This window comes from Amycolatopsis sp. NPDC004079, assembly GCF_040610415.1.
GTDB lineage: Bacteria > Actinomycetota > Actinomycetes > Mycobacteriales > Pseudonocardiaceae > Amycolatopsis > Amycolatopsis halotolerans.
This window is the reverse complement of the sequence record NZ_JBEXMH010000005.1, coordinates 60,382-115,487: the sequence shown is the minus strand read 5'-3', so window position 1 is coordinate 115,487 and position 55,106 is coordinate 60,382. Positions and strand designations below refer to the sequence as shown.

Sequence of the window (55,106 nt, the reverse complement as noted above, 5' to 3'; positions counted from 1 at the left end):
GTTCCGCTAGGGCAAGTTCTGCTGCGCCGAGTTCCGCCGGGGCGGGTCCTGCTGGGGCGGGTTCAGTCGCTCCGGGCTCCGCGACGGTCGAGAACGCCGAGGCATCCGCACCACACATCCACCCGGTCGTGGCAGCCGAGCCAAGCTCGGCCGCCCTGAATCCGGCAACGACCAGGAACGTCGAGGCCTCAGTGAAGAACCCCGCCGAGGGCGAGACAGCCGTAGCACGCCCGGCCACGGACTCGGCCGCGAGCGTCGAGACGTCAGCAGAGCCCCATGTCGCAGACGAGACGGCCGCACCACGCCCAGCCACGAGCGCCGAGGCGTCTGTGAAGCCCGCTGTCGTGGACGAGACAGCCGCTGCGAGTCCAGACGTCCGGGATACGACTGCGGCCAAGGACATCGAGACATCCGCGGATCCCGCTGCCGATCCCGCGGACGAGGCGGTCGGCGGCGGACAGGCGGACCCGCCGCATCCCGCCGAAGCGGGCCGGGCAGACGGCTCGGCTGGCCGGTCCGCCGCGTCCGGACCGGCGGTTCTGCCCCCGGGCGTGCTCGCCGACGCGGGCGAACTGCTCCGGGCGCTCGCCGCTCCGGTGCGGATCGCTATCGTGCTCCAGTTGCGGGAGGCGGACCGGTGCGTGCACGAGCTCGTGGACGAACTCGACGTCGCCCAGCCGTTGATCAGCCAGCACCTGCGCGTCCTCAAAACGGCGGGCGTGGTGCAGGGCGAGCGGCGCGGTCGCGAGGTCGTCTACCGGCTGGTGGACGATCACCTGGCGCACATCGTCGTCGACGCGGTCGCCCACGTGCAGGAAGGGAAGTGACGATGTCCTCGATCCCCAAGCCGGTCCCGGTGCCCGGCCGGCGCTCCACGAAGCAGCGGGCGGCGGTGGTCGACCTGCTCAGCACCGTCGACGACTTCCGCTCGGCCCAGGAACTGCACGACGAACTCCGCAAGCGCGGCGACGGCATCGGCCTGACCACCGTCTACCGGACGCTGCAGTCGCTCTCCGAGGCGGGCGAGATCGACGTCCTGCGCACCGACTCCGGCGAGGCGATCTACCGCCGCTGCTCGTCGCACCACCACCATCACCTCGTGTGCCGCGTGTGCGGGCGCACGGTCGAGGTCGAGGGTCCCGCGGTGGAGCGCTGGGCGGAGAAAATCGCGGCGGACCACGGGTTCACCGAGATCAGCCACACCGTGGAGATCACCGGCACCTGCGCCGAGCACGCGAGCTGACCCTCGTCCGGGCCGCGACCTGCTCTGCGGCTGGCCGGGGCGCTCCGGTCGGCTGAGCACGCGAGCCGCCGAGCACGGCGGCGAACTGCTGCGCGACGGACCAGACTGCGCGGGGTGGCCGACCACCGCGAGCCGCGAGCCGCTCCAGGGCTGGCCAGGGGCTTCCGGTCGGCTGAGCACGCGAGCTACCGGGCACGGCGGCGAACTGCCCCGCTGCGGGCGGACAGCGCGGGGTGGCCGAGCACGCGGGCTGGCGCTCGTCCTGGCCGCGACCTGCTCCGGGGCTAGCCGGGGCGTTCCAGTTGGCCGAGCATGCGAGCTGCCGAGCACGGCGGCGAACTGCTCCGCGACAGACCAGACTGCGCGGGGTGGCTGAGCACGCGAGCTGGTCGCTCGGACAGCGAGCGCGGTCTGCGAATGTCCGGGACATTCCGGATCGCCGACTGGTCGGCGATCCAGTCCCTTCGGCTCAGCAGTGCTGCCGTCGGATGGCTGCTGCGCCATCCCAGCAACGACCGAACCGAGTGCGACTGGAAGCCCTCAGGACCGATGGGCGGGCGAGCCGACTCGGTCCGGGGCGGAACCGGTCCGGGGCTGGCCGGAGCGGCGGGGTCGTCGCGGGGCGGAGCACGCTTCGGGCTGGCCGTGCCGCTGTGAGGCTGTCTGGCCGCAGGGTTTCGCAACTCTGAGCTGTGCGGACCGGTCACTGTCAGGTTCCGTTCGGGTGCCGTCTCAAGCGGCAGGGGGCTTGAGTGGGCACGCGAGAACCGGAACCGCTTCGGGATCAGTCGACTGGCTCAGGTGCACCGGGCGGGTGGGTGCGGCGGTCCGCGTTCCGAGGCGGTCGCGACTGAGGAGTTGGGGGCGTTGCTCCCTTCAGTATTCATACGGATCCTTCGGCGCGGTGATCCGCTCTACTGTCGTCGGGACCAGGTCCGGCGTGTAGCTGTTGGACTCGGTCGCGGTGCCCGGGACGATTCGGCCCGCGACGCGCAGCCAGGTGTCGCTCGGGAAACGGTCGGCATCGCCGCCCTTGAGGTGCACGGTGACGGGGGCCGCGTCGGCTGCGCAGCAGCTGATTACCAGGCGGGCCAACAGGGTTTGGCCTCCGGTGTGGACGACGAAGCCGGAGACTTCGACGGTGCGTCCGTTCATGGTTCCGTTGGCGTCCCAGCCCGCGCGCGTGACTACCTCGTTCATCGCCATCGGCACCACCGCTCCGGCGGGGAGTGGCGGGAACGCGGCCGCGGACGTCGTCGCGGCGCTGGCGGGCAGCCGGGCTTCGGTGCGGGTCACCGAATCCGCGCCGAGAGCGGGCGGGGCGACCAGGAATACCGCCAGCACCGGGACGACCAGCAGCCAGGCTGAGCGTGCCGGGTGATGGTGGTGGCCGTGGGCGTCGGGATGTTCCGTGTCCGCTTCGGATTCTTGGGCTGCTTTCGCCGCGGCGCGTGCGGCCGTGATGTCGCGGATGATGGCTGTCGCGCCTAGCACCAGCATCACTGCGCCGCCGGCGATGATCCATGGTTGCTGGGCTGGTTTTACGTAGCGCAGGTAGTCGCCGTTGAGGGCGATCTTCACCAAGGCGCCGCCGAGCAGGATCAGCAGGACGTTTTGGGTTTCGCGCCTCATCGGACGCCTCCGAGGAAGATCACGCCGGCGATGGTGCCGCAGGCGATCGCCACTATGAAGGTGACCGGGGCGAACCGTGCGGCGAAGGATCGGCCGAAAGTGCCTGTCTGCAAAGCGAAAAGCTTGACGTCGACAGCGGGACCGACCACCAGGAACACCAGCTTCGGCAGCAACGGCACGGCGGTGAGGGAGGCGGCGACAAAGGCGTCAGCCTCACTGCACAGCGCGAGGACTACGGCTAGAACCGCCATCACTACGACGCCGACGATGACCTGTCCGGACAACACTTCGAACCACTTCGCGGGCACGAGAACGTTGAGGGACGCGGAAATCAGCGCGCCGAGGACGAGGAATCCGCCAGCCTCCACGAGATCGGTGCGGGCGGTTTCGGTGAAGACGCGCCATCGCTGTCCTGGTTGGACGTCGGGCAATCGGCGCAGCGCTCGTTCGGTGATCCAGGAAAGTTTGCCCCAGCGGGCCCAGATCCAGCCCATCACCATCGCGGTGGCGAGCGAGCCGGCGAACCGCGCGAAGACCATTTCCGGACGACCGGGGAACGCGACCGCGGTGGCCACCAGCACGACCGGGTTCACCGCGGGTGCGGCGAGCAGGAAGGTGAGCGCGGCGGCGGGTGCGACGCCTTGGCCGATCAACCGGCGCGCGACCGGGACCGACGCGCATTCGCAGCCGGGCAAGGCGACTCCGGCCAGCCCGGCGACGCCGACCGCGGCCGACGCTTTCTTCGGCAGCACCCGTTCCAGCGCGCGGGCGGGCACGAAGGCAGCGATGGCACCGCTGATCAGCACGCCGAGCACGAGAAAGGGCAGCGCCTGCACGCACACCGCGACGAAGACGGTGGATCCGGTGCGCAGCGCGGGCACGTCGAAGAGGTCCTGGAGCTTGCTTTGCGCGAGGACAGCCACGAGCAATACGGCGCACAGGATCTCGATGGAACTGATTCGGAACCGCCGCGTGCGGGGGCGCTCCTCGGCGGCGTTGTTGGAAAGGGTTTCCACGAAGGCGATGATGCCAGCCGGGTCCGACAGAACCCCAGCCGCAGGTGTCGCGGGGGGACCCCTCGCGCCGGTTTTGCGTGAATATCACCCGATTGAGAGGGAGGAAGGGGTGGAATCGGGCGGGCGGCGAGGGATGGAGCGAGGCGCGGCGGAGTCTCCGGGCGGGGGCGCGGCTTGGGTTAAAGGGGTGGCTGGCGAGGGTGGCTTGGGCTGAGGGGGTGGCGGCGGAGCGACACCGCGAGCTGGCGAGGGCGGCCTGGGCTGAAGGGGTGGGTACATCGAGCTGGCGAGGGCGGCACGCGCGGGCAGAGCTCCGAAGCGGACAGCAGAACAGCCGACTATGACAAGCCCGGAGTGGAAAGCCGAGCTGAGGATGCGCGGGGTGGCGAAGGCGAGCACAGAACGGAACACGAAGCGAAGCGGCCAGCACGGAGAATGGCGCGGCGGAGTCACACTTCGGGCCAGTGGCGGCCTGGGGACGCGGTGCGCGGCCGAAGCCGAGGCGAGTGGTGGAGCACGCGGAAGCTAGCAGCGAAACCGAGCAGACGACGGACCACAGCGGCGAACTGGTCAAGTCGCGAAGTTCGGTCCGGCTCGGGAGATCCGTGATGTGGGAGAGGCACCTGCGGGCGGAGCGGCTTCAGCGTGCGACAGAGGCGGGCCGGGATCCGAAATGTGGTTCGGGCTAAGGAGATTCGCCAACGAGGCATCAGCAACGCTCACGGGCGCCCGAAGGCACTCAGGCAGCGAGCCGCCGCCAGTCCGCGAGGACTGAGCAGACAAGCGCCAGCGCAGATGCCGAGGCCGAACCACGACGACTCGGACACGGCGACACCCCGCCGAGCCACGCCCCAAGCCCGGTCAGGAAACAGAAACCCGGCTCAAGCCTCCACCCCAGGCAGCTCGGTCCGCAGCTGCGAAGCAGTAGAAACCACCAGCATCAGCAAAGTCCCCAACGGCGACGGTTCCATCCCCTCCGCCGGGAAGGCGTACCGCAGCGTCACATCCACCCCCCGCTCGGTGTGGCCGACGCCCAGAGTCCCGAACAATCCCTGCCCAGCCCGCTCCGCGACCGCGACCGCCAGCGCCGGATCGTCGGGCAAGTCCCACGCCACCACGCAGGTCAGGCTGAGGACCGTCAAGCCGTCGGCGAGGCGGGTCGCCTGGATGACGCACGGGACGTCCGCGTGGGAAAACGTGATCGCGCCGTCGTCGTCGACGTGGACTTCCAGGTAACGCTCCAGCGCCTCGCGCGCCCGCGTGAGCAGCGCTCCGGTCTCGGCGGCTTCCGCGGTGCTCATTTCGTGCTCCCTGCCTGGTCCACCGCGCCGCCGAACCGGCGGTCGCGCTTGGCGAAGTCGAGGCACGCCTGCCACAGGTGCGTCCGGTCGAAATCCGGGAAAAGCGTGTCCTGGTAGACCATCTCCGCGTACGCCGACTGCCACACCAGGAAGTTCGACGTCCGCTGCTCCCCCGACGGCCGCAGGAACAGGTCGACGTCCGGCATTTCCGGCTGGTACAGGTACTTCCCGATGGTGCGCTCGTCGATCTTGTCCGGGTTGAGCTTCCCCGCCGCGACGTCCTGGCCGATCCGACGCATCGCGTCGCCGAGCTCGGCACGGCCGCCGTAGTTGACGCACATCGTCATGTTGAGCTTGGTGTTGTTCTTGGTCTTCTCTTCGGCGATCTGCAGTTCCTTGATCACGCTGGCCCACAGCTTCGGCCGCCGCCCGGCCCAGCGGATGCGGACGCCGATCGAACCGAGATAGTCGACCTGGCGGCGGATGGTGTCGCGGTTGAAGCCCATCAGGAAGCGCACTTCCTCGGGGCTGCGCTTCCAGTTCTCCGTCGAGAACGCGTACACCGACAGCCACTTCACGCCGATCTCGACCGCGCCGCTCGCGACGTCGATCATCACGGCCTCGCCGCGCTTGTGGCCCTCGATCCGCGGCAGGCCGCGCTGGTTGGCCCAGCGGCCGTTGCCGTCCATGACGAGCGCGACGTGCTTCGGCACCAGGTCCGCCGGGATCTCCGGCGGTTTCGCGCCCGAGACATGCGGCTCCGGCGCCCGCTGCTCGTACCCCGCCGAGCGGGTCTCCCGTCCCCTGCGCAGCACTCGCGGCCTCCTGAAGAATGGACTTTCTACCCGGCCGACCCTACTGGGCCCGGCCCGGCGGCCTCCCGGGCACGCCGCTCCACGAGCGGAAGCGACCGCAGCTGCCGTTCCAGATGCCACTGCAGATGCGCCGCGACCAGGCCGGACGCGTCCCGCCGGGTGATCCCGGGCGACGATTCGGCGACCGCCCACTCCCCCTGCAGCAGCGCGTCCAGCAGGGTCAGCACCTCGGGCGAGGGATGCACGGAACCGGCGATGCGGCAGTCCGGGCACATCGAGCCGCCCGCGGCGACGTTGAACGCGGCGTGCGGGCCGGGCAGGCCGCAGCGGGCGCATTCGGTGATCGCCGGGGCCCAGCCCGCGTAGGCCATGGCGCGGAGGAAGAACGCGTCGAGCACCAGCGACGCGTCCCGCTGCCCGCCGGCCAAGGCTCGTAAAGCGCCTACGACCAGCAGGTACAGCTTCAGAACCGGTTCGCCCTCTTCAGCCGAGAGCCGGTCCGCGGTTTCCGCGATCGCGGACGCCGCGGTGTAGCGCTGGTAGTCGGCCACCAGCGGCAGGGCGAACGCGTCGACGGTCTCGACCTGGGTGATGACGTCGAGCGACCGTCCGGGATAGAACTGCACGTCCACGTGCCCGAACGGCTCCAGCCGCGCCCCGAACCGCGACGACGTGCGCCGCACGCCCTTCGCGACGGCCCGGACCTTGCCGTGCCGCCTCGTGAGCAGGGTGACGATCCGGTCGGCCTCGCCGAGCTTGTGCGTGCGCAGCACCACCCCGGTGTCGCGGTAGAGGTTCACCACCCCGACATCGTCGCACTTCGCGGTCGATGCCGGGGCGGGACACCCTGGTTCAGCAGTAGCTGCCGGTGCAGTAGTAGCTGTGCACCTCGGACGCGGCCACGAGGCTGATGATGATCATGATGATCGCGAACACCCAGCCGAGCGCGCCGATGATGGTGGCAACGAGGCACAGCGTGCGCGTCGTCTGCGACGACTGCTGGGCCATCGCGTAGTTGCCCTGCATCTTGTACGTCTGGACTTCGTTCGACTTCATGATCGCGAAGATCGCGACGATCCACATCAGGAAGATGCAGCCGATCGCCCAGCCCTTGTAGTCCTTGATGGCGCTCATGTCGCCGCCGGGCTGGCCGCCGTAAGCGGGCTGGCCGTACGGCGCGGGCTGGCCGTAGGGCTGCTGCGGGTACGGCTGCGCCGGCGTCGCGCCGGACTGCGGGTACGGCTGCTGCCCGTAGGGCTGCTGCGGCTGGCCGCCGTAGGGCTGCTGGGGCTGCTGCGGCTGGCCGTAGGGATTGGTCATCTGGGTTCCCCCGAGTTTCTCGTGCTTACCGTGCTTTCCGTGATCCGGTGCGGATCAGGACTGTGCCGGACCGGGTTCCGGTGTCTCCGGCTTGATCATCTGCGTCGCTTCCGGCTCGCCTGCCGGCTTCACGACCTGGGTGCGTTCGGCGGCGCCGAACGCTTCGGAGGGTGACTGCTGAGGCGCGGCCGGGCGCACGACCTGGGTCGGCTCGGGCTGCTCGAACGCCGTGGGACCCGGCTGCTGCGGCGATCCCCCGGCACCCGGTGCGGCTGGCGGCTGCCCGAAGCCCGGCTGCGCCTGCCCCGGCTGACCGAACGCGGGCTGCGGTTGAACCGGCTGCCCGAACGCGGGCTGCGGCGGGACGCCCGGCTGCCCGAATCCTTGCTGCGGCGGGGTCCCCGGGACCGGCGGCTGGCCGTATCCCGGTTGCGGAGCCCCGAATCCGGTTGGTGCGGCGGGAAATCCGGTGTTCGGCTGCGCGGGGAACCCGCCCGAGACCGGCTGCCCGAACCCCGGCGCGGCACCCGGCTGCCCGGGGAAACCGCCCGGCTGCCCGAAGCCCGGCTGCGGCGCGGCGCCCCCGAAACCGCCGGGCTGCCCGAACCCGCCGTGCTGGCCGGGAAATCCGCTCTGCTGCGCGAATCCCGCGCCCGGCGCGCCCGAGGGCGAGGGGTCGGCGGGCACCACGACGGTGCTGAGGATCTTGTCCGAGAACGTCTGCGCCTTGTCGTCCCACAGCGGCCACAGGAAACCGAGGGCGAACGCCATGCTGTCGAGCGCGTGCGCGACGTCGCGGACGAACGCCATCCCGGCCCCGATCGGCTCGCCGGTCGCCTCGCTGACGAGTGTGATGCCGACGATCCGCTTGCCCAGCGACTGCCCGGTGTTGCCGCCGTTGATCCAGCGGTTGAAGACCGTCCAGGCGAGATTGCCGAGAATCGCCAGCAGATAAACGATCGTGCCCGCGACGCCCGACACCAGCGACACGAGCACGGCGATCAGGATCCCGGCCAGCAGCGGGGCGAAGTCGATGAGATAGGCGCCGGCGCGCTGGCCCCAGTCCGCGTAGACCCGGGCGGGGCCGTACGGCTGGGGGTAGCCCGGTGCCTGCTGTCCCGGCGGCGCGCCGAACGACGGTCCGCCTTGAGGCGGGCCGCCGGGCTGGCCGTAGGGATAGGTCATCGAGTGTCCCCCTCGTTTTTTGGTCTCGGCAGGCGAGCACTGATCGCGGCCGCTGTGGACACGTCAGTGCGCGGGAGCGTACCTCGTCCAACCGGGCTGGGCCGAGCAGGTGTCCGCATCGGGTCACGAGTGGGACGCGACGGCCCCCGGACCAGTTCCGGGGACGGCGAAAACGGGGCTAACTCAGACGGACAGGCTGGTGAACGGCGCGAGCGGGATGTTGCGCGCCACGAACCACAGGACGAACACGACCGCGACGACGTGCGGCGTCCAGCGCCAGTGCAGCCAGGACCGCATCGGCGCGCCGCGCAGCCGTCCCGTCGTCCACACGAGACCGCTCCACGCGAACAGCGCGACGAACACCAAAGCCACCGCGTTGTAGTGCAGTGCCGCGGAAAAATCGCCGTGCAGCACGCTGTACGCCATGCGCATCCCGCCGCAGCCGGGGCAGTCGATCCCGAAAAGCAGCTTCGTCGGGCACACCGGAAGCGGCCCGCCGGGCGTGGTCGGATCGCCGAGCCACACCGCGACGCACGCCAGGCCGATCCCGCCCGCCGCGGCCGCGGGACCGGCGAGAGCCCTTGCCACCGCACGGGTTCCGCGCGCCGGCTGTCCGGTGTAGACGGTGCTCAATGGAACCAGAGCACGTTTCCGGCGATCAAGAGCACGACGAGCGCGACGAGCACGTACAGCCCGATCAGGATGGCGATGCTGAGCGCCGACCACATCGCCCACTTGCGCGCCTCGTCCGCCGCGCGGTGCGCTTCGGCCGCGTATCCCTGGTACCACAAGGTGTTCACCTGGCTGGCCTTGACGATCGCGACGATCCCCAGCGGCAGGCAGCAGAACACGGTCGCGAGGATCGCCCACACCAGGTTGCTGTCCGGCGGCGGCGGGTACTGCGGCGGGTAGCCGTACGACGGAGGGTACGGGCCCTGCGGCGGATACGGGCCGGTCATGCGGTCCCCCTGGACAAATCGGATACGGTTCGGCCTGACGCTACCCGCCCGCGTCGCCGGACACGACGGGAACCGGTCAGAAACCCAGCCGGCGCAGCTGCTTCGGGTCCCGCTGCCAGTCCTTGGCCACCTTGATGTGCAGGTCGAGATAGACCTTCGTGCCCAGCAGCCGTTCGATGTGCTGGCGCGCGGTCGCGCCGACCTCGCGCAGCCGTTCGCCCTTGTGCCCGAGGATGATCCCCTTCTGGCTGGGGCGTTCCACGTACAGCAGCGCGTGGATGTCGATGAGGTCGTCGCGGTCTTCGCGCGGGATCATTTCCTCGACGGTCACCGCGATGGAGTGCGGCAGTTCGTCGCGGACGCCTTCGAGCGCGGCCTCGCGGATCAGCTCGGCGACGAGGGTCTGCTCGGGCTCGTCGGTGAGTTCGCCGCCCGGGTACAGCTGCGGTCCCTCGGGCAGCCGCTGCACCAGCAGGTCGGCGACCGTCTGTACCTGGAAACCGTCCACAGCGGACACCGGCACGAGGTCGGCGAACTCCATCACCTCTTGCAGCGCGACCAGCTGCTCGGCGACCTGTTCCGGCTTCACCAGGTCGGTCTTGGTGACGACGCCGATCACCGGGGTGCGCCGGGCGATCTTCTTCAGCTCGGCCGCGATGAACCGGTCGCCCGGGCCGATCTTCTCGTTGGCGGGCACGCAGAACCCGACGACGTCCACTTCGGACCACGTCTCGTGCACGACGTCGTTGAGCCGCTGGCCGAGCAGCGTGCGCGGACGGTGCAGGCCGGGCGTGTCGATGATCACCAGCTGCGCGTCGTCGCGGTGGACGATGCCGCGGATGGCGTGCCGGGTGGTCTGCGGCTTGCTGGAGGTGATCGCGACCTTCGTGCCGACGAGCGCGTTGGTGAGCGTCGACTTGCCCGCGTTGGGGCGGCCGACGAAGCAGGCGAATCCGGAACGGTGCGGCTCGGTCACGGGTGAAGCACCTCGACCACGGAGCCGGACGGATCGGCGAAGACGATCGGCGCGGTGCTGGACACGTCGCGGACCGCGTGCACGGACGCTTCGGCGACGAGCGCGTCAGCGGTCACGACTGCGGCGGCTTCGAGCCCCTCGGCACCGCTGGAGAGCGCGGCGGCGACGGCGGCCTGCACGGCGGTGAGCTTGAACGACGGCTGGTCGACCGTGGTCGCGGCGTAAGTGCGGCCATCGGTGTCGCGGACCGCGGCGCCTTCGTCCGCGCCGGTGCGCGCGCGGGCCGAACGGGCCAGCGTGACCAGTTTCTGGTCCTCGGCGTCGAGGTCAGGCATGTTCGACTCTCCTGTCGTGCTCTTCGGGCTGGGGCGGGCGGGTGCGCGGGCGCGCGGAGGACGGCCGGACGACCACGGACGTGATGCGCATCCGGCCGCGGCGGTCCTTGCCCCCTTCGGCGAACAGCCGAAGACCGGCGACCTCGGCTTCGGCCCCCGGCAGCGGGACCCTACCCAGTCGCTCGGCGAGCAGCCCGCCCACGGTCTCCACGTCGTGGTCTTCGAGGTCGATGCCGAACAGTTCGCCGAGGTCGTCGACGCCGAGCCGGGACGACACCCGGACCGAGCCGTCTTCCAGCTCCTCGACCTCGGGACGCTCGTCGGCGTCGGACTCGTCGGTGATCTCGCCGACGATCTCCTCGAGGATGTCCTCGATGGTGAGCAGGCCGGCGGTGCCGCCGTACTCGTCCACCGCGATGGCCATGTGGTTGTGCGTGCGCTGCATTTCCTTGAGCAGCTCGTCGAGCCGTTTGGAGTCGGGCACGAAGCTCGCCGGGTTCATCACCGCGTCGACGACCGTGCTCGGCCCGTCCGGGCCCATGTACTCGGACATCAGGTCTTTGATGTTGGCCACGCCGACGATGTCGTCGACCGAATCGTCGATCACCGGGACGCGGGTGAAGCCGGTGCGCAGCGCGAGCGCGAGGGCCTGGCGCACGGTTTTGGTGCGCTCGATCCACACGATTTCGGTGCGCGGCACCATGACCTCGCGGGCGACAGTGTCGCCGAGTTCGAACACCGAGTGGATCATCTCGCGTTCGGAGTCCTCGACGACGCCGCGTTCCTGGGCGAGGTCGACCAGTTCGCGCAGTTCGACCTCGGAGGTGAACGGGCCTTCGCGGAAGCCGCGGCCGGGGGTGATCGCGTTGCCGAGCACGATCAGCAGCCGGGACAGCGGGCCGAGGACCGTGCCGAGGACGCGGACCGGTCCGGCGACGATCGTGCCGACGCGGTACGGGTGCTGGCGGCCGATGGTGCGCGGGCCGACGCCGATGATGACGTAGCTGACCACGACCATCACGACGGCGGACACCAGGATCGCGAGCCACAGCCGGTCGAACCAGGCGACGAAGGACACGGTGACCAGCACCGTGGCGGTGAGCTCGCAGACGAGCCGCAGCAGGAGCAGCAGGTTGATGTGCCTGCGGCGTTCGGCGACGACCGCGGCGAGCTGGCGGGCTCCGACGCGGCCGGCGCGGACGAGGCCGTCGACCCTGGCTTGCGACACCGTGCCGACCGCGGCGTCCGCGGCGGCGAACACGCCCGCGAGCAGCACCAGCGTCACCGCGATGACGACTTGCGCCGGGGGGTTTCCCATGATCGGAGCCTAGGAGGTTTCCCCGGGCTGCGGCACGTCGAGCCCGGCGATGCCGAGCACGCGGTCGTCGACGTCGCGCTGCGCGTCGCGGGCCTGGTGCGCCGCGACGGCGGCCTGGAATTCGCCGAGGATCCGCTTCTGCAGCCCGAACATCTCGCGTTCCTCGGCGGGTTCGGCGTGGTCGTAGCCGAGGAGGTGGAGGCAGCCGTGGACGGTGAGCAGGTGCAGTTCGTCGATCAGCCGGTGGCCCGCGGTTTTCGCCTGGTCTTTCGCGAAGGCCGGGCAGAGCACGATGTCGCCGAGCAGCGCCGGGGACGAGTCGGGCGCGTCGGGACGGCGCGACGAGTCGAGCTCGTCCATCGGGAAGGCCATGACGTCGGTGGGCCCGGGCAGGTCCATCCAGCGTTCGTGGAGGTCTTCCATCACCTCGAGGGTGACGCACAGGATGGACAGCTCGGCGAGCGGGCTGACCTCCATTTTCTCGAGGGTGTAGCGCGCGGCGGAGACGATGGACGCCTCGTCGACGTCGACGCCGGATTCGTTGGCGATCTCGATGCTCATCGGCGGGTGCCCTTCCAGCCGCCGTTCTGCTGCTCTTGCGCGTCCTGCACGGCCTGCCACTTCTCGTACGCGTCGACGATGTCGCCGACCAGTTTGTGCCGAACGACGTCCTGGCTGGTGAGCTCGGCGAAGTGCACGTCCTCGACTCCGCCGAGGATGTCGCGCACGACGCGGAGCCCGCTGCGCTGCCCGCCGGGCAGGTCGATCTGCGTGATGTCGCCGGTGACGACGATCTTCGCGCCGAACCCGAGACGGGTGAGGAACATCTTCATCTGCTCGGGCGTGGTGTTCTGCGCCTCGTCGAGGATGATGAACGCGTCATTAAGCGTCCTTCCCCGCATGTAGGCCAGCGGTGCGATTTCGATCGTCCCCGCCTGCATGAGCCGCGGAATCGACTCCGGTTCGACCATGTCGTGCAGCGCGTCGTAGAGCGGCCGCAGGTACGGGTCGATCTTCTCGTTCAGCGTCCCCGGCAGGTACCCGAGCCGCTCGCCTGCCTCGACCGCGGGCCGGGTCAGCACGATCCGCGTAACCTGCTTGGCCTGCAACGCCTGCACGGCCTTCGCCATCGCGAGATACGTCTTGCCGGTACCCGCGGGCCCGATCCCGAACACAATCGTGTGCTTGTCGATCGCGTCCACGTACCGCTTCTGGTTCAGCGTCTTGGGCCGGATGGTCTTCCCGCGCCGAGACACGATGTTGAGGCTCAGGACCTCCGCGGGCGACGCGTCCCCGCTGGACAACATCCCCACAGTCCGCCGCACCGTGTCGGGCCCCACCTGCTGACCGCCGCCAGCAAGCTGCACCAGCTCGGTGAACACGCGCTCCGCGAACGCCACATCAGCCGCGGCGCCAGTCAACGTGACCTCGTTGCCGCGCACGTGCACGTCCGCGGCCAGCAGCTCCTCCGCCACCCGCAAATTCTCGTCCCGCGACCCCAGCAGGCTCAGCTGAGCCCCCTCCGGGATCGGAAATCGAACCTGTGCCTCGGCCGATACCCGATTGTCAGGTCGGGCGGCTCCACCCGTCTCAGTTCCGGCCACGTGGCCTCGGTCCTGCTTTCTGCGCACTTCGCAAGTCAACGTACAGGGACCCCATAGATGCTACTTGTCCCCGACACCCACTCGCAGCCCGGTTTCAGTGCACCCCGGCCTGCGGCTCCCCGAACATCCCCAGCTGCTCCCCGCCGAGCACATGCGCGTGCACATGGAACACCGTCTGCCCGGCATCGGCATCAGTGTTGAACACCACCCGATACCCACTGGCGGAGATCCCCTCGATCTCCGCCACCTTCCGAGCCGTCAACAAGACCGCACTCAGCAACTCCGGATCCGTCTCCGCCAACTCCCCCACATTCCGATACCTCTTCCGAGGCACCACGAGCACATGCACCCGCGCCTGCGGATTGATGTCCCGAAACGCAAACGTAGCGTCGTCCTGATACACGACATCCGCCGGAATCTCCCCAGCAATAATCCGCTCGAACAACGTCTCCGCAGCACCAGCATCACTCATAAGCCCACCCTACAAAGAGCAACGCACCCAACGCGACGGACGCACGACACGCAACCACCGCACCGTGGGGGTCCGGGGGGCTCGGCCCCCCGGGAGTAATCAGTGGAACCGCAGCGGCGAAGTATCGCGCCAGCGATACGAAGACGCCGCGGCGCGGTGGAGCCTGGGGGTCGCTCCACCGCCGCCGCGGCTCCGCCGGACCGAGGGGGGAGGTGCCCGGCGGGGTTCTGGTTCGTACTCAAGAGTAATGCCCGCCGGTGGGCGGGCTGAAACCCTCGTGTTTCGCACGTTGCGAAGCAGAGTAGCCGCCGGGGGTGCGGCGCGCCATCACCTGGTGCGGATGTTTAGGGGTTCTGCCGGGTTTTCCGGTTCTGTGTCAGTGCCAGCGGCCGGTGAGGACGCCGAGGGCGCCTAATGCCACGGCGGCCGCGGTGGATGTGCGGAGGACCGTCGGGCCGAGCCGGACCGTGGTGGCTCCGGCCGTTTCGAGGGCCGCGAGTTCGTCGTCGGTGATGCCGCCTTCCGGGCCGACGACAAGCAGGACGTCGCCTCCGCCGGGGAGGTCGAGGTCGGTAAGCCTGCTGGTGACGCCGGATTCGAGGACCAGCGTCGCGGACATCGTCGCGGCCAGCTGCGCCAGTTCGCGCGTGCCGACCGGTTCGGCGACGGCGGGCACGTGGGCGCGGCGGGCCTGTTTCGCGGCTGAGCGAGCGGTTGCGCGCCAGCGGGCGAGTGCTTTCTCACCGCGGGGTCCGTCGTCCCAGCGGGCGACGCTGCGGGCGGCGCGCCAGGGCACGATCGCGTCCGCACCGGCTTCGGTGGCCAGTTCGACTGCCAGTTCCCCTCGGTCGCCCTTGGCGAGCGCCTGGGCGACGTGGACGCGCAGCGCGGGCGGTTCTTCTTGCCAACGCTCGAGAACGGTGAGGGTGACCGTGGCCGCGCGACCTGCTTCGACGGCGTCCACGGCGCAGCGGGCCATCGCGCCGGCGCCGTCGGAGAGCACGAGCTGCTCCCCCACGCGCAGCCGGCGCACGGTGGCCGCGTGCCGGGCTTCCTCGCCGTCGAGCAGCGCCCGGCCTTCGGCGGGCACTGCCGGGGCGAGGAAGACCGGCAGGGTGGTGTCCGGCACCGTCAGCGGTTCTTCGCGCGCAGCTTGGAGAACAGGCCGCCGTGCTTGCTGCCGTTGGCGGCGAGCGTCGGGACTTCTTCGCCGCGCTGCTGGGCCAGGTCGACGAGCAGGTCGCGCTGGGCCTCGTCGAGCTTGGTGGGCACCACGACGTCGATGTGCACGTGCAGGTCGCCGCGGCCGTCGACGCGACCGGACGAGCGCAGCCGCGGCATGCCCTTGCCGGTGAGCACCAGTTCGGTGTTGGGCTGGGTGCCGGGCTCGATGTCGAGTTCGTAGTCGCCGTCGACCAGGGTGGCGATCGGGACCGTCGCGCCGAGCGCCGCGGTGGTCATCGGGATGCGGAAGTTGCAGTGCAGGTCGTTGCCCTCGCGGACGAACACCTCGTGCGGGGCCTCGTCGATCTCGACGTAGAGGTCGCCCGCCGGGCCGCCGCCGGGGCCGACCTCGCCCTGTCCGGACAGCCGGATCCGCATGCCGTCGCCGACGCCGGGCGGGATCTTCGCGGTGACGCCGCGCCGCGACCGGATCCGGCCGTCGCCGCCGCACTGGCGGCACGGGTCGGGGATGACCTCGCCGAAGCCGCGGCACACCGGGCACGGGCGCGCGGTGACGACCTGGCCGAGGAACGACCGCTGCACGGACTGGACCTCGCCGGCCCCGCCGCAGGTGTCGCAGGTCTTGGTGCTCGTGCCCTCGGCGGTTCCCGCGCCGCGGCACAGGTCGCACACGATCGCGGTGTCGACGGTGATCTCGCGGTCGACGCCGGTCGCGCACTCCTCGAGCGTGAGGCCGAGCCGGATCAGCGCGTCGGAACCGGGCTGCACGCGGCTGCGCGGCCCCCGTCCCCGGCCGCCGCCTCCGCCCGCGGCGCCGAAGAACGCGTCCATGATGTCGCCGAGCCCGCCGAAGCCCGCGAACGGGTCGCCGCCGCCTCCGCCGCGGCCGCCCCCGTCCATCGGGTCGCCGCCGAGGTCGACGATCTTGCGCTTCTGCGGGTCGGAGAGCACCTCGTACGCGGTGGTCACCTCGCCGAAGCGGTGCTGGGCGTCCTCCGACGGGTTCACGTCGGGGTGCAGTTCACGGGCCAGCTTGCGGTACGCGCGCTTGATCTCCTGATCGCTCGCGTTCTTGGCCACCCCGAGGATCCCGTAGTAGTCCCTCGCCACGTTGCTCTGCCTTCTCCTTCGTGTTCCGCCCTCGCCGCCGGTCAGCGGCCGGACAGGATCTGCCCCACGTAGTTGGCGACCGCGCGGACCGCCGCGATCGTGCCGGGGTAGTCCATCCTGGTCGGCCCGACGACGCCCATTCCCCCGAGCAGCATGTCGTCCCGGCCGTAGCCGATGGACACGACCGAGGTGCTGCGCATCTGCTCGTCTTCATTTTCCTCACCGATGAGCACGGTGACCGCACCGGGGTTGCGGGCCGCGGCGAGCAGCTTCAGCACCACCACCTGTTCCTCGAGCGCTTCGAGCACCTGGCGCAGCGAACCGGGGAAGTCCGCGACGTTGCGGGTGAGGTTGCCGGTGCCGCCGAGCACGATCCGCTCTTCCGGGTGCTCGACCAGCGATTCGACCAGCATGGTGCAGATCCGGGTGAGGTGGTCGCGCAGGTCCGCGGGGGCGGCCTCGGGCAGCTCGGCCACGTTCGCCGCGGCGTCGGCGAGGCGCCGCCCGGCGAGCGCGCCGTTGAGCACGGTGCGCAGCCGCAGCACGGTCTCCTCGGTGACCACGTCGCCGAGGTCGACGGTGCGCTGGTCCACCCGGCCGGAGTCGGTGATCAGCACGAGCATGAGCCGCGCCGGGGTGAGCGGGACCACTTCGAGGTGGCGCGCCACGGTGTTGGTGAGCATCGGGTACTGCACCACCGCGACCTGGCGGGTGAGCTGCGCGAGCAGCCGGACCGACCGGCGCAGCACGTCGTCGAGGTCGGTGCCGGAGTCGAGGAAATTGGTGATCGCGCGGCGCTCGGCGGTCGAGAGCGGCTTGATCTCCGAAAGCCGGTCGACGAACAGCCGGTAGCCCTTGTCGGTGGGGATCCGCCCGGCGCTGGTGTGCGGCTGGGCGATGTACCCCTCTTCCTCGAGAGCGGCCATGTCGTTGCGCACGGTGGCACTGGAAACGCCGAGGTTGTGCCGCTCGACGATCGTCTTCGACCCGACCGGCTCCTGGTTGGAGACGTAGTCGGCGACGATCGCGCGCAGCACCTCGAAGCGACGCTCGTCCGTGTTCGCCACCGGCACCTCCTTCGCGGTCCTCCTGCTACTCACAACGAGTTTACGGACCCCGGAGTGCCCGGCGCGCCCTCCGGTCCGGACAGCGCCGGGTAAATGGCGGGCAAACAATTTTTAATAGCGACGAACCGGGCAACTCGGATCTTAGCTTGCACGGGGAACCGGAACCCGGTTTTCTGCCTCGGAAAGACTATGAACCACTCGATCCGAAAGCAGCGGCCGACATGAACGCACTTTCTCCCGAAATCGCCGAAATCCGGCAGCGGGCCGCCGAGGCGCAGGAACAGCTGAAGCACGTGTCGGCGACCGCGACGAGCCAGGACGGCGCGGTCACCGCGACCGTCAACACCGCCGGTGCGCTGCAGGAACTCCAGTTCGGCTCGCGCGCGGACGAGATGCCGCGCGCCGCGCTCGCCGCCGCCGTGCTGGCCACCGCACGGCGCGCCCAGGCCCAGGCGGCGCAGCAGCTGACCGCGATCATGGCCCCGGTGATCGGCGAGCACAGCGACGCGATGAAATTCCTCGAAGAACAGATCCCGGAACCGGAGATTCCAGAGGAACCGGCCGCGCCTTCGACACCGCAGCCGCAATTCTTCGACGCCCAGGACGATGCCGCTCCGCCCGCCCGGCCCGCGGCCCCGCCGGCCCGGCCCGCCCGCCCGGCGGCTGACCCGGCCGATGACGACGACTACTACGGCGGCGGCTCGTTCCTGGGGAGGAACTGATGACCGGACCGCACGTCGACCTCCCGTCGCTGCGCGAGCACAAGAGCGAGGTCGAGAACATCGCGGCGGGCGTGCACACCGCGGCGCAGGCCACCGACTCCGGCCAGTCGTTCGGCGACGACGCGTTCGGCATCGTCGGCCAGGTGTTCGCGATGCCGCTGCAGCTCTGGATGTCGGCCGCGACCTCGTGTGTCAAGCAGCTCGGCCAAGAGGGCGACGAGATCGCGGGCCTTCTGCAACAGGCACACGACCACTACGACACGCACGAGCAACAGACTGTCGGCCACATCAACGGCCTCGGCAAGGAGCTGCCGGAATGACCGAGACGCAAGAAAACCCACTGGTCGCGAAGTCCGAGTCGCCGAGCGGCCCGACCACGAACATGGGGTCGTCCTCGAACGAACTGGACAACCTCAACGCCCAGACCTCCGGTGCCGGCATCGTCAACGATCTCTCCGCGACACAGACCGATTTCCGCCACGGCGACTGGGGCAATTTCGCCGTTGACGTCGCCACTGACGGCCTCGACCTGCTCGGCGTGGCGATGGACCCGCTCGGCAGCCTCGCGAGCGCGGGCGTTGGCTGGCTGATCGAGCACATCAGCTTCCTCAAGGAGGGCCTCGACCAGCTCGCCGGCAATCCCGAAGCGGTCACCGCCAAGGCCGTGACCTGGGCGAACATCGGGAAGCAGCTCGCCGAAAGCGCGGACAAGTACGAGCAGGCCGCAGCCAAGGTGGCCCCGAACTTCCAGGGCCAGGGCGGCCAGGCCTACCAGGGCCGGGCGAAGGACTACGCGGGCAAGCTCCGCAACGCGGCCGGGCAGGCGAACGGCGCGTCCACCGGGATGAACGTCGCCGCCGCGCTGGTCGGCACCGAACGCGGGCTGATCCGCGACATGATCTCGTCGTTCGTCGGCGAGCTGATCGTCAAGGGCATCGCCGCGCTCGCCTCGTCGTGGTGCACCTTCGGCGGGACGGTCGCCGCGTTCATCGCCGACACCGTCGTCGAGGGCGGGATCCTGGCGGAGAAGATCGGCACCCGGATCGCGAAGGTCGTGGAGAAGCTGGACAAGCTCGCGGAGAGCGCGGGCAAGTCGAAGGCGGCGATCGAGCAGCTGGCGAACGCGATGCGCAAGGCGGGCAAGGCAGCGGACAAGATCGCGGACAAGAGTGTCGACGTCGGCGTGAACCTGGAGAAGAAGGCCGGGGAGCTGAAGGACGCGGGCAAGGCCGAGTCCGCCGCGGACAAGGCCGAGCGCTGGAAGGAAAACGCCAAGGACTGGGTCCAGTCACCGCTGAGCGGCAAGGTGAAGGATCGGGTCAACGAGTGGGGCGACACCTACTCGGAGGACGGACGCCAGGTGCTGAGCCCGAAGGCGTGGGAAGAAGCGAAGGACGGCGCTCCGAAGTGGAGCCCCGCCGACACGGCAGGCGTTGGGGCCGAAACCCGGCGGCAGGAGAACGAACAGTACGACCGGTACTCGGAAGCATCCGAAACATCGGAGAAGGAACGCAAGGCCGAAGAGGCGAAGGGCGGCTCCGGCGAGTGACCGAGCAAGCGGTGCAGGCAGCCGCGGACCAGGCCAACCGCGAAGGCAAACTGCATCCGTCCCAGCGGCGGATGGTGCTGGACGGCAACTTCTGGACGCTCGTCGTGGTGCTTCTCGTCCTCATCGCGCTGGCGGTCCTGACGCCGATCAAGATCGGCATGAGCCCCTCGGAGATCCGGACGTCCAACGACCTCGCCGCCTTCTTGCACGAGCCGCTGACCTCGTACTGGTCGCAGAACGCGCCCTTGTTCGTGATGTCGCTGGTGTGGCTCGTCCTCGCGGTGTATCCCGGGCGCGCGATCTGGCGGCGGACGGCGGACTGGCGCGAGGGCAAGGTCACCGTGGTGCCCGGCCTGACGCACGATTTCGGGCACGTGCAGCACCGCCCGTCCGGCGTCCTGCCCCCGATGTACCTGTACGAGATCACGGAACGGATCCCCTTCACCTACCTCGTCGTGAACGGCAAGCGCTATCGGCTCGATCCCGATCTGAAGAGCCGGGTGCTCGGCGGCCGCACCAACGGCGCGGTCTTCGCGCCACGCAGCAAGCTGCTGGTCAACGTGGTCGCGGCGTGACCGCGAAGGCCGACCCCGGAGAGATCGCCGCCGCCAACCTCGCCGGGAGGCTGCACCGGAGCCAGCGCGGCGAGGCCCTGGGCTGGTTCTTCTGGGCGATCTGGGTGTTCGTCGCGATCGAGGTGGCGATCGCGGTCGTCGCGGTCGCCAAGTCCGGCTTCACCGCGTCCGCGTTGGTGGCGGTGGCGGTCGCCCTGGTCATCCTCGTGCTGGCGATCCGGTTCGGGCGGCGGCAGTTCGCCGACTGCCGCGCGCCGCTGACAGTTCTCCCCGGGCCGGCGCACGATTTCGGCGCCGGTCCGATCACCGACGACTACCCGGTCGGGTTCAAGCACACCCCGCGCGGCCCGGGCACCATCGAGAAATGGCAGCTCCGCGTGGGCGGCCGCACCCACACAGTCAACCCGGCCCGGGGCAAACGGCTGGCCGCCGAGCGGGTCATCGCGGTGTGCCTGTTCGGGAACAGCGGCGCGGTGGCGAGCATCGTCGGCGAGAACGGCGTGTGGTGAACCCGGGTCACGAGTTCTTCGGGAACCCCAGGTTCACCCCCGCGTGCGAGGTGTCCGGCCAACGGGACGTCACCACCTTCGTCCGCGTGAAGAAGTGGAATCCTTCCGGACCGTACGCGTGCGTGTCGCCGAACAGGGAGTCCTTCCAGCCGCCGAACGAGTAGTAGCCGACTGGCACCGGGATGGGCACGTTGACGCCCACCATGCCTACCTCGACCTCGTTCTGGAAGCGGCGCGCGGCCCGGCCGTCGCCGGTGAAGATGGCGGTTCCGTTGCCGTAGGGGTTGGCGTTGATGAGGGCCAGCGCGTCGTCGAAGCTCGTCGTTCGCGCGACGGACAGCACTGGGCCGAAGATTTCGTCGGTGTACACCGCCATACTGGGTGTGACGCGGTCGAAAAGTGTGGGGCCCAGCCAGAATCCGTCGTCCGCGCCGTCTGCTTCCACGCCCCGGCCGTCCATCACCAGTTCCGCGCCTTCGGCGACTCCGGTGTCCACATAGGACGAAACGCGCTCGTGGTGTGCCCTCGTGACCAGCGGGCCCATCTCCGACGACGGTTTACGGCCGTCTCCGACGCGCAGTTTTCGCATCCGGTCAACGATCTTGGCCACCAGTTCGTCCGCGATCGGCTCGACGGCGACCACCACCGACACCGCCATGCACCGCTCCCCCGCCGATCCGAAACCGGCTGACACGGCGGCGTCCGCGGCCAGGTCCAGGTCGGCGTCCGGCAGCACGATCATGTGGTTCTTCGCCCCGCCGAGCGCCTGGACGCGTTTGCCGTGGCTGGTGCCGGTTTCGTAGACGTAGCGCGCGATCGGGGTGGAACCGACGAACGAGATCGCCTTGACGTCCGGGTGCGCGAGCAGTCCGTCGACCGCGACTTTGTCGCCCTGCAGCACATTGAACGCGCCGGACGGCAGGCCCGCTTCGGCAAGAAGCTCCGCGATGAACAGCGCCGCGGACGGGTCCTTTTCGCTCGGCTTGAGCACGACAGTGTTGCCGCACGCCAGCGCGTTCGGCACGAACCAGAGCGGCACCATCGCGGGGAAGTTGAACGGCGAGATCACCCCGACCACGCCGAGCGGCTGCGCGATCGAGTAGACGTCGACGCCCGTGGAAGCGTTTTCGCTGAACCCGCCCTTGAGCATTTGCGCCGCGCCGCACGCGTACTCGACGTTCTCGATCGCCCGCGCGACCTCGCCCGCCGCGTCCGATTCGACCTTGCCGTGTTCGCTCGTCACGATCTTCGCCAGTTCGTGTTTGCGCGCCTGAAGCAGCTCGCGGAAGGCGAACAGCACGCGCGTCCGCCCGGCGAGCGACGTGCCCCGCCAGCCTGGCAACGCAGCGGTCGCGGCGGCTACCGCCTGGTCCACCTCGGCCGGTCCGGCGAAGTCCACCTGCGCGCTGACCTGGCCGGTCGCCGGGTCGTACACGTCGCCGGTGCGTCCGGCGCCGACGACCGGCTTGCCGTCGATCCAATGGCTGATGCGGTCGGTCACGACGTCCGCTCCTTCCGGTCGGGTGCCCACGAGTCTCCGGGCGAGGCGCCCGGGTCCGCCATCGACAACGTGTACGGACTACCCCTCTCCGCCGTACAGTCTGTGCCCTGCCGGCCAGCAAGGGGGACCGATGTACCCGACCGTCGCCGAGGCGCTCGCGTTGCCGGTGCTGCGCCAGGGCTGTCCGCGCGTCGTCGCGGGCAGCACCGGGCTCGAACAGCGGGTCCGCTGGGCGCACGCCGCCGAGGTCGCCGACATCGCGCACCTGCTGCGCGGCGGAGAACTCGTGCTCACCACGGGGGTCGCGCTGCCCGACGACGACGCGACGCTGACCCGGTACGTCGCCGACCTCGCCGAAGTGGGTGTCGCGGGCCTGGTCGTCGAGCTGGTGCGGCACTGGAACGACCGGCTGCCGCGCGCCCTCGTCACGGCGGCCGAGCAGCGTGGATTGCCGTTGGTGACGCTGTCTCGCGAGACGCGCTATGTCGCGGTGACCGAGGCGGTGAACGGAATGATCGTGGACGCGCAGCTCGCCGAGCTCCGGGCGGCGGAACGGGTGCACGAAACGTTCACGTCGCTGACCGTGGCCGGAGCCGAGCCCGCCGCGGTGCTGGCCGAGGTGGCGCGGTTGACCGAACAGCCGGCCGTGCTGGAAACCCTCGAACACGAAGTCCTCGCCTACGACACGGCGGGCACGGACCCGGGCGAGCTGCTGATCGGCTGGCCGGCGCGGTCGCGGGTGGTGCAGGTCGGCGAGCGCACCGGCTACCACTCGGCGGCGGGCTGGCTGGTCACCGTGGTCGGCGCGCGCGGGCACGACTGGGGACGGCTGGTCCTGGTGTGCGCCGAGCCGCCGCCGCATCGGTACCAGGTGGTCGCCGAACGAGCGGCGTCCGCGCTCGCGGTGCATCGCCTCGTCGCGCGCGACTCCGACACTCTCGAACGGCAAGCGCACCGCGCGGTGTTGACCGAACTGCTGAATTCGCCCGCGCCGACCGCGGAAATCCTCGCGCGCTCTTCTGCGCTCGCGGTGCCGCTGACGGGACGACAGCTGGTCGGCCTCGCGGTACGGCCGCGCATAACCGCAACTACGCGACCGACGCTGTCTACACCGCCGCTGTTGCGCGAATTGGCTGAAGCCACCGCGCTCGCGACGCGCCGCGCGAAGGTGTCCGCGCTGGTTTCGACCGACGAGACCGCCGTACGCGCGCTTCTCGCGCTTTCGCCGGAAGCCAACGCCGACGCCGTGCTTCAGCGGCTAGCCACCGACATTCACGACGCGCGCGCTTCCGCCCCCGCCGCGCTCGGCGTCGGCACGACGGTCACTGGACCTGCTGAGGCACAACGTACTTTGGTCGAAGCCGCGCATGTCGCTGCCGCTGCTCTCGACGAGGACGACGGCCAACCGTTCCATCGTCTCAAGGATGTTCGGCTACGCGGCCTGCTCCACCTTCTCGCCGAAGACGAACGCGTACACGCCTTCGCGGCGCGAGAGCTGGGCCCGCTCCTCGAACGTGACGCCGCTTCCGGCAGCCGCCTCGTTCCGGCTCTGCGCCACTACTGCGCACACGGCGGCAACAAGTCCGCCGCAGCCGTCGCCGCCCACACCTCGCGGACGGCCTACTACCAGCAACTCGCGCGCATCGAACAGGTGCTGGGAGTGCGACTGGAAGATCCGGAGTCGATGTTGTCGCTGTACGTGGCGTTACTCGCGCACGACCTCGGGAACGCCACCCGTCCGAGCGAGGAAAACCCACCCGGACGAGGAGCACAGTGATCGGGTTCGGCGAGCCGATATCCCTCGTATGGTGTTCTCTTCTTTCGCTCCGGTCGCGGCCGCCCTGATCGGATTCGGCGGCCTGGCCGCCCCGCACGTCCCGGAGTCCGCGATGCAGCTGACCGTGCACGAAACCTCCGGGCGCGTCACGAGCGCGTCCCTGACCTGCGACCCCACCGGCGGCACGCACCGCCACCGCGACAGCGCCTGCGCGACCCTCACCGCGGTCAACGGCGATTTCGCCCGGATTGCCCCGCGTCGGCAGAAGTGCACGATGATCTACTCGCCGGTGGACGTCACGGCGCTGGGCAGCTGGCGGGGCACGCGGGTGACCTATCGCGCGACGTACCCGAACAAGTGCGCGGCGGACAGCCAGTCGAACGGGGTGTTCGCGCTTTAGGCTGCGCGGTCTGGTCGGCCCGGCGGTCGCGAACGGCGAAAGCCGCCGGGCCGTTCCTCGGACAGAGGCGGAAGCGGTTGCCGCACTGAACAATTCGGTGGGTCGCCGTCGCAATTCCGCGTAGGCTGCGGCGTCATGCTGGCCCCGACGACCTTCCGCGAGCTGTACGACGTTGTGCACGACCACACCGGCCCGGCGTTGTTCTCGGACGTGCTTTCCCCGTGGCTCGACAAGCATGCGGACGCCGCACGCGAACTGCTCGTCCCGCTGGCGGTCTGCGGAGAATGGCAGCGGACGGAATACGTCTGGGGCGACCTGCTCGAGCAAGCGTACGCACTCAGCCGGATCAGCGATCTCCTGCTGCTGAGCTTCCAGTCCGGTCTTCCGGACGGAACCGAACCGCCGTGGGCGCACCGATTGCACCTGCCCGAGCACGAAGTGCGCGTCACCGCGGAGGAATACCTCAGCTTTTTCTCCGCGCTGGGCCTGCGACAGGTCGAGGTCGCGCGGTTCGATCCGTTCTTTCACGAGATCGCGGCCGTCGAGCAGAGCGATGATCCGGACGGGCCGATCGAGATCGTCGCCGAACGATGGCCGTGCCTCATGCTCGGCGAACTGCTGTTCGGCCGGGCCGGTGTCACCGTGCGGGCCGGGGAACGCCTTGCGACAGCCAGGATCGCGGACCGGTCGATGCTGGAGGATACGTTCCTCCGCCGCCATCGGCCGACCAACGACGGATCGCTCGGCTGGGGGCACAATTCGCAATGGAAGACGTCTTTCCGCCGCGACTACCTGACCGCGGACGCCTACCGGTTCAACGTCGACGCGAACGTGGACATCGACGAGGAAAGCCTGTTCGGCGATGCGGAACTGACCCCGGCGGAGCGCCGCGACCTGGTGCGCCATCGCTGCGCGGTGCGCCGCTCCGAACATCTCCCGCAGCACGAAAACCCCGTGGTCGACTGGCGGCTGACCGTGGCCCGGAAGTGAAACAAGGCCCGTCATTCGCACGGCGCCTGCGACCGGACGATCTCCCTGGCCCGGGAACGGCTCAAGTTCCAGGCAGGCCAAGCGTCGTCGGGGAGCGTCCGGGCGATCGGGCGCAACAGGCAGGCCGCGTCGGGACGGCGCTGCGCCACGACCGGGGCCACATCCGCGGAAAACCGGCTCAGGTAGCGGACATCCAGCGGCTTGCCGTGCGCCGCCCGGTCCAGGTTGGCGTCCGCGATCAAGGCTTCCGGGTTCGCCGCGGCCAGCCCGAGCAGTGCCAGTGCCCCGGTCGCGATCGCCGCCCGGGGCAGCCACCTCGCGCGGAGCGTGCCCAGCGTCGCGACCGTCAGCAGGAACACCACGCCCAGCCAGATCTCGCACACCTCCACCACCACGCGCAGCACGGTGAACCCGTAAGCCTGCTGGTAAGTCCACATGCGACTCAACGCCGACAGCACCAGCACCAGGCTCAGCACCGCCAAGGCGCCGAGCAGCGAACGCAGCAGAATCCGGTCGGAGCGGCTGGTTTTCGGGGCCCAGCGCAGGGCCGCGGTGATGATGCCGAGCGTCAGGACCGTGCAGGCGCAGAGCTGCCAGAAGCCGCCGCGGGCGTAGTCGGCCGAGGTGAGGCCGTCGGTGCGGAGGACGTAGTCCGTGCCGCCGAAGAGGGCTACCGCCTGCACCAGGACGTAGACGGTGAACAGGAACGCCAGCGTGGCCAACGCCGCCGTCCACAGCAGACGGTCGCCGACCGTGGACGTCCGGTTTTCCCGTTCCGGCAAGGGGTCCGCGGAGATCAGGAAGGCACCGGCGGCACCGCCGAAGGTCACGGCGAACACCAACGCCCACTGGAAAACCGAATCGGGTCGCACGGTCGGGACGAGGTCGCCGACGAAGTGCGCGAAGGTGTCGTCCGCGCTGATCAGCAGTGGGAGGAACACGACCACCACCAGCGCGGACACCAGCACCGCCGCGAAAACCCGCGCCTGGCCACGCCCCGGACGCCGCGTGCGGCGAAGCACCCACGGCACCGCGCGGAAAGCTTCAAGGGGAATCGCGAGGGCGTCGTAGGTGGTGCCGTGCACGGTTCGCCTGCCGACCACCGCGAGCGACGCCGCGACTCCCGCCGCCAGCACGCACAGCACGAACAACCAGTCCGCCGCCCGCACCGATCCGACGCCCAGCAACGCGATCGCCAGCGCTCCCCACCCCGCGCGACGCCACCGCGGCCCCTGCCCCACCCGCACGACCAGCACCGCGACGCCCGCCAGCGCCGCCGACACCACCCACCCGATCCCCGGCCGGTCGACCGGAACCAGCGCGGCAGCGACCAGCGCGACGGCGACCGCCGCCAGCCTCGCGCCGCCCGGCACCGCTGCCTCGGCCCGGGCGAACAACGGCCGCGGTCCCGACCGCCGCTGGTCGATCACCACAATCCCGGGCGGAACGGCGTGCGCGGGCCGGACTTCGACGTCCTCGGACATGAAACCTCTCTTCGCATTAGCAAACATCGGCCGGGACTTCGCTCCCGACAAGGAGAAATGGGCAGGTTCAGGAGAGCTCGGGAGCCGGTTGGCCGAGGTGCTTCAGCGGAGTCGCTGCGGGGAACGGAAGCACTCGGCCAGCGAAGATCCGCGGAAGGACCTGTCAGCCGACCGCGATCAACCACCGACCTCAGCGCCCGGCCGCTGCTTCCCCCATCACCTTGAGCCCGGCAGCCCCGTCGAGCAGCGCGCCACTGCAGCTAGCCGCGCCCCCTCGTCTCCATCCCGACGGCAGCTCAATCACTGACGCAAAGCCTGGCTCAAGCAGGCAACGTCACCCGGATCCGGCACCCCGGCCCGCCGCCGCCCCCAGCAGCCGCCCGGCCGGGTTCCGCGTCGACCACCGCGACCGTCCCGCCGTGCAGTTCCACCACCCATCGCACGATCGCCAGCCCGAGCCCGGTCCCGCCGCCCCCGGCGCGTTCTCCCCGGGTGAACCGCTCGAACACCCGGTCCCGGTCCGGTTCCGCGATCCCCGGCCCCTGGTCGTGCACCTCGATCCGCGCCTCCCCGGCCTCGACCCGGGCCACCACCGCCACCTCTCCCCCGGCCGGACCGTGCCGCGCGGCGTTCTCCAGCAGGTTCACCACGACCTGGTACAGCCGCTCCCGATCGGCGGGCACCGTCGCTCCCGGCGGGGTCACCGAGACCGTGAACCGGACTCCCCGGCCCGCCGCCGCGGCCATCGCCTCCGCCTCGGCGGCGACCTCGGCGAGCAGGTCCGCCAGGTCGACCGTCGATCGGTCCAGCGGCAGGGTTCCGGCGTCGATCTGCGACAGGTCCAGCAGTTCGGTGACCAGCCTGCCCAGTCGTTCGGTCTGGTTCAGCGCGGTGCGCAGCGTCGCGGGATCCGGCGAGGCGACGCCGTCGACCAGGTTCTCCAGGACGGCGTTCAGCGCGGTGATCGGCGTCCGCAGTTCGTGCGAGACGTTCGCGATCAGTTCCCGGCGCTGCTGGTCCGCAGTGGACAGATCGGCGGCCATCTGGTTGAACGCAGCCGCCAGCGAGCCGACCTCGTCGCGCGCGGTGGCGCGGATCCGGCGGGTGTAATCACCCTTCGCCATTTCGCCGGCGGCGGCGGTCATTTCGCGCAGCGGACGGGTCATGCCGTGTGCCAGGATCTGCGACGTCACCAACGCGATCACCATGGCCATCACCGTCGTCTGCGGCGGCAGCCAGCCGATCTGGTACCGGAAGAACCCGAACGCGATCGCGCCGGACGCCACCATCAGGATCGCCAGCTTCAGCTTCACCGACCGGATCGGGTCGAGCGGCCTCGGCAGCAGATCGACAGCTTTCGCCACCAGCACTCTCACGCGGGAACCTCCAACGCGTATCCGACGCCGTGCACCGTCCGGATCAAATCGGCCCCCAGTTTCCGCCGCAGTGCCTTGATGTGGCTGTCCACCGCCCGGGTACCGGCTCCGGTCGCCTGCACGTCCCAGTCCCACACCTCGCTCAGCAGCCGTTCCCGCGGCTGGACCGCGCGCGGCCGGCGCGCGAAATGCACCAGGAGGTCGAATTCGATCGGCGTCAGCTGGGCGGGTTCGCCCCCTCGGCGAACCCGCCGTTCAGCGATGTCGATCTCCAGGTCCCCCAGCACGATCCGGTCTTCCGCCGCCGCCGAAGACCGCTCGACCCGCCGCAGCAGCGCCTGGATCCGCGCGGACAGCACGCGCATCGAGAACGGCTTCGTGAGGTAGTCGTCCGCGCCGACGCCGAGGCCGACCAGCAGGTCGGCCTCGTCGGCACGCGCGGTGAGCATGAGCACCGGCACCGGCCGTCGCGCCTGGATCCGGCGGCACACCTCGAGACCGTCGAACCCGGGCAGCATCACGTCGAGAACCACCAGGTCGGGACTGGTCGCCGCCTCCGCCTCGACCGCCGCGGGACCGTCGTGCGCGACGGTCACGGAGAACCCCTCCGCGCTCAGCCGGGCATCGATCGACGCGGCGATGGTGAGGTCGTCCTCGACGACCAGCACCCGTCTTCCCCCGTTGTCCATGCCGCCGACTTTAAGCAATCGCCGTGGAGGCCATCCGGGTGAGCTGTGGAGATCCGGTGGAGATGTTTCCGCCGGTTTGCGCGCGCGTCACGAGCGGGTTGTGACGCAGGTCATGCACTCGGGCCCGGTTCGGCGCAATCGACAGACTGCGCCAAGGGCGTCCGAACAGTGAACAGTCTGTCTCTGCCCCCGGCCCCCGCCCGGCGCGCAGGATTCCGCAATGGAGCCGACGACACGTGAGCACAGCCGGGTGGACCTCGGCGACGTGCGGGCGCTGCGAGGCAGCCGGTTCTTCAACGACGAACTGGCCCCGGTCCCGGTCGAGAAGCGGACCTGGACGACCTACAACTATTTCGCGCTGTGGATGGGGATGGCGCACAACATCCCCTCGTACGCACTGGCCGCGTCGCTCATCGCGCTCGGCATGAACTGGCTGCAGGCGCTGATCACGATCACCATCGGGAACCTGATCGTGCTCGCGCCGATGCTGCTCAACAGCCACGCGGGCACCAAATACGGCATCCCGTTCCCGGTGTTCGCCCGCGCGTTCTACGGCCTGCGCGGCGCGAACCTCGCCGCGTTGCTGCGCGCGTTCATCGCGTGCGGCTGGTTCGGCATCCAGACCTGGGTGGGCGGCGAGGCGATCTACGTGATCGTCGGGCGCCTCGCCGGATCCGGGTGGCGCGATTCGGCGGTGATCGCCGGGCAGCACTGGACGATGTGGCTGTCGTTCGCGGTGTTCTGGCTCGTGCAGATGCTGATCATCTGGCGCGGCATGGAGGCGGTCCGCAAGTTCGAGAACTGGACCGCTCCGCTGGTGTCGGTCGGGTTCCTGATCCTGCTCGGCTACGTGCTGGTGAAGGCGGGCGGGCTCGGCCCGATCCTGCACGACAGCGGGAAACTCGGCTGGGGGCCGGGGTTCTGGAAGGTGTTCGCGCCGTCGCTGATGGCGATGATCGCGTTCTGGTCGACGCTGTCGCTGAACATGCCGGACTTCACCCGCTTCGGCGGCAGCCAGCGCAAGCAGATGCGCGGCCAGGTCCTGGGGCTGCCGACGACGATGACGTTCATCGCGGTCGTCGCCATCCTCACCACGTCCGGCGGGCACGTGCTCTACGGGCAGGACATCTGGGACCCGGCGCAGCTGGCGGACAAGTTCTCCAGCCCGGTCGTGGTGGTCGTCGCGCTGATCGCGCTGGTGCTGGCGACGATCTCGGCCAACCTGGCGGCGAACGTCGTCAGCCCGTCCTACGATTTCTCCAACGCTTTCCCGAAGCGGATCACCTTCGCGCTCGGCGGGCTGATCACCGGCGTGATCGGCATCCTGATCCAGCCGTGGCGGCTCTACTCCGACCCGGACATCTACATTTTCGCCTGGCTCGGCTTCTACGGCGGGCTGCTCGGCGCGGTCGCCGGGGTGCTCGTCGCCGGGTACTGGGTGGTGAAACGGACCCGGCTGAAGCTGGCCGACCTGTACCTGCCGAGCGGGCAGTACTGGTTCACCGCGGGCTGGCACTGGCGCGCGCTCGTCGCGACGCTGATCGGCGCGGTGCTCGCGGTGGGCGGCGCCTACGGCGGTCCGTTCCCGGCGGACGGCCTGATTCCGTTCCTGAAGCCTTTGTACGACTACAACTGGGCAGTAGGATTTGTCGGCGCTTTCCTCGCCTACATCCTGTTCAGCCTTCCCTTGAACGCGCACCGGAACGAGGAGGAAACCAGTGTCTGACACGGTCCGAGCCGGCTTGATCCAGCAGCGGTGGACGGGTGACAAGGAGTCGATGATCGCGAACGCGGTCGATGCCATCGGCAAGGCGGCTTCGCAAGGCGCGCAGGTGGTGTGCCTGCAGGAACTTTTCTACGGCCCGTATTTCTGCCAGGTGCAGGACGCGGACTTCTACTCCTACACCGAGGCGATCCCGGACGGCCCCACCACGAAGCTCATGCAGGAGGTCGCCGAGCGGCACGGCGTGGTGCTCGTGGTGCCGATGTACGAACAGGAACAGCCAGGCGTCTACTACAACACCGCCGCGGTGATCGACGCCGACGGGAAATACCTCGGAATGCACCGCAAGAACCACATTCCGCAGGTGAAGGGATTCTGGGAGAAGTTCTACTTCAAGCCGGGCAACCTCGGTTATCCGGTCTTCGACACCGCGGTCGGCCGGATCGGCGTGTACATCTGCTACGAACGCCACTTCCCCGAAGGCTGGCGCGCACTCGGGTTGGCCGGGGCGCAGATCGTGTTCAACCCGTCGGCGACGAGCCGTGGACTCTCGGAGTACCTGTGGCGGCTTGAGCAGCCAGCGGCGGCGGTAGCGAACGAGTACTACGTGGGCACGATCAACCGGGTCGGTGTGGAACCGCTGGGCGACAACGACTTCTACGGACAATCGTACTTCGCGGACCCACGCGGCCAGCTCGTCGGCGAGGCGGCGTCGGACACCGAGGAGGAGATCGTGGTCCGCGACCTCGACATGGGCAGGCTCGCCGAGGTCCGCGACCTGTGGCAGTTCTACCGCGACCGCCGCCCGGACAGCTACGGCCCGCTCGCGGAGGCCTGATGACCACCCTGATCCAAGGCGGGCAAGTAGTTTCGCCGTCCGGCGCGGTCGCCGCCGACGTGCTGGTGGACGGCGAAACCATCGCGGCGGTAGGCGCTCCCGGCACGCTGACCGGCGACGAAACTCTTGACGCGACCGGCAAGTACGTCCTGCCCGGCGGAATCGACGCGCACACGCACATGGAAATGCCGTTCGGCGGCACGCATTCCGTCGACTCCTTCGAGACCGGTACCATCGCCGCCGCGTGGGGCGGGACGACGACGATCATCGACTTCGCCGTGCAGGCCAAGGGAACGTCGTTGTTGTCCACGCTGGACAAGTGGCATTCCAAAGCGGACGGCAACTGCGCGATCGACTACGGGTTCCACATGATCGTGTCGGACGTCAACGACTCCACTTTGAAGGAAATGCGCGGGTGCGTCGACGGCGGCGTCGGCAGCTTCAAGATGTTCATGGCCTACCCCGGCGTTTTCTACTCCACCGACGGGGAAATCCTGCGCGCCATGCAGCAGGCGCGCGAGATCGGCGCGACGATCATGATGCACGCGGAAAACGGCATCGCGATCGACGAGCTGGCCGCGCAGGCAGTCGCCGCCGGACACACCGACCCGGTACAGCACGGCCTGACCCGGCCTCCCGAACTGGAAGGCGAGGCGACCTCACGGGCGATCCGGCTCGCGCAGGTGACCGGTTCACCGCTGTACATCGTGCATCTGTCGGCCTCACAGGCGCTCGCCGCGGTCGCCGAAGCGCGGGATAACGGGCAGAACGTCTTCGCCGAGACCTGCCCGCAGTATCTGTATCTGTCCATTGAGGACTTGGCGAAGCCCGATTTCGAAGGCGCCAAGTTCGTGGCTTCCCCGCCGCTGCGGGAGAAATCGCACCAGGCCGACCTGTGGCGCGGGTTGCGCACCAACGACCTGTCCGTCGTGTCCACCGACCATTGCCCGTTCTGCTTCAAGGACCAGAAAGAGCTGGGGCGCAGCGACTTCCGGGCGATCCCGAACGGGATGCCGGGCGTCGAACACCGAATGGACCTGCTGCACCAAGGCGTCGTCGCGGGCGAGATCTCGCTGGGCCGCTGGGTCGAGACGTGCTCGGCGACGCCCGCGCGGATGTTCGGGCTGTACCCCCGCAAGGGCGTGATCGCGGCTGGATCGGACGCGGACATCGTTGTTTACGACCCCGCCGCGCCCCAGACCCTGTCCGCGGCGACCCATCACATGAACGTGGACTACTCGGCGTACGAAGGGTTTTCACTCACCGGGAAGGTCCACACTGTACTGTCGCGCGGTCGGGTCGTGGTGTCGCCGGATGGCTTCCACGGCAGCCCCGGGCACGGGAAGTTCTTGTCCCGCGAACTCAATCAGTATCTGAATTGAGGGCTTGATGGATTTCGGGATCGTGCTGCAGACCGACCCGCCCGCGGCGGAGGTCGTGCGGATGATGAAAGCCGCCGAGGACGCCGGGTTCCGGTACGGCTGGACGTTCGACTCGTGCGTGCTGTGGCAGGAACCGTTCGTGATCTACGCGCGGATCCTGGAAGCGACGTCCGCGCTGGTCGTGGGGCCGATGGTGACCAGTCCGGGCACGCGGGACTGGTCGGTGATGGCGTCGACCTTCGCGACGCTCAACGACATGTTCGGCAACCGCACGGTATGCGGCATCGGCCGCGGCGACTCCGCACACCGGGTCGTCGGCCGCCCGCCGTCCACTTTGGCCACCGTGCGCGACTGCATGCGCGTGGTCAAGGATCTCGCCGAAGGCCGCGAAGTCACGATGAACGACACCGCGGTCCGCATCCCGTGGATCCGCGGCGGGCGGCTGGAAATGTGGATGGCCGGGTATGGCCCGAAGGCGCTGCGAACCGTCGGCGAACACGCGGACGGTTTCATCCTGCAATGCGCCGACCCAGCCATCGCCCGCTGGACCATCGGCGCGGTCCGGGACGCCGCCCGCGCGGCCGGCCGCGACCCCGGAGGAATCACGATCTGCGTCGCGGCTCCCGCGTACGTCGGCGAAGACCTGGCACACCAACGGGAACAGCTGCGATGGTTCGGCGGAATGGTGGGCAACCACGTCGCAGACCTGGTGTCCCGCTACGGCTCGTCCGGCCCGGTGCCGCGCGAGCTGACCGACTACATCCGCGAGCGCGAAGGCTACGACTACTCCCACCACGGGCGCGCGGGCAACCCGTCGACAGCGTTCGTCCCAGACGAGATCGTGGACCGGTTCTGTTTGCTCGGCCCGGCGTCTTCGCACATCGCTCGGCTGGAGGAATTGGCGGAGCTGGGGGTGGACCAGTTCGCGCTGTACCTGATGCATGACGAACGGGAGGAGACGTTGGCGGCTTATGGGGCGCAGGTGATTCCCAAGCTGACCGCGTGATCAGTCCAGCATCGCCTGGTAAACCAGCTGCCGCAGCTGCTGCCGGATCGGATGGGTCGACGACGGCAGCAGCTGCGTGTAAAACGCGACCGTCAAGTCCTCATCCGGATCCACCCAGAACGCCGTCGAAGCCGCCCCACCCCACGCGTACTCCCCCGGCGTGGCAAGAGTCTTCGCCTTAACCGAGTCGATCAGGACCGAGAACCCCAGCCCGAACCCATACCCGTCAAAAGGCATCTCCGCGAACAGCGGCCGTCCGTACGCTTCCAGATCCACATGCCCCGGCAGGTGATTGGCCGTCATCAGGTCGACCGTCCGCGGGCTCAGCACCCGCACCCCGTCCAATTCCCCGCGGCGCAACAACATCTGTGTAAACCGGTGATAATCAGCCGCCGTCGAGACCAGACCTCCGCCGCCGGAAAGGCAGGCCGGGCGCGACGTTCCGACCGCACCGAAGGCGTCGTTGCGCACCAGCTGTTTCGTCCCGGGCGCAGGCAGATACAGAGCCGCCAGACGGTCCGTGTCCGAAGTCCAGAAGCCGGTATCCGTCATGCCCAACGGGCCGAAGATCCGCTCGGCGAACACCTCGTCGAGCGGCTTCCCCGCCAGCACCTCGACCAGGCGGCCGAGAACGTCGGTGGCCACCGAGTAGTTCCACTCCGCACCCGGCTGGAAGACGAGCGGGAACCGCGCCCACGCCTGGGTGCATTTCGCCAGGTCCAGCCCCGGCGGCGTGCCCCATTCGTACCCGCCGGCGCGGTAAATCGCGTCGGCCGGGTGCGTGTGGTGGAAGCCGTAGGTGAGGCCCGAGGTGTGCGAAAGCAGGTGCCACAGGCGGATCGGTTCGGTCGCCGGCTCGGTGACCGGAGCCAGCGCCGAACCCTTCGCATACACCCGCGGCTCGGCGAATTCCGGCAGCCACCGCGAGATCGGGTCGGTGAGGTCGATCAGGCCTTCCTCGACGAACGTCATCGCCGCCACCGAGGTGACCGGCTTCGTCATCGAGAAGATCCGCCAGATCGTGTCAGTCTCGACCGGGGCACCGGCCTCGACATCCCGCGCGCCGTGCGACGCGACGTGCACGATCCGGCCGTGCCTGCTCACTACCGCGAGGAAGCCGGGCAGCAAGCCGTCGTCGACGTACCGGGCGAAATGCCGGTCGATCCGCCGCAGCCGTGCCCCGTCGAAACCCGCGTCGGCCGGATCGGCCTCCACCTTCACCTCGGTCGCCATGGCGGCGACCTTACGCCGAAGCGGCCGTTTTCCGCTCCGCTGCCTTTTCCTCGCGCCAGGCCTCGTCGTTCTTGCCCTCGCGCCAGTATCCGGACAGCGACACCGCGTCCCGCGCGACGCCGCGGTCGTCGAACAGGTACCGCCGCAGCTCCCGCACGAACCCGGCCTCGCCGTGGACGAACGCGTGCACGTCCTGGCCCGGCCACGGCAGCGCCTTCACCGCGGCGACCAGATCGTCGGCCGCCGAGCGGTGCAGCCACGTGACCTGCGCGTCGGCCTTCGTCGCGAGCGGCTGGTGCTCCGACTTGTCCGCCACCAGCAAGAACACGTGCGCGAGCGCCCCCGGCGGCAGCGCCTCGAGCGCGGCGGCGATGGCGGGCACCGCCGATTCGTCGCCCACCAGCAGGTGCCAGCCAGCGTCGGCGCGCGGCGCGTACGCCCCGCCCGGACCGGCCAGCAGCAGCTCGTCACCGGGCTGCGCGCGCTGCGCCCACGGCCCGGCCAGCCCCTCGTCGCCGTGGACCACGAAGTCGAGCACCAGTTCGCCCGCCGCCTCGTCGTACGAGCGGACTGTGTACGTGCGCATCCGCGGCGCGTGCTCGCGCGGCAGTTCCTCGCGGATCCGGTTCAGGTCGAACGGCTCCGGATACTCCACCCCGTCCACCTTGAAGATCACCTTCACGTACGCGTCGGTGAACTCGTTCGGGCGGAAATCGCGGAGCCCCTCGCCGCCGGCCACGATCCGGATCATGTGCGGGGTGAGGTGCTCCTTGCGCAGCACCTCCAGCCGCACCGCGGTCCTCCCCTTGCGCGCCGGACCTTCGGCCATCGAACACCCCTGTTTCAGTAAGGTTTACCTAAGTCGCGTCTCCCACCGTACGCGCCCTCACCCGTTCCGCCCAGTGCCGCCGTCCCCGAGTTCGGCGAGCATTGCCCGGAAACCCGCCCCGACCCGGTCCCGGAACCCGGCGAAGAACCGGTTCGCCAGCAGTACTGCCCACCACTGCCCGGTCGCGGCGTTCCGGAAGCGGTGCGTGACGCGGGATCCGGCCGGGTCGTCGGCGACCTCGTACTCCCCGCGGTACCACCAGCCGCCCTGCGCGGCGAGGAACCGGCGCGAGCGGTCGACTTCCAGCTTCATCGGGTAATCCGAAGCCGTCAACTGCCTTTCCAGCCGCGCGAACACCTCGGTCGGCGCGGCCGGAACGACGCCGGAGACCTCGACGATCGTCCTCATGCTTCCCACGGCTTCGAGACCCGCGTGTTCTGGAAAGCGGTGATCCGCCAGCCCTCGTCGCCCCGCACCAGCACGTAGGTCAGCGAGCTCTCCCGCCCCTCGGCGGCCGGGTCGTCGCCCCCGGTCAGCGACGAGCCGCCGCCGGTCACGACGACCGCGACGTCGTCCCGCAGGAACCGCACCCGCGGCTCGCCCCAGCCGGTGAGCTTCGAGCCCTTCAGCGGTCCCTGGAACAGCTCGCGATGCGAGTCCGCGATCACCTGGCGGCCGACGGACCGGAGTCCGAAGAAGGTCACGTAGTCGGCGTCTTCGGTGAACAGGTTCCCGTAGGCGGTCGCGTCGCCGCTGTTCCAAGCGTCGGCGAGACGGGCGAGAACGGACAGGACTTCTTCGTGCTGCGACATGCTTTTCTCCTTAACGAACGTCGTTCGCGTACGAGGTCCAGTTCTACTCACGAACACCGTTCGCGTCAAGTGCGGGGTTCGTCTAGGCTTCGGGGATGACCGCACCGCCCCCGCCCTGGCGCCGGACGCCGAGCCCGCGCCGGCGCGCCGCGAAGCAGATGCTGTCGCAGGAACTGATCGTGAAAACCGCGCTCGAAATCCTCGCCGCCGAGGGCATTGACGCCGTCTCGATGCGGCGGGTCGCGCAGCAGCTGGAGACCGGGCCCGCGTCGCTTTATGCGTACGTGGCCAACAAAGAGGAACTGGACGAACTGTTGCTCGACGCGGCACTGAGCGAAGTGCCCTGTCCCGAGCCGAATCCGCAGCGGTGGACCGAACAGGTCAAAGAGCAAGTGCGGCACCAGATCCGGGCGATGGTGGCGTATCCGGGCATCGCGAAAGTCGCGTGGCAGACACCGATCCCGGTGACGCCGAATTCCTTGCGGCAGGGCGAAGTCATGCTTCAGCTGCTGCGCGCGGGCGGCCTGGATCTGCAGCAGGCGATGTTCGCCAGCGACGCGTTGAGCACGTACACCAAAGCCTTCGCCTACGAAGCCAGCGGCTGGACGTTCGGCGATTACGACCCGGAGAAAATGAGCGAGCGCGAGCGGCAGATGGCGGACTACATGCGGTCGCTGCCCGCGAGCGCGTTCCCGAACCTGTTGCAGGCCGGGGAATTCTTCAACGCGGACACCAGCCAGGCCCGGCTCGAATTCGCCTTGGAGGCGTTCGTGGCCGGGCTGGCGGCGATGGTCAGGAAGTGAGCACGATCTTGCCGCGCGTGTGGCCCTGTTCCAGCTCGCGATAGGCGGCCTGGACCTCGGCCAGCGGGTACGTCGCGGCGACCTCGACGTCGAGCAATCCCTTGTCCGCCAAGGCAACGAGGTCGCGCATGACCTCGGCGCTCGCCCCGGCGATGTTGCCGTCGGTCTTCACGCGGTACTTCTCGGCGGCGTCGAAGTCGACCACCGTGTCGATCCGGCCGGGGTAGACGCCGAGCCGCAAGGCGAGTTCGACGTAACCGTCGCCGTAAGTGTCGATGAACGCGTGCACCTGGTCGCCAGTCAGCTCCCGGAGCCGCTCTTCGAGCCCTTCGCCGTACGCGATCGGAACGACGTCGTGCTCGCGCAACCACTCGTGGTTCGCTTCGCTGGCAATGCCGATCACGGTCGCGCCGGTGAGCTTCGCCAGTTGCACGGCCAGCGAACCGACCCCGCCGGCAGCCCCGGACACGACGACCGTCTCGCCCTCGCGCGGGCACACGGCCCCGACCGCGGCGTACGCAGTCGTTCCGGCCACGAACAACCCGCCCGCGACCTCCCACGAAAGCCCGCTCGGCTTCGGCACGAGATGCTCCGCCGGAACCAGCACGTACTCGGCGTGGCTGGAGCGGGTGTGCACGAAACCGACGACCTCGTCCCCCGCCTGGATTTCTTCGACGTCCGCGCCCAGCTCGACCACTACCCCGGCCAGGTCGCTGCCCTGCCCGGACGGGAAGGTGGACGGCCAGCGCTCCGCCAGCGCGCCGACGCGGATCTTCGTTTCCCCCGGATTGATGCCCGCGGCCCGGACCTGGACGAGCACCTGCCCGGATTCCGGCGCCGGCCGAGGCACTTCGGCCAGCTGCAGCACTTCGATCCCGCCGTGTTCGCCGTATCTGACCGCCTGCGGCATACGCGTCTCCCTCGCTCGTATGCTTAGCCCAACAAACGATCGAACGGATTTATGCCCGGCGGGCGAAAATTCAGCCGGCCAGCCTCCGGACCACGGCATCCGCGAGCAACCGGCCGCGGTCGGTCAGCACCGCGCGGCCCCGACTGTCCAAATCGGACACTTCGAGCAGCCCCTCCGCGGCGGCCGCCCTCGCTTCCTTGATCCCGGACTCGTCGAGCGCCGACAACGCGAGGCCGTCGGAGATCCGAAGCTCCAGCATGATCCGCTCCAGGTGCTGGTCCTCCTCGGTGAGCACCTCGCGATCCGCCTCCGGGCTCTGTCCCTCCGCGAGCAGGCTCGAGTACTTGGCCGGATGCTTGACGTTCCACCACCGCACGCCGCCGACGTGGCTGTGCGCGCCCGGCCCGGCGCCCCACCAGTCGCCGCCCTGCCAGTAGCCGAGGTTGTGGCGGCACCGCGCGGCCTCGTCGCTCGCCCAGTTCGACACCTCGTACCAGGTCAAACCCGCGCCAGCGAGGACGGAGTCGATCATTTCGTAGTAGCTGGCCAGCGTGTCGTCGTCCGGCGCGGGCAACTCGCCGCGCCGCACCCGGCGGGCCAGCGCGGTGCCGTCCTCCACGATCAGCGCATACGCCGAGACGTGATCGACCCCGGCCGACAACACCGCGTCGAGCGACGCGCGCAGATCTTCGACCCGCTCCCCCGGCGTGCCGTAGATCAGGTCGAGGTTCACGTGCTCGAACCCGGCGGCCCGGGCTTCGCGCGCGGCGTCGACCGGACGGCCGGGCGTGTGCACGCGGTCGAGCACCTTCAGCACGTGCCGGGCCGCGGACTGCATGCCCAGCGACACCCGGGTGTAACCCGCGTCACGGATGCCCGCGAAGAACGCGGGCGAAGTGGACTCCGGGTTCGATTCGGTCGTCACCTCCGCGCCCGGCGCGAGCCCGAACACCGACCGGACGCCGTCGAGCACCTCGGCCAGCCCGTCCGCGCCGAGCATGGACGGCGTCCCACCGCCGACGAACACCGTCTCCGCCTGGGGTGCGTTGCCGAGGATCTCAGCGCCCAGCTCCAGCTCGCGGCGCAGCGCGTCCAGCCACGACCGCGGCGAGGCGGCGGAGCCGAGTTCGCCCGCGGTGTAGGTGTTGAAGTCGCAGTAACCGCAGCGGGTCGCGCAAAACGGCACGTGGACGTACACGCCGAACGGACGGGTGCCAAGACCGGCGAGCGCGGTCTCGGGAAGTCCGGCGGGAGGACGGTGAGTGTCGGGAACAGGCACGACGTCCATTCTCCCCCGCCTGCCGCGGACCGCCGCGTGCCCCTGCGCCACCCGGAGGAAAGTTCGGCCGCCGAACGATGCGCCGCCCGCCGCGCACCCGGTTGACAACCGCCCGAAACCGTCCCACGATGCGTCCGAAAGCCGGGAAAGACCTGGCAGATCGCCCGGCCAATGCACATCCAGAGCCGTTTCGCACCCTTCCAGTGAGCCTTCTCCCACGATCCGGACGCCCTTGGACGACGTTCGGCCCGCGTGGCAATCTGAGCCGGTGAGTCCTGCCGGTGTCCTTCTCGTGGCGCGCCGCCACGTCGACCTTCTCCGGGTCGCGAGCGCGCTCTGCCGGCCTGTTCGCTGACTCCCGCGCAAAGCCTGCCCAGCCCACCACCTGGACGACCGGCACCGCTCCCGCCCCGCGCCGACGCCGCGGCGGGCCGCCGGAGCCGCCTCGACAACCCCGCCCGGAGGATCTCCATGTCCGCACCCACGCGTGAAACGCCCCCGAAGGGCGCCGCGCCCCGGCCACGCCAGAAGCGGGGCGAGGGTCAGTGGGCGCTCGGTTACCGGGAGCCGCTGAACCCGAACGAGCGCTCGAAGAAGGACGACAGCCCGCTCAATGTCCGCGCGCGGATCGAGAACATCTACGCGCACCGGGGTTTCGACTCGATCGACCCGGGCGACCTGCGCGGCCGGTTCCGCTGGTTCGGCCTCTACACCCAGCGCAAGCCCGGCATCGACGGCGGCCGCACCGCCCTGCTGGAGCCCGAGGAGCTGGACGACCGCTACTTCATGATGCGTGTCCGGATCGACGGCGGCGCCCTCACCACCGAACAGCTGCGGGTGATCGGCGAGATCTCGAAGGAGCACGCGCGCGACACCGCCGACATCTCCGACCGGCAGAACGTCCAGTACCACTGGATCCAGATCGAGGACGTGCCCTCGATCTGGTCGCGGCTCGAGGCCGTCGGCCTGAGCACCACCGAGGCCTGCGGCGACTGCCCGCGCGTCGTGCTCGGCTCCCCGGTCGCCGGCATCGCCGAGAACGAGGTGCTCGACGCGACTCCCGCGATCGACGAGATCCTCGAGCGCTACATCGGCGACCCGCGCTTCGCCAACCTGCCGCGCAAGTTCAAGACCGCGATCTCCGGGCTGCCGGACATCGTGCACGAGATCAACGACATCGCCTTCGTCGGCGTCAACCACCCCGAGCACGGCCCCGGCCTCGATCTGTGGGTCGGCGGCGGGCTCTCCACGAACCCGATGCTCGCGAAGCGGCTCGGCGCGTGGATCCCGCTGGACGAGGTGCCCCAGGTGTGGGAAGGCGTCGTCTCCATCTTCCGCGACTACGGCTACCGGCGGCTCCGGTCGAAGGCCCGGCTGAAGTTCCTGGTCAAGGACTGGGGTATTGAAAAATTCCGTGAAGTTCTCGAGTCGCAGTACCTCAAGCGGAAGCTGATCGACGGCCCGCCGCCGGAGAACCCCGCGACCCCGATCGACCACGTCGGCGTGCACCGGCAGAAGGACGGCAACTTCTACGTCGGGGCCGCGCCGATCGCCGGGCGGGTGTCGGGCAGCACGCTGATCGCGGTCGCCGAGGCGGCCGAGCGCGCGGGATCGCGGCGGGTGCGGCTGACCCCCCACCAGAAGCTGGTCGTGCTCGACGTGCCCGGGGCCGCGGTCCCCGCGCTGGAGACGGAGCTGGCCGAGCTGGGCCTGCAGACCAAGCCGTCGCCGTGGCGGCGCAGCGTGATGGCGTGCACCGGGCTGGAGTTCTGCAAGCTCGCGATCGTCGAGACGAAGGTGCGCGCGCAGCAGCTGGTCGCGGATCTGGAGAAGTCGCTCGCCGACATCAACGCCCAGCTGGAAACGCCGGTGACGGTGCACCTCAACGGCTGCCCCAACTCCTGCGCCCGCGTGCAGACCGCGGACATCGGGCTCAAGGGCCAGATCGTCAGCGACGCCGACGGCAACCAGGTCGAGGGCTTCCAGGTGCACCTCGGCGGCGGGCTCGGGCTCGACGCCGGATTCGGCCGGAAGCTGCGCGGCCACAAGGTCACCGCGGGCGAACTGGTCGAGTACGTGGAACGCGTGGTGCGCGCGTACGTCGCGGACCGCGAGCCGGGCGAACGGTTCCCGCAGTGGGCGTTGCGGGCGGACGAAGGGGTGCTGCAGTGACCGCGGTCGCGGACTACCGGGCGCTGGCCGAACGCGCCGAGAAGGAACTGGCCGACGCGACCGCCGAAGAGGCGTTGCGCTGGACGGCCGAGACCTTCGGCGACGACTTCATCGTGGCGTCGAACATGCAGGACGCCGTCCTGATCGACCTCGCCACGAAGGTCAAGCCCGCGGTGGACGTGCTGTTCCTGGAGACCGGCTACCACTTCGCCGAAACCCTCGGGGTGCGCGACGCGGTGCAGACGGTGTACCCCGACGTGCGGATCGTCAACGCGCAGGCCGAGCAGAGCGTCGCCGAGCAGGACGCGGAGTACGGGCCGAAGCTGCACGAACGCGACCCCGGCCAGTGCTGCTTCCTGCGCAAGGTCGTGCCGCTGCGGCAGACGCTCGGCAAGTACTCGGCGTGGGTCACCGGCGTGCGCCGGGTGGACGCGCCGACCCGCGCGAACACGCCGATCGTCACCTGGGACGAGCGCAACGGCCTGGTGAAGATCAACCCGATCGCGGCGTGGACCGACGACGAGTTCAACGGCTACCTGCACTCGAACGGGATTCTGGAGAACCCACTGGTGTCGATCGGCTACCTCTCGATCGGCTGCGCGCCGTGCACGGCGAAGGTCGAGGCGGGGCAGGACGCGCGCAGCGGCCGGTGGGCCGGGCAGTCCAAGACGGAGTGCGGATTGCATGGCTGAGGAAGGAAGCATGACGACTTTGGAACCCGCGGCCGACGCGGCTGTGGACAATCTCGCCGCTCTCGAATCCGAGGCCATCCACATTTTCCGCGAGGTCGCGGGCGAGTTCGACCGGCCGGTGATCCTGTTCTCCGGCGGCAAGGACTCGACGCTGATGCTGCACCTGGCGATCAAGGCCTTCTGGCCCGCGCCGGTGCCGTTCCCGCTGCTGCACGTGGACACCGGGCACAACTTCGACGAGGTCCTCGAATTCCGCGACCGGGTCGTCGAAAAGCACGGGCTGCGGCTGGTCGTCGCGAAGGTCCAGGACTGGATCGACGACGGCCGGCTCGAGGAACGCGCCGACGGCCTGCGCAACCCGCTGCAGACCACGCCGCTGCTGGAGACGATCGCGGAGAACAAGTTCGACGCGGTCTTCGGCGGCGGTCGCCGCGACGAGGAGCGGGCGCGCGCGAAGGAACGGATCTTCAGCCTGCGCAACGCTTTCGGCCAGTGGGAGCCGCGCAGGCAGCGGCCGGAGCTGTGGAATCTGTACAACGGACGACACCGTCCGGGCGAGCAGGTCCGCGTGTTCCCGCTGTCCAACTGGACCGAAGCGGACGTGTGGAACTACATCGCCCGCGAGAAGGTCGAACTGCCTTCGATCTACTACGCCCACCAGCGCGCGGTCTACCAGCGCGACGGCATGTGGCTCAGCGAAGGCCCGTGGGGCGGGCCGCGTCCCGGCGAGGACGTGCGCGAGCTGAGCGTGCGCTACCGGACCGTCGGCGACGGTTCGTGCACCGGCGCGATCGAATCCACGGCGTCCACTGTGGACGAAGTGATCGCCGAGGTCCAGGCTTCGCGGCTCACCGAACGCGGCGCCACCCGCGCCGACGACCGGATGTCCGAGGCGGCCATGGAAGACCGCAAACGGGAGGGCTACTTCTGATGTCGAGCCTGCTGAGGCTGGCCACCGCGGGCAGCGTGGACGACGGGAAGTCCACGCTGGTCGGGCGGCTGCTGTACGACACCAAGTCCGTCCTCGCCGATCAGCTCGACGCGGTCACCCGCGCGTCTGTCGACAAAGGACTGTCCACTCCGGACCTTTCGCTGCTCGTCGACGGCCTGCGCTCGGAGCGCGAGCAGGGCATCACGATCGACGTCGCGTACCGGTATTTCGCCACGCCGAAGCGGTCGTTCGTGCTCGCCGACACGCCGGGGCACGTGCAGTACACCCGCAACACGGTCACCGGCGCGTCCACCGCACAGCTCGGGGTGCTGCTGGTCGACGCGCGCAACGGCGTGGTCGAGCAGACCCGGCGGCACGCGGCCGTGCTCGCCCTGCTGGGCGTGCCGCAGCTGGTGCTGGCGGTGAACAAGATCGACCTCGTCGACTACGACGAGAACACCTTCGGCGTCATCGCCAAGGAGTTCACCGCGCACGCGGAATCGCTGGGCTACGACTCGGCGTCCGTGGTCTCGATCCCGGTTTCCGCGCTGGTCGGCGACAACGTGGCGACCCGGTCCGGGAAAACCCCCTGGTACGACGGGCCATCGCTGCTGGAACACCTCGAAAACGTGCCGGTGGCACCGGACCCGCACGATTCCGCGCTGCGTTTCCCCGTGCAGTACGTGATCCGCCCGCGCACCGCCGAGTACCCGGATTACCGCGGCTACGCCGGTCAGATCGCCGCTGGCACGGTGCGTCCTGGCGACGAGATCGTCGTGCAGCCGCAAGGGATCCGCAGCCGAGTCGAGCGGATCGACACCGCGGACGGCCCGTTGGACGAGGCTGGTGCCGGAACCTCGGTGACCCTGCTGCTCGCCGACGACATCGACATCAGCCGCGGCGACCTCATCGCGGCCGCTGACGCGCCGCCGGAGGTCACCGACGAGATCACCGGCACGCTCTGCTGGCTGTCCTCGAAGCCGCTCAAGACCGGTGCGCGCGTGCTGGTCAAGCACGGCGCCCGGACCGTGCAGGGGCTGACCACCGAGTTGCACGCCCGGTTCGACGAGCAGAAACTGTCCAGTGTGGACTCTCCGGCGACCTTGGAGCTCAACGACATCGGCAGCGTCAGCCTGCAGCTGGCCGAACCGCTGCCGGTGGACGACTACGGCGTGAGCCCGCGCACCGGCGCGTTCCTGGTGATCGACCCGAAGGACGGCGACACCCTCGCCGCCGGTCTCGTCGGAGAACGGTTCTCGTGACGCCTCCCCTGGTCGCCGTCGCGCACGGCAGTCGTGACCCCCGCTCCGCCGCGACGGTGCGGGCGCTGGTCGACGTCGTCCGTGCGCAGGCGCCGGGGCTGGGCGTGCACGAATCGTTCCTCGATCTGTCGGAGCCGCGGGTTACGGACGTGCTGCGCGGCCTTTACGCGGAAGGGCATCGCTCCGCGGTCGTGGTGCCGCTGTTGCTGGGCAGCGCTTTCCACGCGCGGGTCGACCTGCCCGCGCTGGTCGACGAGGTGACCGCGGAGTGCCCCGGGTTCCGGATCCAGGTGTCGGACGTGCTGGGCGCTGACCCGGCACTCGAAGCCGTCGCCCTCGACCGGCTCGCCGGAGCCCGCCACCGCAGCGGGACCGGCGTGCTGCTGAGCGCGGTCGGCTCGTCCAATCCCGAGGCCAACGCGGTCGTCGCCGGAGTGGCCGCACGCTGGGAAAAGCAACTCGGCCTGCCGGTCAGCGAAGCGTTCGCCAGCGCCACTCAGCCGGACATCCCGGCCGCCGCCGCTCGCCTGCACGCTCGCGGCGTACGGCATCTCGTGGTGGCGTCGTGGTTCCTGGCCCCCGGCCTGCTGCCGGACCGGATCGCCTTGCTGGCCCGCGACGCCGACCCGGACGCGTTCATCGCCGAACCGCTCGCCGACGACCCGCGCGTGGCGGACGTCGTGATCGGCCGGTATGCCGCCGCGATCTCCGGACTGCTGCGGACCGCCGCCTGACAGTCACACCCGGGCAGCCCACGCCGGTGGCCCGGCCTAGCTCGCCCTGTCGGACCACCGTCGGTAGACCCGAACGGCCGATCAGACCACTCCTACCGCCACAAGGTGAGCGATATTCACATTTTCCGTCACGGTGCGCACCCGTGAACGGTCAATCCTTGACGCGCTACTTAACTTGCCGGTAACTCTCTAATCGCTGCGCAGCTTTCTCTCTCCCCCGTGAAACCCGCAGGTAGGAGCACACAGATGAAAGCACCTCACTTTTACCGGCTGGCCGCGCTGACGGCGGTCGCCGCCCTTCCGCTCGCCCTCGCGGCCCCGGCGTCCGCCGCGACCGCGATCAACTTCGACTGCCAGGCCGACGCACCGGTGGTCGGCCCGCAGCAGGTGTCGCTGACCCAGAACGCCGACGTCACCGCACCCGCGACGGTCGCCCCCGGCGGCGCGTTCGACGTCGTCATCGACCCCGCGCCCAACACCGTCCCGAGCGACGTGGGCGGCAACAAAGTCAAGAACATCAACACCTTCGCACTGAAGTTCCCGATCCCGGCGAACTCGACCTACGTCAGCGCCGACCTCGCCGGCGGCTCCGGCCTCGGCGACACCCCGCCGACGATCAGCGTCGCCAACGGCGTCGCGACCCTGAGCTTCCCCGGCCCGATCGCCGGCGGCTCGACCTTCGAGCTGCCGACCGTCACCGCGCACCTCAAGGCAGGCGACTCCGGCAAGATCGAGACCAAACTGTCCGGCACCAGCTACAGCGACCCCGGCCTGACCTTCAAGGCCGTGGCCAGCAGCATCATCGGCGACGTGACCGCGCCGACGGCGTGTTTCCCGAACCCGAGCCCGGTTTTCACGACCACGACCATCGGCTGATCCGGACCGCGGCCACCCGCTGCGCCCGGGTGGCCGCGCCCGGTTCACGGCAGCAGCAGTCCCCAGTAGACCGCCCAGGGCACGAACACCAGCCCGGCCACGAGCGGTGCGACCGCCCCGCGCCGCCGGTCCGGTTTCCGCATACCCACCAGGGTGATCGCCAACGCCACCACCGTCGCGACCGCCAGCGCTTGCACGGCCAGCCACGGCAACGGCCGCCCGACGAACACCGGTCCGAGATCCTTCATCCCGGACAGCTGCGCCCAGCCGAGCATTCCGACGAACCCGGCAACAGTCACCGTCCCCAGCCCGGCCAGCCAGCGCGACGACCTAGTCCCCCGGCGACGCATCAACGCGACCACGCCGCCGACCGCGAACCCGCCGAGCAGCAAGGCGAGTGCGATCCCTTGCGCCCAAACAGATTCCCACCAGGAGAGCGGCTGGAGCGCTTCGGTCGGCCGCTGCGTGAACGCCGCGGTCTCGACGTGCACGCCCTGCCGATCCGCCAGCCACTCCCCGACAACCGCCGGATAACCGGACACGACCCGGGGCAACCGGTCGAACCCGGCGTCGCTGGTCGCGTACAGATCCGGCCCGCCGCCGGCGACGAACCGAATCGTGTGGTCCGGGTGCCCGGCCAGTGCGTCCGCGAAAATCCGGGAACTCTCGACCGGCACATGGTTGATGTCGAGGTCGCCCCACAACGCCAGGATCGGCTGCTTCAGCCGCCGCAATACCGGCACCGGGTCGTAATCCGCCTCGGGGAAGAGTCCAGCGCCGACCGCGAAGCGCGTTCCCCGCACCGGCAAGGTCGTCAGCAGCGAACCGGAAATCCCTTGGTGGCGAAGGACATTCCCCCAATACCACGAGGTCTGTCTAGCTCCGCCCCATCCGGATCCGCCGACGGTGATCACATACGAAATGTCGGCCGTCCGCGTCGCCGCGAGCGGGGCGACCCACGCACCCTCGCTGACGCCCCAGACGCCAACTTCCGCGGCTCCGGACTGAGCCCGCAACGCGTGCACCGCCGAGACCAGATCGTCCGCCAGCACGCCGTAATCGCGCTGGGTTTTGGAATAACCGCTGGTACGCCGGTCGTACACGAGCGTCGTGACGCCGAGCCGCGTGAACATCTCGGCCTGCAACCGGAGATTGTCCCGGGTCCGCCAGTCCGACCCTCCTTGCAGGACGATCGCGGACTTCGCTGGTCCTTCCGGCCGGAATACCGTGCCGTGCAACGTGATTCCGCCCGAGCCCGTGAAGCTGACGTCGGCGGACGGGTGTGCTTGTGCTTGCTGGGCGGTCGGCAGGACCGAGCCCAGCGCGAGGATCGCGGCGGCGAGCCGCGATTTGCCCCAGGGCAGCATGAAGTGTTCTCCTTGCTTCGGGAGATCGTGCGACGTTTTCCCTTGTTCCTGGGTGCCGAGTTGCCGCTCGGCACCCAGGGCCTCCTCCAAGTCAGTCCTGGACGGCCCCCTCTCCGCTCGGCGTCGGGAACGCGATCATCCGCGTCTCGACCCGACGCGCCCCGTCCGGCGTCTCGTCGTCCGGCCGCTGATACCGGCGCAGCAAGGCGAGATACGCCTCGAAGAAGTCCCCCAGCTCGTCCAGCGTCACGGTGATCGCGCCGCGCGAGTACGGAATCGCGTCCGCCCACTCCCCGAGCTGCGGCCGTTCGCGCTCGAACCGTTCGTACAGCTCGGTGTCGCCCGCGAGCCACAGCCGGTGCAGCTCGCCGATCGCCGCCTTGGCCGGATCGTCGCGTTCGTCCGCGGGCGGCAGCCGCAGGTCGTAATCCGCCACCCGCCACCAGCGTTCGCGCCCGCGCGCGCGTTCGGGAAGCTCCTCGACGAACCCGTTCTCCGCCAGCACCCGCAGGTTGTAGCTGGTCCCGCCGCTGGTCACGCCCAGCCGTTCGGCGAGCGTCGTCGACGTCGCCGGTCCGGACGCGGCGAGCGCCTCGAGAATCCGCTGCCGCAACGGATTCGCGAGCGCCTTGAGTGCCTTGAGATCGGCGGGGCGAGGTTCTGCCATGCTCCCACGGTAGCGGTGCACGAGTTTTCATGCACGGGTTTTCGTGCATGAACTTCACACCCGCTCCCGGGCAGGCGGTGTGCGAAAGTGTCAGGCATGGCTGACGAACTGGTGCACTACGAGGTGGCGGCCGGCATCGCCACGATCACCCTGGACTCCCCGCACAACCGCAACGCGCTGTCGGCGCAGTTGCGGCGGGAACTGAGCGAGTCGCTGACCAAGGCCCGCGAGGACGACTCGGTGCGCGTGGTGCAGCTGACCCACACCGGCCCGGTCTTCTGCGCGGGCATGGACTTGAAGGAAGCTCGCGGCGCCGGCTCGTCCGACCAGGGCGTGAACGAGTTCCCGCGGATCCTGGACCAGCTGTGGACGAGCCCGAAGCCGGTCGTCGCCCGGCTGGCCGGCCCGGCTCGCGCGGGCGGCATCGGCATGGTCGCCGCGTGCGACATCGCGGTCGCGGTCCCGGAAGCGACCTTCGCCTTCTCGGAAGTCCGCATCGGCGTCATCCCGGCGGTCATCAGCCTGACAGTGCTCCCACGGCTCAACGCCCGTGCCGCGCACGAACTGTTCCTGACCGGCGACGTCTTCGACGCCAAGCGCGCGGTGGAGATCGGCCTCCTGAACGCCTGCGTCCCCGCCGAGGACCTGGACAAGACCGTCGAGGGCTACCTCAAGTCGCTGACCCTGGGCGGCCCGAAAGCGTTGGCCGCCACCAAGGAACTGCTGGCCCGCCCCCGCCCGGCCACCCCGGCCGAAGGCTTCGCGGACATGAACGCCCTCTCGGCGGGATTCTTCGCCAGCGAAGAGGGGCAGGAAGGGATCCAGGCTTTCGCCCAGAAGCGCAAGCCAAACTGGGTCCCGCAGGACTGACGTTGTTGTCCGTGAGGGGAACCCTGAGGGACTCTGATTCCCTCAGGGTTCCCCTCACGGCCCGTTAAGCGTCCACCAGTACCAAGGTCAGCCGCCGGTCACCGGAGCCCATCGCCCGCTGCGCGTCCGACAAGACGCTCCGCACTGCCAGATAAGCCTTGGGCTCGGCGGCTTTCAGCCCGTCCGACCCGGCCCAGATCAGTACGTGCTCGCCGGTCGGCAACCACGACAAATCCGTGAGCATGTCGTAAAGCGCGTCCAGATTCCGCCCGAAATAAGACGGAAAAGACAGCGCCTCGCCGATCGCGTCCAGCGCCGACAGTTTGTCCAGCGCCCGCGCCCCGTCGACCCGATGCGGGTAAGCCCCGCGCGCGAAAGCCGCGTCCGCCGCGGCCCGCGCCGTCTCGCCGGTCACCGCGCGGAGTCCACAACGACGAACGACGCGTAATGATCCCCGGTGTAATACAACTCTTTCCCCGCCCCCGTGATCAACCGGCGAGCCCCTCGGTCCGGGCTCCCCGGCGTCTTCACGGTGTATTCGTGGTAATAGCCGTTCTTCTCCGCGGGAAGCTTTTTCTCCCGGTTCTGGAAGACGACGTCGTCATTGCGCGGATACGGGTAGGGCCCGCCCTTCTGGATCAGGCCCCACGTGTCCTTCGCCTGCGAAGGCAGCGACGACAACGGCTTGACCGGCAGCTGGGAATCGGCCCCCGGCACTTTCCCGGAAGCGGCGGCGGGAGCACCCGACGAGGACGAGGGCGCCGGCGAATCCGAGGAGCCGGCGGTTTCCTTGACGAGCCACCCGCCGAGCACCAGCACGAGGAGACCGACGAGCGCAGCGGTGATCCGCCTACGGTTGACCATGGTGTGCCAGCTTAGGAGCGGCCGGGACCGTCGTCGTCACGGGCCGTGCCGAACCAGCGGCCGAAGCGCTCGACCAGCTTGTCGATGGCCCACGCGGCGAGCAGGCACAACGGCACGAGCACCGCCATCACCAGCACGAACTGCACGGGGAACCAGGCTTGGGCGAGCCACAGCTCGACCCCGTCCCACCAGTTGGCCAGCCCTTCGAACACGAGTGTGAGCCTACGCGCGCTCGCCTGCGCCGGGCCGTGCGGGGGAGGTAGGTTGCTGCCATGTTCGCCGTATACGCGCAGGAACCCAACGCCGAGTCCCCGCTCGATTCGCTGGTCGTCGGCGAGCGGCCGGAACCCGAGGTGCCCGAGGGCTGGGTCCGGGTGCACGTCAAAGCCGCCAGCCTGAACATGCACGACCTGTGGACCTTGCGCGGCGTCGGCATCAAGCCCGACCAGTTCCCGATGATCCTCGGCTGCGACGGAGCGGGCACGCTCGACGACGGCACCGAGGTCGTGCTGCATTCGGTGATCAACGCGCCGGGCTGGCAGGGCGACGACACGCTCGACCCGAAGCGCACTCTGCTCACCGAAAAGCACCAGGGCACGTTCGCGGACCAGGTCGTGGTCCCGGCCCGCAACGCGGTGCCGAAGCCGGCCGGGCTGAGCTTCGCCGAGGGCGCGACGATGGGCACCGCGTGGCTCACCGCGTACCGGATGCTGTTCGTGAAGTCGGAGCTGCGGCCCGGCCAGACGATGCTGGTGCAGGGCGCGTCCGGCGGGGTGTCGACCGCGCTCATCGCGCTCGGCCGCGCGGCCGGGTTCCGCGTGTGGGTCACCGGACGCAGCGAGGAGAAGCGCGCGCTGGCCGAGAGCGTCGGCGCGCACCAGACGTTCGAGTCCGGCGCGCGGCTGCCCGAGCGGGTGGACGCGGTGTTCGAGACCGTCGGCAAGGCCACCTGGGGACACACGCTCAAGTCGCTGAAGCCGGGCGGCGTGGTCGTGGTGTCCGGGTCGACCAGCGGCCCCGACCCGTCGGCCGACCTGCAGCGGGTGTTCTTCCTGCAGCTGCGGGTCCTCGGCTCGACCATGGGCACCCGCGACGAGCTGGCCGACCTGCTCGCCTACCTCGACCTGAAGGGCATCAAGCCGCAGATCGGCGCCGAGCTCCCCCTCGCGGAGGCCCCCGCGGGATTCGCCGCGATGGCCGCCGGGGAGACGGCGGGCAAGATCGTCTTCACGCACTGAACCTGACGTACGGCGCTGACCTGGGCTTTTCCGTTCCGGAAAGGTCCAGGCCAGTGCTTTTACCCGCTGTCTCGTGAATCGTCAACACCCCTGCTTCGCAATCAGATGGTGACCCCCCAAATTCCACCAGAAATCAACCTTGGGCGGTTAACCTGGAGAACATGACCGCGACGCAGCGGCCAGTCCCGGCCGGCCGGGGCGGCCGGCACCCCAGCGAACCGGAGCCGATCCGGGAATCCTTCCGGCGGTTCGCCGGCATGCGCACGCGCGTGCTGGAGGTCGGGCCGCCCGTCGCCGAGGCGCCCGCACCGAAGCGCACGCGCCGCAAGTCCGACGGGAAACCCCGCGCGCCGCGGCTCGTGTTGCTCCACGGGTATTGCGACAGTGCCGACACGTGGCGTCCAGTACTCGGAGAACTAGCCGCAGCGGGCATCGCCGCGATCGCTGTCGATCTTCCCGGCTTCGGCGACGCGCAGCCGCTGCGCCCCGGTCCGATGCTGCCGCAACTCGACGCCTTCACCGCCGCGGTGGTGCGCGAGCAGGCCGTGCTCGGCCCGGTGGTGCTCGCGGGCAACTCGCTCGGCGGCACGATGAGCCTTCGCGCGGCGCAGAACCGCCGGCTGCCGACCGCGGGCGTGGTGTCGATCGCCGCGCCCGGTTTCGTCGACTCGTGGCTGGTGCGCACGGTCGGGCGCAACCCGCTGCCGCTGCGGCTGTACTCCTCGCTTCCGTTGCCGGTGCCGGGTTTCCTGGTTCGCGCGGTCGCCGAACAGCTCGTGCCGCGGATCCTCTACGCCGACTCGCGCCAAGCCGACGCGGGCCAGGTCCGGCGGTTCACCACGCTCTTTCCCGACTACCGGGCCACCACGTCGCGGCTCGAAGAGGCCCGGCAGCTCGTCGCGGAGCTGGCCGACGCCTACCGCCTCGACCAGATCACGATCCCGCTGCTCGCGGTCGCGTGCGGCAAGGACAAGCTGGTGACGGCCGCGTCCGGGCGGAAGCTGCACACGCTGGTGCCGCACAGCAGGCTCGTCGTCCGCGAGGACTGGGGCCACTGCCCGCAGCTGGACGACCCGGCCGAGGTCTCGGAACTGCTCACCTTCTTCTCCGCCGGCGCGGTCCGCTCGGCCGCGCGCCCGGCACCCACGGTCAACGACGTCGAGGACGACTCCGCGACCGGGTGACTCAGGCTGGCAAGATCGTCACACTATGGAGTCGGTGACAGGCGGGGCGCCGCCAGGTACGGTGCGCTGCCAGGGCCCGGAACCCGGGGCCTGCGAACCACCAGTCTGAGGAGACATCGATGTCAGCTCCGCGCGGCCCTAACCTGGGCTCCGGGTCCGGGATCTTCCGGCGGAAGCCGATCGAAACCATCGAGCAGGCCGGGGAAAGCGGCCTGCAGCGCACGCTCGGCTTGCGGCAGCTGACCGCGATCGGCGTCGGCGGCATCATCGGCGCCGGCATCTTCTCGCTCGCCGGTGCGGTCGCGAACAAGACCGCGGGCCCGGCCGTGCTGATCTCGTTCCTGATCGCGGGCATCGCGAGCGCCGCGGCCGCGTTCTCCTACGCCGAGTTCGCCGGCCTCATCCCGCGCGCGGGATCCGCCTACACCTACGGGTACGCGGTGCTCGGCGAGATCGTCGGCTGGTTCATCGGCTGGGACCTGCTGCTGGAGTACACCGCGATCGTGTCCGTGGTGGCGATCGGGATTTCCGGTTACTTCAACGATTTGCTGGGTTTCCTGCACGTCTCGCTGCCGCACTGGATGTCCGGCGCGCCGGGAACGGAACCGGCGGGCGTCGAACCGGGGTCGTACAAGATCAACCTGTTCGCGGTGCTGCTCTGCCTGCTGATCGCCTTTATTCTCAACCAGGGCATGAAAAACGCGGCGCGCTTCGAAACGCTGCTGGTGTACCTGAAGGTCGGCCTGGTGCTGCTGGTGATCGTGGTCGGCGCCTTCCACATCCAGAGCGGCAACTACAGCAACTTCTTCCCGTTCGGCCTCAGCGGCGCTTTCACCGGCGCGGCAACGGTCTTCTTCGCGGTCTTCGGCTACGACGCCATGTCGACCGCGGCCGAGGAGTCGCAAGACTCGCAGAAGCACATGCCGAAGGCGATCATCTACTCGCTGGCGATCTCGATGGTGCTGTACGTGCTGGCCTGCCTGGTCCTGACCGGCATGGTGAAGTACACCGACATCAATCCGGAAGCGGCCTTCTCCAGCGCATTCGCGAAGGTCGGCCTCGGCTGGCTGGGCGCGATCATCGCGGTGGGCGCGATCATCGGCATCCTGACGGTGCTGTTCACCTTCTTGATGGGCGCGACGCGCGTGGGCTACTCGATGAGCCGCGACGGCCTGCTGCCGAAGTGGTTCGCGAAGACCCATCCCGTGCGCAAGGTCCCTTCGCGCATCACCTGGATCCTGGGCGGCGCGTCTGCGCTGATCGCGGGCGTGCTGCCGATCGGCGAGGCCGCGGAACTGACGAACATCGGCATCCTGCTGGCCTTCGTGGTCGTCTGCATCGCGGTGATCGTGCTGCGCTACAAGCGCCCTGAACTGCCGCGCACGTTCAAGACGCCGGGCATGCCGGTGGTGCCGATCATCGGGGTGGTGTTCTCGATCTGGCTGATCACGTTCCTGAAGCCGGAAACGTGGCTGCGCTTCGCGATCTGGTTCGCGATCGGAATGGTGATCTACTTCTCCTACAGCAAACGGCACTCGGCGATGGAACGCGGCGAGTCGGCTGGCTCCGGCGACGGGGACACTGGCGAAGTGAAGTCCACTTCGGACTGACGCTGCGGTTTCGTCTGCCGCGGCTTTGATTGCTGCGGCTTTGATGTGGGGGACGCCTTTGCTGGTGTCCCCCGCATTTCTTTTGCGCTGTTGCTGATCCGCTGGCGTGCGCCTGGCAGGAACCCAGCAGAGGCACTGCCGCAGCACTCCGCCGAGGTCTTCCTTTCCTGCATAATCGGGCATCATCTCGGGCCGCTCGCGCACATCGCACTCGCCGAAAACCTCGCCGCGGCAGCTCTCTTCAATACCGCGCGCAACCAATCACTGCGACTGTCCGAGCCGCGCCACCTCTGCATGAGCACATCTCGCCCTGCCGGAACCCTCAGCACGGCCAGTCAAGCTGTTCCGGTGCCGCGGCTTCGGAGGGAAGCCCTCACCCTCGCGAACGCTGACTGCAGTCAAGCACCGCCATCAAGCGATCCCGCCGCCGTCAACTCAGCGCGGAGCCTCGGCCCTCAACGCCTCCAGCAGGCGTGTCGCCGCAACCGCCAAGCCATCTCCCCAAGCCCTGAGCTCAACGCGGAGCCTCGGTTTCAATGCCTCCACCAGACGCGTCACCGCAACCACCAAGCCCATCCCAAAGCCCTGGACTCAACGCGGAGCCCCGGCCTCAACGCCCCCACCAGACGCGTCACCGCAACCACCAAGCCCATCCCAAAGCCCTGGACTCAACGCGGAGCCCCGGCCTCAACGCCCCCACCAGACGCGTCACCG

General features: G+C 69.5%; 60 protein-coding genes. 27 read left to right on the top strand and 33 right to left on the bottom strand.

All coding sequences use genetic code 11. The annotated features are described in order from the left end of the window. Positions 1-401 precede the first annotated feature (401 nt). The 3 genes from ABZX37_RS07335 (at position 402) to ABZX37_RS07325 (ending at position 1,900) form a co-directional block, all read left to right on the top strand. The gene (locus ABZX37_RS07335; protein ID WP_354737197.1) at positions 402-827 is read left to right on the top strand and encodes a metalloregulator ArsR/SmtB family transcription factor; all 426 of its coding nucleotides are present in this window, start codon (positions 402-404) and stop codon (positions 825-827) included. 2 nt (positions 828-829) lie between these two features. After that, positions 830-1,243, top strand: coding sequence for a Fur family transcriptional regulator (locus ABZX37_RS07330; protein ID WP_354736910.1), 414 nt, complete (start codon positions 830-832; stop codon positions 1,241-1,243). Positions 1,244-1,660: 417 nt separating this feature from the next. Then, positions 1,661-1,900, top strand: a complete 240-nt coding sequence (locus tag ABZX37_RS07325; RefSeq protein ID WP_354736908.1) for a hypothetical protein — start codon at positions 1,661-1,663, stop codon at positions 1,898-1,900. Positions 1,901-2,119: 219 nt separating this feature from the next. On the opposite strand, the gene ABZX37_RS07320 is transcribed toward ABZX37_RS07325, so the two are convergent. The 18 genes from ABZX37_RS07320 to hrcA all read right to left on the bottom strand — a co-directional run bounded on the left by ABZX37_RS07320 (position 2,120) and on the right by hrcA (position 17,538). After that, a complete protein-coding gene (locus ABZX37_RS07320; protein WP_354736906.1) occupies positions 2,120-2,875 on the bottom strand; it encodes a TIGR03943 family protein in 756 nt (251 codons plus the stop codon). Further along, complete coding sequence (locus ABZX37_RS07315; RefSeq protein ID WP_354736904.1) at positions 2,872-3,891, bottom strand: permease; 1,020 nt, start codon at positions 3,889-3,891, stop codon at positions 2,872-2,874. The genes ABZX37_RS07320 and ABZX37_RS07315 overlap by 4 nt, the downstream gene beginning before the upstream one ends. An 881-nt stretch (positions 3,892-4,772) precedes the next feature. Continuing rightward, the gene (locus ABZX37_RS07310; RefSeq protein WP_275294377.1) at positions 4,773-5,192 is read right to left on the bottom strand and encodes a hypothetical protein; all 420 of its coding nucleotides are present in this window, start codon (positions 5,190-5,192) and stop codon (positions 4,773-4,775) included. Then, positions 5,189-6,007, bottom strand: coding sequence for an isoprenyl transferase (locus tag ABZX37_RS07305; RefSeq protein WP_354736902.1), 819 nt, complete (start codon positions 6,005-6,007; stop codon positions 5,189-5,191). The genes ABZX37_RS07310 and ABZX37_RS07305 overlap by 4 nt, the downstream gene beginning before the upstream one ends. Positions 6,008-6,033: 26 nt before the next feature. Continuing rightward, positions 6,034-6,810: a DNA repair protein RecO gene (recO, locus tag ABZX37_RS07300; protein WP_354736900.1), complete on the bottom strand. Its 777-nt coding sequence runs from the start codon at positions 6,808-6,810 to the stop codon at positions 6,034-6,036. A 49-nt stretch (positions 6,811-6,859) separates the two neighbouring features. Continuing rightward, complete coding sequence (locus tag ABZX37_RS07295) at positions 6,860-7,327, bottom strand: CD225/dispanin family protein (protein WP_344283977.1); 468 nt, start codon at positions 7,325-7,327, stop codon at positions 6,860-6,862. A gap of 54 nt (positions 7,328-7,381) precedes the next feature. After that, positions 7,382-8,512, bottom strand: coding sequence for an RDD family protein (locus tag ABZX37_RS07290; protein WP_354736898.1), 1,131 nt, complete (start codon positions 8,510-8,512; stop codon positions 7,382-7,384). Positions 8,513-8,695: 183 nt separating this feature from the next. Then, positions 8,696-9,145, bottom strand: a complete 450-nt coding sequence (locus ABZX37_RS07285) for a DUF2752 domain-containing protein (protein WP_354736896.1) — start codon at positions 9,143-9,145, stop codon at positions 8,696-8,698. Next, positions 9,142-9,471 (bottom strand): CD225/dispanin family protein, encoded by a 330-nt coding sequence (locus ABZX37_RS07280; RefSeq protein ID WP_354736895.1) that lies wholly within the window; start codon positions 9,469-9,471, stop codon positions 9,142-9,144. The genes ABZX37_RS07285 and ABZX37_RS07280 overlap by 4 nt, the downstream gene beginning before the upstream one ends. Positions 9,472-9,547: 76 nt before the next feature. Beyond that, positions 9,548-10,447 (bottom strand): GTPase Era, encoded by a 900-nt coding sequence (era, locus tag ABZX37_RS07275; RefSeq protein ID WP_354736893.1) that lies wholly within the window; start codon positions 10,445-10,447, stop codon positions 9,548-9,550. Beyond that, entirely contained in the window at positions 10,444-10,782 is a 339-nt protein-coding gene (locus ABZX37_RS07270) for a cytidine deaminase (RefSeq protein ID WP_354736892.1), read from the bottom strand. Before ABZX37_RS07270 ends, era begins: the two co-directional genes overlap by 4 nt. After that, on the bottom strand, positions 10,775-12,100 hold the full coding sequence (locus tag ABZX37_RS07265; protein ID WP_354736891.1) for a hemolysin family protein: 1,326 nt from the start codon (positions 12,098-12,100) through the stop codon (positions 10,775-10,777). The genes ABZX37_RS07270 and ABZX37_RS07265 overlap by 8 nt, the downstream gene beginning before the upstream one ends. A gap of 9 nt (positions 12,101-12,109) precedes the next feature. Continuing rightward, the gene (ybeY, locus tag ABZX37_RS07260) at positions 12,110-12,661 is read right to left on the bottom strand and encodes an rRNA maturation RNase YbeY (protein WP_354736889.1); all 552 of its coding nucleotides are present in this window, start codon (positions 12,659-12,661) and stop codon (positions 12,110-12,112) included. Then, entirely contained in the window at positions 12,658-13,704 is a 1,047-nt protein-coding gene (locus tag ABZX37_RS07255; RefSeq protein WP_354736887.1) for a PhoH family protein, read from the bottom strand. The genes ybeY and ABZX37_RS07255 overlap by 4 nt, the downstream gene beginning before the upstream one ends. Positions 13,705-13,798: 94 nt before the next feature. Beyond that, positions 13,799-14,176 (bottom strand): histidine triad nucleotide-binding protein, encoded by a 378-nt coding sequence (locus tag ABZX37_RS07250; RefSeq protein WP_354736885.1) that lies wholly within the window; start codon positions 14,174-14,176, stop codon positions 13,799-13,801. Positions 14,177-14,552: 376 nt separating this feature from the next. After that, entirely contained in the window at positions 14,553-15,305 is a 753-nt protein-coding gene (locus tag ABZX37_RS07245; protein WP_354736883.1) for a 16S rRNA (uracil(1498)-N(3))-methyltransferase, read from the bottom strand. A gap of 2 nt (positions 15,306-15,307) precedes the next feature. After that, positions 15,308-16,471: a molecular chaperone DnaJ gene (gene dnaJ, locus ABZX37_RS07240; RefSeq protein WP_037813614.1), complete on the bottom strand. Its 1,164-nt coding sequence runs from the start codon at positions 16,469-16,471 to the stop codon at positions 15,308-15,310. Between the two features lie 41 nt (positions 16,472-16,512). Then, the gene (gene hrcA, locus ABZX37_RS07235) at positions 16,513-17,538 is read right to left on the bottom strand and encodes a heat-inducible transcriptional repressor HrcA (protein WP_354736881.1); all 1,026 of its coding nucleotides are present in this window, start codon (positions 17,536-17,538) and stop codon (positions 16,513-16,515) included. A gap of 221 nt (positions 17,539-17,759) precedes the next feature. Between hrcA and ABZX37_RS07230 the strand changes: the two genes are divergently transcribed. The 5 genes from ABZX37_RS07230 to ABZX37_RS07210 are packed head-to-tail and all read left to right on the top strand — an operon-like array spanning position 17,760 to position 20,893. Next, entirely contained in the window at positions 17,760-18,260 is a 501-nt protein-coding gene (locus ABZX37_RS07230; protein ID WP_354736879.1) for a YbaB/EbfC family nucleoid-associated protein, read from the top strand. Beyond that, complete coding sequence (locus ABZX37_RS07225; protein ID WP_344283942.1) at positions 18,260-18,580, top strand: type VII secretion target; 321 nt, start codon at positions 18,260-18,262, stop codon at positions 18,578-18,580. Before ABZX37_RS07230 ends, ABZX37_RS07225 begins: the two co-directional genes overlap by 1 nt. Next, positions 18,577-19,809: a hypothetical protein gene (locus tag ABZX37_RS07220; protein WP_354736877.1), complete on the top strand. Its 1,233-nt coding sequence runs from the start codon at positions 18,577-18,579 to the stop codon at positions 19,807-19,809. Before ABZX37_RS07225 ends, ABZX37_RS07220 begins: the two co-directional genes overlap by 4 nt. Then, positions 19,806-20,384 carry a hypothetical protein gene (locus tag ABZX37_RS07215; RefSeq protein WP_354736875.1) on the top strand — a complete coding sequence of 193 codons (579 nt, stop codon included), beginning with the start codon at positions 19,806-19,808 and terminating at the stop codon, positions 20,382-20,384. Before ABZX37_RS07220 ends, ABZX37_RS07215 begins: the two co-directional genes overlap by 4 nt. After that, positions 20,381-20,893 carry a hypothetical protein gene (locus ABZX37_RS07210; protein WP_354736873.1) on the top strand — a complete coding sequence of 171 codons (513 nt, stop codon included), beginning with the start codon at positions 20,381-20,383 and terminating at the stop codon, positions 20,891-20,893. The genes ABZX37_RS07215 and ABZX37_RS07210 overlap by 4 nt, the downstream gene beginning before the upstream one ends. Before the next feature lie 7 nt (positions 20,894-20,900). Here the strand turns inward: ABZX37_RS07210 and ABZX37_RS07205 are convergent, their stop codons facing one another. Then, positions 20,901-22,394, bottom strand: a complete 1,494-nt coding sequence (locus ABZX37_RS07205; protein WP_354736871.1) for a CoA-acylating methylmalonate-semialdehyde dehydrogenase — start codon at positions 22,392-22,394, stop codon at positions 20,901-20,903. 130 nt (positions 22,395-22,524) lie between these two features. Here ABZX37_RS07205 and ABZX37_RS07200 point away from each other — a divergent pair, with 130 nt between their 5' ends. From ABZX37_RS07200 to ABZX37_RS07190, 3 genes are all read left to right on the top strand, one after another. Continuing rightward, the gene (locus ABZX37_RS07200; RefSeq protein WP_354736869.1) at positions 22,525-24,171 is read left to right on the top strand and encodes a PucR family transcriptional regulator; all 1,647 of its coding nucleotides are present in this window, start codon (positions 22,525-22,527) and stop codon (positions 24,169-24,171) included. A gap of 28 nt (positions 24,172-24,199) precedes the next feature. After that, positions 24,200-24,571, top strand: a complete 372-nt coding sequence (locus ABZX37_RS07195) for an SSI family serine proteinase inhibitor (protein WP_354736867.1) — start codon at positions 24,200-24,202, stop codon at positions 24,569-24,571. A 135-nt stretch (positions 24,572-24,706) separates the two neighbouring features. Further along, positions 24,707-25,561 (top strand): hypothetical protein, encoded by an 855-nt coding sequence (locus tag ABZX37_RS07190; RefSeq protein WP_354736865.1) that lies wholly within the window; start codon positions 24,707-24,709, stop codon positions 25,559-25,561. Between the two features lie 11 nt (positions 25,562-25,572). Here ABZX37_RS07190 and ABZX37_RS07185 read toward each other — a convergent pair whose 3' ends face one another. The 3 genes from ABZX37_RS07185 to ABZX37_RS07175 form a co-directional block, all read right to left on the bottom strand. Next, positions 25,573-27,045 carry a DUF4173 domain-containing protein gene (locus ABZX37_RS07185; RefSeq protein ID WP_354736863.1) on the bottom strand — a complete coding sequence of 491 codons (1,473 nt, stop codon included), beginning with the start codon at positions 27,043-27,045 and terminating at the stop codon, positions 25,573-25,575. A 320-nt stretch (positions 27,046-27,365) separates the two neighbouring features. Further along, entirely contained in the window at positions 27,366-28,421 is a 1,056-nt protein-coding gene (locus ABZX37_RS07180) for an ATP-binding protein (RefSeq protein WP_354736861.1), read from the bottom strand. Then, a complete protein-coding gene (locus tag ABZX37_RS07175; protein WP_354737195.1) occupies positions 28,418-29,089 on the bottom strand; it encodes a response regulator transcription factor in 672 nt (223 codons plus the stop codon). Before ABZX37_RS07175 ends, ABZX37_RS07180 begins: the two co-directional genes overlap by 4 nt. A 241-nt stretch (positions 29,090-29,330) precedes the next feature. On the opposite strand from ABZX37_RS07175, the gene ABZX37_RS07170 reads away from it, so the two are divergent. From ABZX37_RS07170 to ABZX37_RS07155, 4 genes are read left to right on the top strand one after another with little or no spacing between them, the layout of a single operon-like run. Further along, a complete protein-coding gene (locus ABZX37_RS07170; protein ID WP_354736859.1) occupies positions 29,331-30,836 on the top strand; it encodes an NCS1 family nucleobase:cation symporter-1 in 1,506 nt (501 codons plus the stop codon). Beyond that, on the top strand, positions 30,829-31,671 hold the full coding sequence (locus ABZX37_RS07165; protein WP_354736858.1) for a nitrilase-related carbon-nitrogen hydrolase: 843 nt from the start codon (positions 30,829-30,831) through the stop codon (positions 31,669-31,671). The genes ABZX37_RS07170 and ABZX37_RS07165 overlap by 8 nt, the downstream gene beginning before the upstream one ends. Continuing rightward, a complete protein-coding gene (hydA, locus tag ABZX37_RS07160) occupies positions 31,671-33,053 on the top strand; it encodes a dihydropyrimidinase (protein ID WP_354736856.1) in 1,383 nt (460 codons plus the stop codon). The genes ABZX37_RS07165 and hydA overlap by 1 nt, the downstream gene beginning before the upstream one ends. 7 nt (positions 33,054-33,060) lie before the next feature. Next, complete coding sequence (locus ABZX37_RS07155) at positions 33,061-34,059, top strand: TIGR03842 family LLM class F420-dependent oxidoreductase (protein ID WP_354736854.1); 999 nt, start codon at positions 33,061-33,063, stop codon at positions 34,057-34,059. Here the strand turns inward: ABZX37_RS07155 and ABZX37_RS07150 are convergent, their stop codons facing one another. From ABZX37_RS07150 to ABZX37_RS07135, 4 genes are read right to left on the bottom strand one after another with little or no spacing between them, the layout of a single operon-like run. Beyond that, the gene (locus tag ABZX37_RS07150; RefSeq protein WP_354736852.1) at positions 34,060-35,292 is read right to left on the bottom strand and encodes a serine hydrolase domain-containing protein; all 1,233 of its coding nucleotides are present in this window, start codon (positions 35,290-35,292) and stop codon (positions 34,060-34,062) included. It lies immediately after the preceding gene. Between the two features lie 10 nt (positions 35,293-35,302). Further along, positions 35,303-36,121 carry a siderophore-interacting protein gene (locus tag ABZX37_RS07145; RefSeq protein ID WP_354736850.1) on the bottom strand — a complete coding sequence of 273 codons (819 nt, stop codon included), beginning with the start codon at positions 36,119-36,121 and terminating at the stop codon, positions 35,303-35,305. A 57-nt stretch (positions 36,122-36,178) separates the two neighbouring features. Next, on the bottom strand, positions 36,179-36,529 hold the full coding sequence (locus tag ABZX37_RS07140; protein ID WP_354736848.1) for a hypothetical protein: 351 nt from the start codon (positions 36,527-36,529) through the stop codon (positions 36,179-36,181). Continuing rightward, the gene (locus tag ABZX37_RS07135) at positions 36,526-36,933 is read right to left on the bottom strand and encodes an SgcJ/EcaC family oxidoreductase (RefSeq protein ID WP_354736846.1); all 408 of its coding nucleotides are present in this window, start codon (positions 36,931-36,933) and stop codon (positions 36,526-36,528) included. Before ABZX37_RS07135 ends, ABZX37_RS07140 begins: the two co-directional genes overlap by 4 nt. Before the next feature lie 95 nt (positions 36,934-37,028). Here ABZX37_RS07135 and ABZX37_RS07130 point away from each other — a divergent pair, with 95 nt between their 5' ends. Continuing rightward, entirely contained in the window at positions 37,029-37,736 is a 708-nt protein-coding gene (locus tag ABZX37_RS07130; RefSeq protein WP_354736844.1) for a TetR/AcrR family transcriptional regulator, read from the top strand. Here ABZX37_RS07130 and ABZX37_RS07125 read toward each other — a convergent pair. Further along, the gene (locus tag ABZX37_RS07125; RefSeq protein ID WP_354736842.1) at positions 37,726-38,646 is read right to left on the bottom strand and encodes an NADP-dependent oxidoreductase; all 921 of its coding nucleotides are present in this window, start codon (positions 38,644-38,646) and stop codon (positions 37,726-37,728) included. The genes ABZX37_RS07130 and ABZX37_RS07125 overlap by 11 nt on opposite strands. A gap of 70 nt (positions 38,647-38,716) precedes the next feature. After that, complete coding sequence (gene hemW / locus ABZX37_RS07120) at positions 38,717-39,934, bottom strand: radical SAM family heme chaperone HemW (RefSeq protein WP_354736840.1); 1,218 nt, start codon at positions 39,932-39,934, stop codon at positions 38,717-38,719. On the opposite strand from hemW, the gene ABZX37_RS07115 reads away from it, so the two are divergent. The 7 genes from ABZX37_RS07115 to ABZX37_RS07085 all read left to right on the top strand — a co-directional run bounded on the left by ABZX37_RS07115 (position 39,909) and on the right by ABZX37_RS07085 (position 46,592). Further along, a complete protein-coding gene (locus ABZX37_RS07115) occupies positions 39,909-40,280 on the top strand; it encodes a putative leader peptide (RefSeq protein ID WP_354736838.1) in 372 nt (123 codons plus the stop codon). The two genes, hemW and ABZX37_RS07115, sit on opposite strands and share 26 nt — an antisense overlap. A gap of 116 nt (positions 40,281-40,396) precedes the next feature. Continuing rightward, positions 40,397-42,097, top strand: coding sequence for a nitrite/sulfite reductase (locus ABZX37_RS07110; protein WP_354736836.1), 1,701 nt, complete (start codon positions 40,397-40,399; stop codon positions 42,095-42,097). Beyond that, positions 42,094-42,789 (top strand): phosphoadenylyl-sulfate reductase, encoded by a 696-nt coding sequence (locus tag ABZX37_RS07105; protein WP_354736834.1) that lies wholly within the window; start codon positions 42,094-42,096, stop codon positions 42,787-42,789. Before ABZX37_RS07110 ends, ABZX37_RS07105 begins: the two co-directional genes overlap by 4 nt. Positions 42,790-42,799: 10 nt before the next feature. Beyond that, positions 42,800-43,720, top strand: coding sequence for a sulfate adenylyltransferase subunit CysD (gene cysD, locus ABZX37_RS07100; protein WP_354736832.1), 921 nt, complete (start codon positions 42,800-42,802; stop codon positions 43,718-43,720). After that, a complete protein-coding gene (locus ABZX37_RS07095) occupies positions 43,720-44,982 on the top strand; it encodes a GTP-binding protein (protein ID WP_354736830.1) in 1,263 nt (420 codons plus the stop codon). Before cysD ends, ABZX37_RS07095 begins: the two co-directional genes overlap by 1 nt. Beyond that, a complete protein-coding gene (locus ABZX37_RS07090; protein ID WP_354736828.1) occupies positions 44,979-45,716 on the top strand; it encodes a CbiX/SirB N-terminal domain-containing protein in 738 nt (245 codons plus the stop codon). Before ABZX37_RS07095 ends, ABZX37_RS07090 begins: the two co-directional genes overlap by 4 nt. Before the next feature lie 246 nt (positions 45,717-45,962). Beyond that, positions 45,963-46,592: a cyclase gene (locus ABZX37_RS07085; RefSeq protein ID WP_354736826.1), complete on the top strand. Its 630-nt coding sequence runs from the start codon at positions 45,963-45,965 to the stop codon at positions 46,590-46,592. 44 nt (positions 46,593-46,636) lie between these two features. On the opposite strand, the gene ABZX37_RS07080 is transcribed toward ABZX37_RS07085, so the two are convergent. Both ABZX37_RS07080 and ABZX37_RS07075 read right to left on the bottom strand, forming a co-directional pair. Further along, the gene (locus tag ABZX37_RS07080) at positions 46,637-48,049 is read right to left on the bottom strand and encodes an alpha/beta hydrolase (RefSeq protein WP_354736824.1); all 1,413 of its coding nucleotides are present in this window, start codon (positions 48,047-48,049) and stop codon (positions 46,637-46,639) included. A gap of 1 nt (position 48,050) precedes the next feature. Further along, positions 48,051-48,626, bottom strand: coding sequence for a helix-turn-helix domain-containing protein (locus ABZX37_RS07075; protein ID WP_354736822.1), 576 nt, complete (start codon positions 48,624-48,626; stop codon positions 48,051-48,053). Between the two features lie 96 nt (positions 48,627-48,722). Between ABZX37_RS07075 and ABZX37_RS07070 the strand changes: the two genes are divergently transcribed. Then, positions 48,723-49,496, top strand: coding sequence for an enoyl-CoA hydratase-related protein (locus ABZX37_RS07070; protein WP_336158592.1), 774 nt, complete (start codon positions 48,723-48,725; stop codon positions 49,494-49,496). Between the two features lie 64 nt (positions 49,497-49,560). Here ABZX37_RS07070 and ABZX37_RS07065 read toward each other — a convergent pair whose 3' ends face one another. The 3 genes from ABZX37_RS07065 to ABZX37_RS07055 are packed head-to-tail and all read right to left on the bottom strand — an operon-like array spanning position 49,561 to position 50,572. After that, positions 49,561-49,911 carry a barstar family protein gene (locus ABZX37_RS07065; RefSeq protein WP_354736820.1) on the bottom strand — a complete coding sequence of 117 codons (351 nt, stop codon included), beginning with the start codon at positions 49,909-49,911 and terminating at the stop codon, positions 49,561-49,563. After that, positions 49,908-50,360 (bottom strand): ribonuclease domain-containing protein, encoded by a 453-nt coding sequence (locus ABZX37_RS07060; protein WP_354736818.1) that lies wholly within the window; start codon positions 50,358-50,360, stop codon positions 49,908-49,910. The genes ABZX37_RS07065 and ABZX37_RS07060 overlap by 4 nt, the downstream gene beginning before the upstream one ends. An 11-nt stretch (positions 50,361-50,371) precedes the next feature. After that, positions 50,372-50,572, bottom strand: a complete 201-nt coding sequence (locus ABZX37_RS07055; RefSeq protein ID WP_037813693.1) for a hypothetical protein — start codon at positions 50,570-50,572, stop codon at positions 50,372-50,374. 60 nt (positions 50,573-50,632) lie between these two features. On the opposite strand from ABZX37_RS07055, the gene ABZX37_RS07050 reads away from it, so the two are divergent. From ABZX37_RS07050 to ABZX37_RS07040, 3 genes are all read left to right on the top strand, one after another. Beyond that, positions 50,633-51,598 (top strand): zinc-binding dehydrogenase, encoded by a 966-nt coding sequence (locus ABZX37_RS07050; RefSeq protein ID WP_354736816.1) that lies wholly within the window; start codon positions 50,633-50,635, stop codon positions 51,596-51,598. A gap of 161 nt (positions 51,599-51,759) precedes the next feature. Continuing rightward, positions 51,760-52,782: an alpha/beta hydrolase gene (locus tag ABZX37_RS07045; RefSeq protein ID WP_354736814.1), complete on the top strand. Its 1,023-nt coding sequence runs from the start codon at positions 51,760-51,762 to the stop codon at positions 52,780-52,782. A gap of 119 nt (positions 52,783-52,901) precedes the next feature. Then, positions 52,902-54,392 carry an amino acid permease gene (locus tag ABZX37_RS07040; protein WP_354736812.1) on the top strand — a complete coding sequence of 497 codons (1,491 nt, stop codon included), beginning with the start codon at positions 52,902-52,904 and terminating at the stop codon, positions 54,390-54,392. The last annotated feature ends 714 nt before the right edge of the window (positions 54,393-55,106 follow it).

Coding starts and splice junctions, on each gene's coding strand:
- ABZX37_RS07330 (WP_354736910.1), top strand. CDS start 830: ATGTCCTCGATCCCCAAGCCGGTCCCGGTGCCCGGCCGGCGCTCCACG.
- ABZX37_RS07325 (WP_354736908.1), top strand. CDS start 1,661: ATGTCCGGGACATTCCGGATCGCCGACTGGTCGGCGATCCAGTCCCTT.
- ABZX37_RS07320 (WP_354736906.1), bottom strand. CDS start 2,875: ATGAGGCGCGAAACCCAAAACGTCCTGCTGATCCTGCTCGGCGGCGCC.
- ABZX37_RS07310 (WP_275294377.1), bottom strand. CDS start 5,192: ATGAGCACCGCGGAAGCCGCCGAGACCGGAGCGCTGCTCACGCGGGCG.
- ABZX37_RS07295 (WP_344283977.1), bottom strand. CDS start 7,327: ATGACCAATCCCTACGGCCAGCCGCAGCAGCCCCAGCAGCCCTACGGC.
- ABZX37_RS07290 (WP_354736898.1), bottom strand. CDS start 8,512: ATGACCTATCCCTACGGCCAGCCCGGCGGCCCGCCTCAAGGCGGACCG.
- ABZX37_RS07280 (WP_354736895.1), bottom strand. CDS start 9,471: ATGACCGGCCCGTATCCGCCGCAGGGCCCGTACCCTCCGTCGTACGGC.
- ABZX37_RS07270 (WP_354736892.1), bottom strand. CDS start 10,782: ATGCCTGACCTCGACGCCGAGGACCAGAAACTGGTCACGCTGGCCCGT.
- ABZX37_RS07265 (WP_354736891.1), bottom strand. CDS start 12,100: ATGGGAAACCCCCCGGCGCAAGTCGTCATCGCGGTGACGCTGGTGCTG.
- ybeY (WP_354736889.1), bottom strand. CDS start 12,661: ATGAGCATCGAGATCGCCAACGAATCCGGCGTCGACGTCGACGAGGCG.
- ABZX37_RS07250 (WP_354736885.1), bottom strand. CDS start 14,176: ATGAGTGATGCTGGTGCTGCGGAGACGTTGTTCGAGCGGATTATTGCT.
- ABZX37_RS07230 (WP_354736879.1), top strand. CDS start 17,760: ATGAACGCACTTTCTCCCGAAATCGCCGAAATCCGGCAGCGGGCCGCC.
- ABZX37_RS07225 (WP_344283942.1), top strand. CDS start 18,260: ATGACCGGACCGCACGTCGACCTCCCGTCGCTGCGCGAGCACAAGAGC.
- ABZX37_RS07220 (WP_354736877.1), top strand. CDS start 18,577: ATGACCGAGACGCAAGAAAACCCACTGGTCGCGAAGTCCGAGTCGCCG.
- ABZX37_RS07200 (WP_354736869.1), top strand. CDS start 22,525: ATGTACCCGACCGTCGCCGAGGCGCTCGCGTTGCCGGTGCTGCGCCAG.
- ABZX37_RS07195 (WP_354736867.1), top strand. CDS start 24,200: ATGGTGTTCTCTTCTTTCGCTCCGGTCGCGGCCGCCCTGATCGGATTC.
- ABZX37_RS07190 (WP_354736865.1), top strand. CDS start 24,707: ATGCTGGCCCCGACGACCTTCCGCGAGCTGTACGACGTTGTGCACGAC.
- ABZX37_RS07185 (WP_354736863.1), bottom strand. CDS start 27,045: ATGTCCGAGGACGTCGAAGTCCGGCCCGCGCACGCCGTTCCGCCCGGG.
- ABZX37_RS07170 (WP_354736859.1), top strand. CDS start 29,331: ATGGAGCCGACGACACGTGAGCACAGCCGGGTGGACCTCGGCGACGTG.
- hydA (WP_354736856.1), top strand. CDS start 31,671: ATGACCACCCTGATCCAAGGCGGGCAAGTAGTTTCGCCGTCCGGCGCG.
- ABZX37_RS07155 (WP_354736854.1), top strand. CDS start 33,061: ATGGATTTCGGGATCGTGCTGCAGACCGACCCGCCCGCGGCGGAGGTC.
- ABZX37_RS07150 (WP_354736852.1), bottom strand. CDS start 35,292: ATGGCGACCGAGGTGAAGGTGGAGGCCGATCCGGCCGACGCGGGTTTC.
- ABZX37_RS07145 (WP_354736850.1), bottom strand. CDS start 36,121: ATGGCCGAAGGTCCGGCGCGCAAGGGGAGGACCGCGGTGCGGCTGGAG.
- ABZX37_RS07140 (WP_354736848.1), bottom strand. CDS start 36,529: ATGAGGACGATCGTCGAGGTCTCCGGCGTCGTTCCGGCCGCGCCGACC.
- ABZX37_RS07135 (WP_354736846.1), bottom strand. CDS start 36,933: ATGTCGCAGCACGAAGAAGTCCTGTCCGTTCTCGCCCGTCTCGCCGAC.
- ABZX37_RS07130 (WP_354736844.1), top strand. CDS start 37,029: ATGACCGCACCGCCCCCGCCCTGGCGCCGGACGCCGAGCCCGCGCCGG.
- ABZX37_RS07125 (WP_354736842.1), bottom strand. CDS start 38,646: ATGCCGCAGGCGGTCAGATACGGCGAACACGGCGGGATCGAAGTGCTG.
- hemW (WP_354736840.1), bottom strand. CDS start 39,934: ATGGACGTCGTGCCTGTTCCCGACACTCACCGTCCTCCCGCCGGACTT.
- ABZX37_RS07110 (WP_354736836.1), top strand. CDS start 40,397: ATGTCCGCACCCACGCGTGAAACGCCCCCGAAGGGCGCCGCGCCCCGG.
- cysD (WP_354736832.1), top strand. CDS start 42,800: ATGACGACTTTGGAACCCGCGGCCGACGCGGCTGTGGACAATCTCGCC.
- ABZX37_RS07095 (WP_354736830.1), top strand. CDS start 43,720: ATGTCGAGCCTGCTGAGGCTGGCCACCGCGGGCAGCGTGGACGACGGG.
- ABZX37_RS07085 (WP_354736826.1), top strand. CDS start 45,963: ATGAAAGCACCTCACTTTTACCGGCTGGCCGCGCTGACGGCGGTCGCC.
- ABZX37_RS07075 (WP_354736822.1), bottom strand. CDS start 48,626: ATGGCAGAACCTCGCCCCGCCGATCTCAAGGCACTCAAGGCGCTCGCG.
- ABZX37_RS07070 (WP_336158592.1), top strand. CDS start 48,723: ATGGCTGACGAACTGGTGCACTACGAGGTGGCGGCCGGCATCGCCACG.
- ABZX37_RS07060 (WP_354736818.1), bottom strand. CDS start 50,360: ATGGTCAACCGTAGGCGGATCACCGCTGCGCTCGTCGGTCTCCTCGTG.
- ABZX37_RS07050 (WP_354736816.1), top strand. CDS start 50,633: ATGTTCGCCGTATACGCGCAGGAACCCAACGCCGAGTCCCCGCTCGAT.
- ABZX37_RS07045 (WP_354736814.1), top strand. CDS start 51,760: ATGACCGCGACGCAGCGGCCAGTCCCGGCCGGCCGGGGCGGCCGGCAC.
- ABZX37_RS07040 (WP_354736812.1), top strand. CDS start 52,902: ATGTCAGCTCCGCGCGGCCCTAACCTGGGCTCCGGGTCCGGGATCTTC.